Origin of the sequence: Nitratireductor sp., from assembly GCF_017794765.1 — a bacterium.
Lineage (GTDB): Bacteria > Pseudomonadota > Alphaproteobacteria > Rhizobiales > Rhizobiaceae > Nitratireductor.
Genome location: NZ_CP051236.1, coordinates 2,623,903 through 2,679,255 on the forward strand (window position 1 = coordinate 2,623,903; position 55,353 = coordinate 2,679,255).

63 protein-coding genes, 1 tRNA gene and 1 pseudogene (1 of these 65 only partly in view) are annotated in these 55,353 nt (G+C 59.3%); 9 read left to right on the forward strand and 56 right to left on the reverse strand.

Annotated features, from left to right (window positions below; genetic code table 11):
• The 5 genes from tgt to coaD all read right to left on the reverse strand — a co-directional run.
• Positions 1-500 carry the start of a tRNA guanosine(34) transglycosylase Tgt gene (tgt, locus tag HF949_RS12415; protein WP_292895721.1) on the reverse strand. It extends 631 nt beyond the left edge of the window, so only the first 500 of its 1,131 coding nucleotides appear in the window; it begins with the start codon at positions 498-500; the stop codon falls past the left edge of the window.
• Positions 497-1,573, reverse strand: a complete 1,077-nt coding sequence (gene queA, locus HF949_RS12420; RefSeq protein ID WP_292895723.1) for a tRNA preQ1(34) S-adenosylmethionine ribosyltransferase-isomerase QueA — start codon at positions 1,571-1,573, stop codon at positions 497-499. Before queA ends, tgt begins: the two co-directional genes overlap by 4 nt.
• 56 nt (positions 1,574-1,629) lie before the next feature.
• Positions 1,630-2,106 carry a peptidylprolyl isomerase gene (locus tag HF949_RS12425; RefSeq protein WP_292895725.1) on the reverse strand — a complete coding sequence of 159 codons (477 nt, stop codon included), beginning with the start codon at positions 2,104-2,106 and terminating at the stop codon, positions 1,630-1,632.
• A 28-nt stretch (positions 2,107-2,134) separates the two neighbouring features.
• Entirely contained in the window at positions 2,135-2,662 is a 528-nt protein-coding gene (locus HF949_RS12430) for a peptidylprolyl isomerase (RefSeq protein ID WP_292900162.1), read from the reverse strand.
• Positions 2,663-2,743: 81 nt separating this feature from the next.
• Complete coding sequence (coaD, locus tag HF949_RS12435) at positions 2,744-3,244, reverse strand: pantetheine-phosphate adenylyltransferase (protein WP_292895727.1); 501 nt, start codon at positions 3,242-3,244, stop codon at positions 2,744-2,746.
• Between the two features lie 229 nt (positions 3,245-3,473).
• On the opposite strand from coaD, the gene HF949_RS12440 reads away from it, so the two are divergent.
• Entirely contained in the window at positions 3,474-3,608 is a 135-nt protein-coding gene (locus tag HF949_RS12440; protein WP_255663312.1) for a hypothetical protein, read from the forward strand.
• A 46-nt stretch (positions 3,609-3,654) separates the two neighbouring features.
• Here the strand turns inward: HF949_RS12440 and gyrA are convergent, their stop codons facing one another.
• Positions 3,655-6,441 (reverse strand): DNA gyrase subunit A, encoded by a 2,787-nt coding sequence (gyrA, locus tag HF949_RS12445; protein WP_292895729.1) that lies wholly within the window; start codon positions 6,439-6,441, stop codon positions 3,655-3,657.
• A gap of 231 nt (positions 6,442-6,672) precedes the next feature.
• On the opposite strand from gyrA, the gene HF949_RS12450 reads away from it, so the two are divergent.
• Entirely contained in the window at positions 6,673-7,305 is a 633-nt protein-coding gene (locus HF949_RS12450) for a MarC family protein (protein ID WP_292895731.1), read from the forward strand.
• 98 nt (positions 7,306-7,403) lie between these two features.
• Positions 7,404-8,123 (forward strand): transcriptional repressor LexA, encoded by a 720-nt coding sequence (gene lexA / locus HF949_RS12455; protein WP_292895733.1) that lies wholly within the window; start codon positions 7,404-7,406, stop codon positions 8,121-8,123.
• A 108-nt stretch (positions 8,124-8,231) separates the two neighbouring features.
• Here the strand turns inward: lexA and HF949_RS12460 are convergent, their stop codons facing one another.
• Positions 8,232-9,737 (reverse strand): NAD(P)H-hydrate dehydratase, encoded by a 1,506-nt coding sequence (locus tag HF949_RS12460; protein WP_292895735.1) that lies wholly within the window; start codon positions 9,735-9,737, stop codon positions 8,232-8,234.
• A gap of 281 nt (positions 9,738-10,018) precedes the next feature.
• Between HF949_RS12460 and HF949_RS12465 the strand changes: the two genes are divergently transcribed.
• The gene (locus HF949_RS12465) at positions 10,019-10,357 is read left to right on the forward strand and encodes a P-II family nitrogen regulator (RefSeq protein WP_292895737.1); all 339 of its coding nucleotides are present in this window, start codon (positions 10,019-10,021) and stop codon (positions 10,355-10,357) included.
• Positions 10,358-10,429: 72 nt separating this feature from the next.
• Complete coding sequence (gene glnA, locus HF949_RS12470) at positions 10,430-11,839, forward strand: type I glutamate--ammonia ligase (RefSeq protein ID WP_292895739.1); 1,410 nt, start codon at positions 10,430-10,432, stop codon at positions 11,837-11,839.
• Positions 11,840-11,892: 53 nt separating this feature from the next.
• Here glnA and HF949_RS12475 read toward each other — a convergent pair whose 3' ends face one another.
• Entirely contained in the window at positions 11,893-12,555 is a 663-nt protein-coding gene (locus HF949_RS12475; RefSeq protein WP_292895740.1) for a hypothetical protein, read from the reverse strand.
• 156 nt (positions 12,556-12,711) lie between these two features.
• Between HF949_RS12475 and HF949_RS12480 the strand changes: the two genes are divergently transcribed.
• The 3 genes from HF949_RS12480 (at position 12,712) to HF949_RS12490 (ending at position 15,231) form a co-directional block, all read left to right on the forward strand.
• Positions 12,712-12,981, forward strand: a complete 270-nt coding sequence (locus tag HF949_RS12480) for a DUF4212 domain-containing protein (RefSeq protein ID WP_292895741.1) — start codon at positions 12,712-12,714, stop codon at positions 12,979-12,981.
• Between the two features lie 12 nt (positions 12,982-12,993).
• Positions 12,994-14,805, forward strand: a complete 1,812-nt coding sequence (locus HF949_RS12485) for a sodium:solute symporter family protein (RefSeq protein WP_292895742.1) — start codon at positions 12,994-12,996, stop codon at positions 14,803-14,805.
• 78 nt (positions 14,806-14,883) lie between these two features.
• Complete coding sequence (locus HF949_RS12490) at positions 14,884-15,231, forward strand: YggT family protein (protein WP_292895743.1); 348 nt, start codon at positions 14,884-14,886, stop codon at positions 15,229-15,231.
• A gap of 27 nt (positions 15,232-15,258) precedes the next feature.
• Here HF949_RS12490 and HF949_RS12495 read toward each other — a convergent pair whose 3' ends face one another.
• The 37 genes from HF949_RS12495 to rpsL all read right to left on the reverse strand — a co-directional run bounded on the left by HF949_RS12495 (position 15,259) and on the right by rpsL (position 40,104).
• Entirely contained in the window at positions 15,259-16,050 is a 792-nt protein-coding gene (locus HF949_RS12495) for an ATP12 family chaperone protein (protein WP_292895744.1), read from the reverse strand.
• Between the two features lie 32 nt (positions 16,051-16,082).
• Positions 16,083-17,009: a DMT family transporter gene (locus HF949_RS12500; protein ID WP_292895745.1), complete on the reverse strand. Its 927-nt coding sequence runs from the start codon at positions 17,007-17,009 to the stop codon at positions 16,083-16,085.
• Positions 17,006-17,992 (reverse strand): RluA family pseudouridine synthase, encoded by a 987-nt coding sequence (locus HF949_RS12505; RefSeq protein ID WP_292895746.1) that lies wholly within the window; start codon positions 17,990-17,992, stop codon positions 17,006-17,008. Before HF949_RS12505 ends, HF949_RS12500 begins: the two co-directional genes overlap by 4 nt.
• Positions 17,993-18,019: 27 nt before the next feature.
• Complete coding sequence (gene crcB / locus HF949_RS12510; protein ID WP_292895747.1) at positions 18,020-18,397, reverse strand: fluoride efflux transporter CrcB; 378 nt, start codon at positions 18,395-18,397, stop codon at positions 18,020-18,022.
• 46 nt (positions 18,398-18,443) lie between these two features.
• On the reverse strand, positions 18,444-19,757 hold the full coding sequence (locus HF949_RS12515; protein ID WP_292895748.1) for a replication-associated recombination protein A: 1,314 nt from the start codon (positions 19,755-19,757) through the stop codon (positions 18,444-18,446).
• A gap of 23 nt (positions 19,758-19,780) precedes the next feature.
• Positions 19,781-21,274, reverse strand: a complete 1,494-nt coding sequence (locus HF949_RS12520; protein WP_292895749.1) for a DegQ family serine endoprotease — start codon at positions 21,272-21,274, stop codon at positions 19,781-19,783.
• A gap of 179 nt (positions 21,275-21,453) precedes the next feature.
• Positions 21,454-21,885, reverse strand: a complete 432-nt coding sequence (rplQ, locus tag HF949_RS12525; RefSeq protein ID WP_292895750.1) for a 50S ribosomal protein L17 — start codon at positions 21,883-21,885, stop codon at positions 21,454-21,456.
• A gap of 50 nt (positions 21,886-21,935) precedes the next feature.
• A complete protein-coding gene (locus tag HF949_RS12530) occupies positions 21,936-22,946 on the reverse strand; it encodes a DNA-directed RNA polymerase subunit alpha (RefSeq protein WP_229446824.1) in 1,011 nt (336 codons plus the stop codon).
• A gap of 95 nt (positions 22,947-23,041) precedes the next feature.
• A complete protein-coding gene (gene rpsK / locus HF949_RS12535) occupies positions 23,042-23,431 on the reverse strand; it encodes a 30S ribosomal protein S11 (protein ID WP_007009537.1) in 390 nt (129 codons plus the stop codon).
• Positions 23,432-23,566: 135 nt separating this feature from the next.
• Positions 23,567-23,935, reverse strand: a complete 369-nt coding sequence (gene rpsM, locus HF949_RS12540) for a 30S ribosomal protein S13 (protein WP_292900164.1) — start codon at positions 23,933-23,935, stop codon at positions 23,567-23,569.
• Positions 23,936-24,134: 199 nt separating this feature from the next.
• Positions 24,135-24,719: an adenylate kinase gene (locus HF949_RS12545; protein ID WP_292895751.1), complete on the reverse strand. Its 585-nt coding sequence runs from the start codon at positions 24,717-24,719 to the stop codon at positions 24,135-24,137.
• A complete protein-coding gene (gene secY / locus HF949_RS12550) occupies positions 24,716-26,056 on the reverse strand; it encodes a preprotein translocase subunit SecY (protein ID WP_229446823.1) in 1,341 nt (446 codons plus the stop codon). Before secY ends, HF949_RS12545 begins: the two co-directional genes overlap by 4 nt.
• Before the next feature lie 134 nt (positions 26,057-26,190).
• The gene (gene rplO, locus HF949_RS12555) at positions 26,191-26,667 is read right to left on the reverse strand and encodes a 50S ribosomal protein L15 (RefSeq protein WP_292895752.1); all 477 of its coding nucleotides are present in this window, start codon (positions 26,665-26,667) and stop codon (positions 26,191-26,193) included.
• 19 nt (positions 26,668-26,686) lie between these two features.
• Positions 26,687-26,887 (reverse strand): 50S ribosomal protein L30, encoded by a 201-nt coding sequence (gene rpmD, locus HF949_RS12560; protein WP_007009532.1) that lies wholly within the window; start codon positions 26,885-26,887, stop codon positions 26,687-26,689.
• A 66-nt stretch (positions 26,888-26,953) separates the two neighbouring features.
• Entirely contained in the window at positions 26,954-27,511 is a 558-nt protein-coding gene (gene rpsE, locus HF949_RS12565) for a 30S ribosomal protein S5 (RefSeq protein WP_292895753.1), read from the reverse strand.
• An 81-nt stretch (positions 27,512-27,592) separates the two neighbouring features.
• Positions 27,593-27,952 carry a 50S ribosomal protein L18 gene (gene rplR / locus HF949_RS12570; RefSeq protein ID WP_007009530.1) on the reverse strand — a complete coding sequence of 120 codons (360 nt, stop codon included), beginning with the start codon at positions 27,950-27,952 and terminating at the stop codon, positions 27,593-27,595.
• A gap of 11 nt (positions 27,953-27,963) precedes the next feature.
• Positions 27,964-28,497, reverse strand: coding sequence for a 50S ribosomal protein L6 (rplF, locus tag HF949_RS12575; protein WP_292895754.1), 534 nt, complete (start codon positions 28,495-28,497; stop codon positions 27,964-27,966).
• Positions 28,498-28,535: 38 nt separating this feature from the next.
• Positions 28,536-28,934 (reverse strand): 30S ribosomal protein S8, encoded by a 399-nt coding sequence (gene rpsH / locus HF949_RS12580; protein ID WP_229446819.1) that lies wholly within the window; start codon positions 28,932-28,934, stop codon positions 28,536-28,538.
• Positions 28,935-28,946: 12 nt separating this feature from the next.
• Positions 28,947-29,252, reverse strand: coding sequence for a 30S ribosomal protein S14 (rpsN, locus tag HF949_RS12585; RefSeq protein WP_007009526.1), 306 nt, complete (start codon positions 29,250-29,252; stop codon positions 28,947-28,949).
• 27 nt (positions 29,253-29,279) lie between these two features.
• On the reverse strand, positions 29,280-29,837 hold the full coding sequence (gene rplE, locus HF949_RS12590) for a 50S ribosomal protein L5 (RefSeq protein WP_065815256.1): 558 nt from the start codon (positions 29,835-29,837) through the stop codon (positions 29,280-29,282).
• Complete coding sequence (rplX, locus tag HF949_RS12595; RefSeq protein WP_007009524.1) at positions 29,830-30,144, reverse strand: 50S ribosomal protein L24; 315 nt, start codon at positions 30,142-30,144, stop codon at positions 29,830-29,832. The genes rplE and rplX overlap by 8 nt, the downstream gene beginning before the upstream one ends.
• A 12-nt stretch (positions 30,145-30,156) precedes the next feature.
• A complete protein-coding gene (rplN, locus tag HF949_RS12600; RefSeq protein ID WP_007009523.1) occupies positions 30,157-30,525 on the reverse strand; it encodes a 50S ribosomal protein L14 in 369 nt (122 codons plus the stop codon).
• A 65-nt stretch (positions 30,526-30,590) separates the two neighbouring features.
• The gene (gene rpsQ / locus HF949_RS12605; RefSeq protein WP_223020755.1) at positions 30,591-30,833 is read right to left on the reverse strand and encodes a 30S ribosomal protein S17; all 243 of its coding nucleotides are present in this window, start codon (positions 30,831-30,833) and stop codon (positions 30,591-30,593) included.
• An 11-nt stretch (positions 30,834-30,844) separates the two neighbouring features.
• Positions 30,845-31,045 carry a 50S ribosomal protein L29 gene (rpmC, locus tag HF949_RS12610; RefSeq protein ID WP_007009521.1) on the reverse strand — a complete coding sequence of 67 codons (201 nt, stop codon included), beginning with the start codon at positions 31,043-31,045 and terminating at the stop codon, positions 30,845-30,847.
• A gap of 14 nt (positions 31,046-31,059) precedes the next feature.
• A complete protein-coding gene (gene rplP, locus HF949_RS12615; protein ID WP_007009520.1) occupies positions 31,060-31,473 on the reverse strand; it encodes a 50S ribosomal protein L16 in 414 nt (137 codons plus the stop codon).
• 20 nt (positions 31,474-31,493) lie between these two features.
• Positions 31,494-32,201, reverse strand: a complete 708-nt coding sequence (gene rpsC / locus HF949_RS12620; protein WP_292895757.1) for a 30S ribosomal protein S3 — start codon at positions 32,199-32,201, stop codon at positions 31,494-31,496.
• The gene (gene rplV, locus HF949_RS12625; RefSeq protein ID WP_007009518.1) at positions 32,201-32,590 is read right to left on the reverse strand and encodes a 50S ribosomal protein L22; all 390 of its coding nucleotides are present in this window, start codon (positions 32,588-32,590) and stop codon (positions 32,201-32,203) included. The genes rpsC and rplV overlap by 1 nt, the downstream gene beginning before the upstream one ends.
• Before the next feature lie 2 nt (positions 32,591-32,592).
• A complete protein-coding gene (gene rpsS, locus HF949_RS12630) occupies positions 32,593-32,871 on the reverse strand; it encodes a 30S ribosomal protein S19 (RefSeq protein ID WP_009452531.1) in 279 nt (92 codons plus the stop codon).
• 16 nt (positions 32,872-32,887) lie between these two features.
• A complete protein-coding gene (gene rplB, locus HF949_RS12635; RefSeq protein WP_292895762.1) occupies positions 32,888-33,724 on the reverse strand; it encodes a 50S ribosomal protein L2 in 837 nt (278 codons plus the stop codon).
• A gap of 21 nt (positions 33,725-33,745) precedes the next feature.
• Positions 33,746-34,039 (reverse strand): 50S ribosomal protein L23, encoded by a 294-nt coding sequence (locus HF949_RS12640; protein ID WP_007009515.1) that lies wholly within the window; start codon positions 34,037-34,039, stop codon positions 33,746-33,748.
• Complete coding sequence (gene rplD / locus HF949_RS12645; protein ID WP_292895764.1) at positions 34,036-34,656, reverse strand: 50S ribosomal protein L4; 621 nt, start codon at positions 34,654-34,656, stop codon at positions 34,036-34,038. The genes HF949_RS12640 and rplD overlap by 4 nt, the downstream gene beginning before the upstream one ends.
• Positions 34,656-35,378: a 50S ribosomal protein L3 gene (rplC, locus tag HF949_RS12650; RefSeq protein ID WP_007009512.1), complete on the reverse strand. Its 723-nt coding sequence runs from the start codon at positions 35,376-35,378 to the stop codon at positions 34,656-34,658. The genes rplD and rplC overlap by 1 nt, the downstream gene beginning before the upstream one ends.
• 84 nt (positions 35,379-35,462) lie before the next feature.
• Positions 35,463-35,771, reverse strand: a complete 309-nt coding sequence (gene rpsJ, locus HF949_RS12655) for a 30S ribosomal protein S10 (RefSeq protein WP_007009511.1) — start codon at positions 35,769-35,771, stop codon at positions 35,463-35,465.
• A 61-nt stretch (positions 35,772-35,832) separates the two neighbouring features.
• Positions 35,833-37,008 (reverse strand): elongation factor Tu, encoded by a 1,176-nt coding sequence (tuf, locus tag HF949_RS12660; protein ID WP_292895767.1) that lies wholly within the window; start codon positions 37,006-37,008, stop codon positions 35,833-35,835.
• A 75-nt stretch (positions 37,009-37,083) separates the two neighbouring features.
• A complete protein-coding gene (fusA, locus tag HF949_RS12665) occupies positions 37,084-39,174 on the reverse strand; it encodes an elongation factor G (RefSeq protein ID WP_292895769.1) in 2,091 nt (696 codons plus the stop codon).
• A 27-nt stretch (positions 39,175-39,201) separates the two neighbouring features.
• Positions 39,202-39,672, reverse strand: a complete 471-nt coding sequence (rpsG, locus tag HF949_RS12670; protein ID WP_229450910.1) for a 30S ribosomal protein S7 — start codon at positions 39,670-39,672, stop codon at positions 39,202-39,204.
• A gap of 60 nt (positions 39,673-39,732) precedes the next feature.
• Positions 39,733-40,104 (reverse strand): 30S ribosomal protein S12, encoded by a 372-nt coding sequence (gene rpsL, locus HF949_RS12675; RefSeq protein ID WP_292895774.1) that lies wholly within the window; start codon positions 40,102-40,104, stop codon positions 39,733-39,735.
• 464 nt (positions 40,105-40,568) lie between these two features.
• On the opposite strand from rpsL, the gene HF949_RS12680 reads away from it, so the two are divergent.
• Positions 40,569-40,850 carry a transcriptional regulator gene (locus tag HF949_RS12680; protein WP_292895776.1) on the forward strand — a complete coding sequence of 94 codons (282 nt, stop codon included), beginning with the start codon at positions 40,569-40,571 and terminating at the stop codon, positions 40,848-40,850.
• Between the two features lie 122 nt (positions 40,851-40,972).
• Here the strand turns inward: HF949_RS12680 and HF949_RS12685 are convergent, their stop codons facing one another.
• The 11 genes and pseudogenes from HF949_RS12685 to HF949_RS12735 all read right to left on the reverse strand — a co-directional run.
• Entirely contained in the window at positions 40,973-42,070 is a 1,098-nt protein-coding gene (locus tag HF949_RS12685) for an esterase-like activity of phytase family protein (protein WP_292895778.1), read from the reverse strand.
• Positions 42,071-42,217: 147 nt separating this feature from the next.
• Entirely contained in the window at positions 42,218-46,417 is a 4,200-nt protein-coding gene (rpoC, locus tag HF949_RS12690) for a DNA-directed RNA polymerase subunit beta' (protein ID WP_292895780.1), read from the reverse strand.
• Between the two features lie 151 nt (positions 46,418-46,568).
• Positions 46,569-50,708 (reverse strand): DNA-directed RNA polymerase subunit beta, encoded by a 4,140-nt coding sequence (gene rpoB / locus HF949_RS12695; protein WP_292895781.1) that lies wholly within the window; start codon positions 50,706-50,708, stop codon positions 46,569-46,571.
• Between the two features lie 181 nt (positions 50,709-50,889).
• Positions 50,890-51,267, reverse strand: coding sequence for a 50S ribosomal protein L7/L12 (gene rplL / locus HF949_RS12700; RefSeq protein ID WP_229450906.1), 378 nt, complete (start codon positions 51,265-51,267; stop codon positions 50,890-50,892).
• Positions 51,268-51,318: 51 nt separating this feature from the next.
• On the reverse strand, positions 51,319-51,837 hold the full coding sequence (rplJ, locus tag HF949_RS12705; RefSeq protein ID WP_292895783.1) for a 50S ribosomal protein L10: 519 nt from the start codon (positions 51,835-51,837) through the stop codon (positions 51,319-51,321).
• 343 nt (positions 51,838-52,180) lie between these two features.
• The gene (rplA, locus tag HF949_RS12710) at positions 52,181-52,885 is read right to left on the reverse strand and encodes a 50S ribosomal protein L1 (RefSeq protein ID WP_292895785.1); all 705 of its coding nucleotides are present in this window, start codon (positions 52,883-52,885) and stop codon (positions 52,181-52,183) included.
• 4 nt (positions 52,886-52,889) lie between these two features.
• Entirely contained in the window at positions 52,890-53,318 is a 429-nt protein-coding gene (gene rplK, locus HF949_RS12715) for a 50S ribosomal protein L11 (protein WP_065815247.1), read from the reverse strand.
• 137 nt (positions 53,319-53,455) lie between these two features.
• Positions 53,456-53,983, reverse strand: a complete 528-nt coding sequence (gene nusG, locus HF949_RS12720) for a transcription termination/antitermination protein NusG (protein WP_229450902.1) — start codon at positions 53,981-53,983, stop codon at positions 53,456-53,458.
• A gap of 29 nt (positions 53,984-54,012) precedes the next feature.
• Complete coding sequence (gene secE, locus HF949_RS12725; protein ID WP_007010606.1) at positions 54,013-54,216, reverse strand: preprotein translocase subunit SecE; 204 nt, start codon at positions 54,214-54,216, stop codon at positions 54,013-54,015.
• Between the two features lie 301 nt (positions 54,217-54,517).
• Positions 54,518-54,593, reverse strand: a tRNA-Trp gene (locus HF949_RS12730).
• A 663-nt stretch (positions 54,594-55,256) separates the two neighbouring features.
• Positions 55,257-55,353 (reverse strand): annotated as a pseudogene (locus tag HF949_RS12735) (EF-Tu/IF-2/RF-3 family GTPase); the annotation flags it as partial.

Genomic DNA, 55,353 nt, shown 5'->3' on the forward strand with positions numbered 1-55,353 from the left:
AGAGACAGCTCCATGGCGCGTTCGATTTCGGCGTCTTCCGCCGGCAATGCAACACATTCATCGAGCTGCATCTGGATGTCTGAGCCGAGCAAGCCCTGAATCTCGATCGAGCGCTCGGGCGACATTTCAAACACCTGGCCATCCACATGCGAGCGGAAGGTAACGCCTTTTTCGGTGATTTTACGCAGGTCCGCCAACGACATGACCTGAAACCCGCCCGAATCCGTCAGGATGGGGTATGGCCAGCGCGCGAATTCGTGCAATCCACCAAGCCGCGCCATCCGCTCCGCACCCGGACGCAGCATAAGGTGGTACGTATTGCCGAGGATGATGTCCGCACCCAGGTCACGCACCTGATCCATATACATTGCCTTGACCGTGCCTGCGGTTCCCACCGGCATGAAGGCGGGGGTACGGATCGTACCGCGCGGCATGGAGATTTCGCCACGTCGGGCATCGCCATCCGTCGCCAGAAGGCGGAAGGTGAACTGGTCACTCACGACTGATCGTCCCTGAAAAGCAGGCTGGCATCACCATAGGAATAGAAGCGGTATTCATTGCGGATCGCATGATCATAGGCGCGCTTCATGGTCTCTGTTCCACAAAAGGCCGAAACGAGCATAAAAAGCGTCGAGCGCGGCAGATGAAAGTTCGTCATCAGGATATCAACCGTGCGGAAACGATATCCAGGCGTGATGAAGATGTCAGTCGCGCCTGACCATGCCTCAAGTGTCCCGGTGCGCTGTGACGCGCTTTCCAGGAGCCGCAACGAGGTGGTGCCTACCGAAACAATGCGCCCGCCCCGTTGCCGGACCGCCTTCAAGGCTTCCGCCGTCTCGGCATCCACCTCACCCCATTCGGAGTGCATCTTGTGGTCGTCCGTATCGTCAACCTTGACTGGGAGAAAGGTACCCGCTCCTACATGCAGGGTCACGAAATGGCGCTCGATCCCGGCTGTGTCCAGCGCCTGCATCAGTTCCGGGGTGAAATGGAGACCGGCCGTCGGTGCCGCAACCGCACCCTCTTCACGGGCATAAATCGTCTGGTAATCGACTTCATCGCGCTCGTCCTCTGCACGTTTGCCTGCGATATAGGGTGGCAGCGGCATGTAGCCCACAGCCGCGATCGCCTCGTCCAGAACCGGACCTGAGAAATCAAACACGAGGAGCGCTTCGCCCCCTTCGCCCTTTTCCGTTACTGTCGCTTCAAGCGTACCGAGGAAACAGCTTTCACCATCATGGCCAAACTGGATGCGCTCGCCTGCGTTCACGCGCTTTGCCGGCTTCAGGAATGCGCGCCAGCGATCCGGCCCTTCACGCATATGCAGCGTTGCCTCGATGCGCGCCTCGGTCTCCCCTCGCCGGCGAACACCACTGAGGCGGGCGGGAATGACCTTTGTGTCATTGAAAACCAGCGCATCGCCGGGCTGAAGTATTTCGGGAAGCTCCCGGACCACGTGATCGCTCAGGGCCCCGCCCTCGACCTTCAGAAGCCGTGCGGAATCGCGCGGACTGGCAGGTCGCAGCGCAATCCGCTCCTCCGGCAGCTCGAAATCAAAGATGTCTACACGCATCGCAAACCGGCCGGCAAACAGGACCGGGCGACCTTTCCGCCGCCCGGTATAAAAACTCAGGCAACGTCCGCCGCGACCCGCATGGAGATGATGGAGTCGGGCTCTGAGACCGGCTCGCCACGCTTGATCTTGTCGATGCTGTCCATGCCCTCGGTTACCTGCCCCCAGACAGAGTACTGTCGATCAAGCCAGGGTGCCTTGTCGAAGCAAATGAAGAACTGGGAGTTGGCGGAGTTCGGATTCTGCGACCGGGCCATCGAACAGGTACCGCGCTCATGGGCCATGTTTGAGAACTCGGCCTTGAGATCCGGCTTGTCAGATCCGCCCATGCCCGTGCCGGTCGGATCTCCTGTTTGCGCCATGAAACCATCGATGACGCGGTGGAAAACGATGCCATCGTAGAACTTGTCGCGCGTCAGTTCCTTGATGCGCTTCACATGTTCGGGAGCAACGTCCGGAAAGAGCTGGATGATGACCTTGCCCTTGGTCGTCTCCATCACGATGGTGTTTTCCGGATCCTTGATATCAGCCATTCTTAAACCTTTTCTATTGTCGATGCGCTTAATTCGCGTCGTCGCCTGCCATGCGTGCGCTCAGAATCCTGTCCGGGTTCTGCACCATACCGTTCTGCGCCGCGTCGCCCTTCTTTATCGCATCGACCAGTTCCATGCCCGATTCGACCTCACCGATCACCGTGTATTGTCCGTTCAGGTGCTCCGCAGGCGCAAACATAATGAAAAACTGAGAATTGGCGGAATTTGGATCCTGAGACCGCGCCATTCCGACGGTGCCGCGCGTGAATGCTGCCTCAGAGAACTCCGCCGGCAAATTTGGCTTGTCCGAACCACCGGTACCGACGAGCCGGGCATCAAAGCCGTCCTCGACATCGCCGTACTGAACATCACCCGTCTGCGCCATGAACCCGTCGATCACCCGATGGAAAGCGACATTGTCATAGGCCCCTTCCTCGACAAGGGCCTTGACCTGCTCAACGTGCTTCGGCGCAAGATCTGGCCGCAATGCGATGGTCACCTCACCGTTCCTGAGCTTTAAAATCATCGTATTCTCCGGCTCGGCGGCTGAAGCCATGCCGAGGCCGGCAATAAGGGCACCGACCACGAGCGCAGACGAAGCGAGCTTGCGAAGCTGCATAAAACTCTCCTTTTGGTTTCAGGCGGGGAATTTGGCCTTAAGCGCTGCCAGTACCACGGAAGGCACGAATGGCGCGATGTCTCCACCCATGGAAGCGATCTGACGGACAAGTGTGGCGGTAATGGTGCGCACGGACGGGCTGGCCGGCAAAAAAACCGTTTGCAGGTCCGGCGCCATGGTCTCGTTCATGCCGGCCATTTGCATCTCGTAGTCCAGATCCGTGCCGTCGCGCAGACCGCGGATCATGATCGAGGCACCCTGTGTGCGCGCGGCGTCGATCACCAGTTTGTCAAACGCCACGACCTCGATCCGCCCGGCGTCTTGACCCAATTCGGCCACCGCAGAACGCTCAATCAGCGAAACGCGCTCTTCGTAGCTGAAAAGCGGCTTTTTGCCCGGATGAACGCCGATCCCGACGACCACTTTGTCGGCCACAGTCAACGCACCCTTGAGCACATCGAGGTGGCCGTTTGTGAGAGGGTCGAATGACCCCGCATAGAAAGCTGTTCGCTCGGTCATGGCGTGCTTGTATCCATCTTAGCAGGCGTTGGCAATTCGCCAATCGCGCCTCTTGGGCTCGAGCCAGAACCACTTCGGCGGAAAAAGATGAACCACGCCTGAACGCCTCATTCAACAGCGGTTTGAACCAAATCGGCTAGTCAGGTCACCAATGCCTGCAGGGGCGCCGCGTTGAAGAATGAAACCAAATCGCGGCTCTCTACGTTAATAGACCAAAAGGAGACAAGCCATGCTGATCTTTACGCTCGCTGCCGCAATGACCGTCGCGATGCTGATTGCCACCGTCGTCGGTCTCCATGAAGAAGCCAGCCGCATCAAGCTGGAGAATCGCGTCCGCAGCTCTGCCAACCGTCGCTTTCATTAAACCCGAAGCGAGGCGGTGAAAAAGTCTGAGTTGGTACCGCAGCCGATCACTCTGCAGCACCATCTCCCTGTTCCGTAACCACTTCGCTCTCTACGGCTTCATCGCCTGTTGAAATTTCATCTTCGGTCTGCGTGTCCGAAATGCGCTCTACCGAAACCACCTTCTCGTCCTTTGCGGTATTGAAGATGGTAACACCCTTTGTGGCTCGGCTGGCAATACGTATTCCGTTCACCGGAACCCGGATAACCTGCCCGGCATTGGAAACCAGCATGATCTGATCGTCCTCCTCCACCGGGAATGCGGCAACCAAGGGGCCGATTTCATCGGTTTTGCTGACATCCGTGGCTCGAATGCCCTTGCCGCCTCGACCGGTCACCCTGAAATCATAACTTGAAGAACGTTTTCCGTAACCGAATTCGCTGACGGTCAAAACCATCTGTTCGCGAGCTTTCAGTTCCTCATAGCGTTCGGGCGAAAGGCTCTCTTCCTCTCCCAGTTCCTCATTGGTGAGAGCAACTTCTTCCTCATCCCCGTTCGCCTGCCTGCGTTCTGCCGCTGCCTGCTTCAGATAGGCGGCACGTGCGGCAGGGCTTGCTTCGACGTGGGAAAGTATCGCCATGGAGATTACGCGGTCGCCCTCTGCCAGATTGATGCCGCGCACGCCGATCGAATTGCGGCCTGCAAAGACGCGCACATCCGAGACACAGAAGCGGATGCACTGGCCCGAAGCTGCGGTCAGCAACACGTCATCATCCTCTGTACAGGTGTAGACACCGAGGATCTCGTCATTTGGATCGTCCAGCTTCATCGCAATCTTGCCGTTGCGATTGACCTGTACGAAATCTGAAAGCTTGTTGCGGCGCACCGTTCCCCGGGTGGTGGCGAACATGACGTCAAGCGCGCCCCAGCTTTCCTCGTCTTCAGGCAGCGGCATGATCGTCGTGATGCTTTCGCCCTCCTCCAGCGGCAGCATGTTGCGCAGAAACTTGCCGACGGATTGCGGCGTTCCGACCGGGAGGCGCCAGACCTTTTCCTTATAGACGATACCGCGCGAGGAGAAGAACAGAATGGGTGTGTGCGTGTTGGCGACAAACAGCCGCGTGACGAAATCCTCGTCCTTGGTCGACATGCCCGAACGGCCCTTGCCGCCCCGCGCCTGCGCCCGGTAGATCGATAGAGGCACGCGCTTGATATAACCTTTGCGGGTGACGGTGACCACCATGTCCTCGCGCTGGATCAGGTCCTCATCGTCGAGGTCTGCTCCACCTTCGGTGATTTCGGTCCGGCGAGGTGTGCCGAATTCGTCCCGTACGGCAATGAGTTCGTCTTTGACGATCTGCTGAATACGGGCGCGCGATGCCAGAATTTCCAGGTAATCGCTGATTTCTGCACCGATCTGGTTCAACTCGTCGGCGATTTCATCGCGACCGAGTGCTGTCAACCGCTGCAGACGCAGTTCGAGGATCGCGCGGGCCTGCTCCTCGGAAAGATTGTAGGTGCCATCCTCGTTGATCCGATGCCGCGGATCGTCGATCAGAAGGATCAGGGCTTCCACGTCAGCCGCGGGCCAACGACGCTCCATCAATTGCTCGCGCGCCGTCTGCGGATCCGGCGCATGGCGGATAAGCTTGATCACCTCGTCGATATTGGCGACAGCGATGGCAAGACCGACCAGCACATGCGCGCGGTCGCGCGCCTTGCGCAGCAGGTATTTGGTGCGGCGGCTGACGACGTCTTCGCGGAAATGGACAAAGGCCTTCAAGAGATCGAGCAGGTTCATCTGCTCAGGCTTACCGCCATTCAGCGCAACCATGTTCGCACCGAATGAAGTTTGCAGCGGCGTGAACCGATAAAGCTGGTTCAGCACGACATCGGCAACTGCATCGCGCTTCAACTCGACCACGACCCGATAGCCCTGGCGGTCGCTCTCGTCACGGATATCGGAGATACCCTCGATGCGCTTGTCGCGCACCAGTTCAGCCATCTTCTCGATCATCGAGGCCTTGTTGACCTGATAGGGTATTTCCGAGATCACGATGGCTTCACGATCGTTGCGCGCCGGCTCGATGGCCACCTTGCCGCGCATCATGATGGAGCCGCGGCCGGTTTCATAGGCACTGCGGATTCCGGACCGTCCGAGGATAAGGCCCCCGGTGGGGAAATCCGGCCCCGGAATCAGCTCCTGCAGTTCAGGCAGACTGATCGCCGGATTGTCGATCATGGCCACGCAGCCATTGATGACTTCCGACAGATTGTGCGGCGGAATGTTGGTCGCCATGCCAACCGCGATGCCACCGGAACCATTGACCAGAAGGTTCGGATAACGGGCCGGAAGCACTTTAGGTTCACTGCCGGACCCGTCATAGGTGTCCTGGAAGTCGACCGTTTCCTTGTCGATATCCTCGAGAAGCTCGTGGGCGCCCTTTGTCAACCGGGACTCGGTATAGCGCATCGCCGCCGGCGGATCGCCATCGATGGAACCGAAATTGCCCTGACCGTCGATCAGTGGCAGGCGCATGGACCAATGCTGCGCCATACGCACAAGCGCATCGTAGATCGCCGCATCTCCGTGAGGATGGTATTTACCCATCACATCGGCGACAGGACGTGCCGACTTCACATATTTGCGGTTCCAGTGATAGCCGCTTTCGTGCGAGGCGTAGAGAATGCGCCGGTGCACCGGTTTCAAACCGTCGCGCACATCCGGGAGTGCGCGGCTCACGATGACGCTCATCGCGTAATCGAGATAGGAGCGCTGCATCTCCTCGATGATGGAAATCGGCTCGATATCGTCGGGCTCGCCCGGTCCGGTCGGCGTTGTCTGGTCAGTCAAATCGGATCACACACAAAATAAGGAATCACTGACTTCTTATATATGAAACGCCATTGATTCTCCAATCGGAGCAGAGATTGGCGCAAAGGAAATCCAACGCAATTTCAGATGCATATGGCAGGTCTGTGAATGGAGGCACCGACAAATCGCCGCAGTCAGGCGCCTGGAGGTGGCAATCAGGGCTTTTCCGAACCCTCCTGGCTGGGCTAGACAGTCACAAGGGAGGACCCCATGTCAGGTTACGAGACCTTGTTCAACGCGTTCGTCACATTGCTCGTGACCGTGGACCCACCAGGTCTTGCGCCACTCTTTCTTGCGCTGACGGTCGGCATGAACCGTTCAGAGCGCAATCAGGTCGCCGTCCGCGCCGCAATCATCGGCTTCGCCGTTCTTGCGCTCTTCGGCGTGGCTGGCAGCGCCATACTTTCCGTTTTCGGCATCACACTTCCGGCGTTCCGCGTGGCCGGCGGTCTGCTTCTCTTCTTCATAGCGTTCGAGATGATTTTTGAACGCCGCCAGGAGCGCCACGAAAAAAGCGCCGAACGCGCCATCACCCGGGACATGATCCGAAATATTGCGGCATTTCCGCTGGCAATCCCCCTGATCGCCGGCCCCGGAGCGATTTCTGCCACCGTGCTTCTCTCCGGATCCTTCAGCGGCCTCACCGGAACCGCTACATTGCTGGCAATTCTTCTCACTACGATCGCCATTACCTACGCTGTGTTCACACTTGCAGAGCGCGTGGACCGCTTCCTCGGCGAGACAGGACGATCGATCCTGACAAGACTTCTGGGCGTGATACTTGCAGCTCTGGCCGTGCAGTTCGTCGCGGACGGCGCAAAGGCCCTGTTCCATGCGCCATAACGCAAGAAATCGAAAGAAAATGCCGGGAGTTGCGGAACACAACTGGAACATATAGAGTATGTTCTGGTTTTGTTTTTAACTGATTCTCGGTGGCTACCATGCTGACCCGCAAGCAGCACGAACTTCTCCTGTTCATTCATGAGCGCTTGAAGGAGACCGGAATTCCACCATCCTTCGACGAAATGAAGGAGGCGCTGGACCTTGCGTCCAAGTCGGGCATCCACCGGTTGATCACCGCCCTGGAAGAACGCGGCTTTATCCGCCGCCTTCCTAATCGCGCCCGTGCGCTCGAGGTGTTGCGCCTGCCCGATTCGATTGCGCCGGGCCTGAATGCCGGCGCACGCAGGTTTTCGCCGAGCGTCATTGAAGGCAGCCTCGGCAAAGCGCCACCATCCCAGCCCAAGCCGGCAGCCAGCAATGACGACTCTCTTGCCGGTGTCGTTTCGGTGCCGGTCATGGGGCGCATCGCTGCGGGTGTTCCGATCGATGCCATCCAGCACCAGACCCATTCCATCGCCGTCCCTCCGGACATGCTGAGCGGTGGTGACCACTATGCGCTGGAGGTCAAGGGCGATTCGATGATCGAGGCAGGCATCTTCGACGGCGACACCGTCATCATCCGCGAAACCCAGACTGCCAACCCCGGCGAGATCGTGGTTGCCCTTGTGGATCAGGAAGAAGCAACCCTGAAGCGCTTTCGGCGGAAGGGAGCGTCGATCGCCCTCGAGGCTGCCAATCCGGCATATGAAACACGGATATTCGGTCCTGACCGGGTCAAGGTTCAAGGGCGTCTGGTTGGCTTGATGCGCCGTTATTGACCTGCGGCGGAGAGGCATTTTTCCTCTCGCACATGGCTTCCTGAAACGTGAGTGTGGCCTGAAGCTTGAATGTGGAAGGAAGCCCGGGGTGTTGCCGATGCCTGCAGGTCAGGACGGGTTTTCTCGAAACAGTTCCTGCAACACATTCGGCAGCGTTTCAGGCAGGTCTTCGGCGATCAGACCGCGCCCGAGTGACCGACCGCATTCTGCGTGAATCCAGACGCCCGCGCATGCCGCTTCAAAAGCCGGCATCGCTTGAGCCATAAGGCTTGCGATTATCCCCGACAGTACATCGCCCGATCCGGCCGTTGCCAAGTGTGGCGTGGCGTTGACATTGATCGCCGCTCGCCCGTCGGGTGCCGCCACAATCGTATCAGGTCCCTTGAGCACAAGGGTCGCCCCGGATCGCACGGCCGCCTCCCGTGTTCGCTGCAGTTTCGAAGTTTCTGTTCCGTCGTGAAGATCGGGAAAAAGCCGGACGAATTCTCCCTCATGCGGGGTGAGAACAACCTTGCCGGCGGAAGCCCTGATCATGCCAAAAAACACATCCTGCATGCCGCCAAAGGCCGTGAGTGCGTCGGCATCGAAGACCAATCCGCTTGCGTCATTCGCCTTGTCGAGAAGAGCGCGTGCGAAACTGCGCGTTCGTCCCCCTGTGCCGGCGCCTGGCCCGAGAACGGTCCCGGTGGGTCCCCGGTCGACAAAAAAGGCCCGCAACTCGCTTACGGTGTCGGCTTTGCGCAGCATGATCGACGTCAAATGCATCGCATGAACCGAAAGCGCGTTGGCGGGCGAAAGAACCGTTACGGCCCCTGCCCCTGCGCGCGCCGCTGCCCGCGCAGCAAGTCGCGCCGCCCCTGTCGAGGTGGCCCCGCCAGAAATCACGGCCACATGACCGCGCGAATATTTGTGAGCGCTGACGCGAAGTTTCGGCAAGGCTTCCCGCCACAAAGCAGGCTGGTTTTCCCAAAGTGCCTGACCAACAGTATCAAGCGCGCTGTCTGCAATGCCTATATCCGCAACAACGAGATCACCGCACATTTGCCGCCCCGGCACGAGCAGATGTCCGGGCTTTTTGCGAAAGAAGGTGACGGTCAGATCCGCCGACAAGGCCGCGCCAAGTGGCTTTCCTGTCAATCCGCAAACACCTGAGGGCAGATCGATGGCGACCACAGCAAGCCCGCTGCTGCTTACCTTTCCGATGATCCCGGCCTCCATTTCTTCCAGGGGACGCGTCAGACCTGCGCCGAACAACGCATCCACCACAAGCCACCCTCGACTGGCTTCGAAAGCCGCCAATGGCTCCGGTTTAACCGGACAATCCATAAGTGCGATCGCGGCATCGCTGCCCGAGGCCGATTCGGCGTTGGCAAAAACGCGAACGCTCAGGCCTCGTTCTGTCAGGAGGCGCGCAACCACATAGCCGTCACCCCCATTGTTACCCGGGCCGCACAGGACGAGAAAGCCCTCCGCATCAGCATGACGAGCAAGGATTTCATCCACCACCGCCGCCCCCGCATTCTTCATGAGGCCATATCCGTCAAGCGCCCCCGCAGCGATCGCAGCGCGATCCACCCTGCGCATCTCTTCAGGCGTTAAAATCTCTAATTGCATCACATATTGCCGCTTTCTTCAGCGCATTGCATATTTTTTAAGCAGCCGCCAAACTGTACAGCGCACCGCATGTGTCCCTTGGTGCTTTTCAGAGGCACAGCACGCGATGTTTCGCTGCCTGAAAACCCGTGTGATTATGCCTTTCGGGAGGCACAATGCAGCGATTGGCACGGATCGTGCAAGACTCTGATCGGAGTTGGCATGTTTCGTGCTTTATTCGAACCGGAACAACAAGGGGCACGGGCTCACCGTTCCTGAACTCATTTGGAGGCCACCGAGGCATGAAAAAGGTCGAAGCGATCATCAAACCCTTCAAGCTCGACGAAGTGAAGGAAGCCCTTCAGGAAATCGGTCTTCAGGGCATAACTGTGATCGAAGCGAAGGGGTTCGGGCGCCAGAAAGGGCACACCGAGCTCTATCGCGGGGCAGAATATGTCGTCGACTTTCTCCCGAAGGTGAAGATCGAAGTCGTCCTGGCGGACGAAACCGTGGATGCTGCAATCGAGGCGATCCGCAAGGCTGCCCAGACCGGTCGCATCGGCGACGGGAAGATTTTCGTGACCAACGTGGAAGAAGTCATCCGCATCCGTACCGGCGAGACCGGTGCCGACGCCGTTTGATCCGCAATTATTCTCTTTCCCGGAACACCTCCGGGATCATCAGGCAAGACCATCGCAAATAGGAAGGCGAATATGACCACTGCACAAGACATCATGAAGCAGATCAAGGAAAACGACGTGAAGTTTGTCGATCTGCGCTTCACGGATCCCAAAGGCAAGCTGCAGCACGTCACCATGGATGTCTCCGCCGTGGATGAGGACATGTTCGCCGACGGCGTTATGTTCGACGGCTCGTCCATCGCCGGCTGGAAAGCCATCAATGAGTCCGACATGGTATTGATGCCGGAAACCGATACGGCCCATATGGACCCGTTCTTCGCCCAGTCGACCATGGCGATCTTCTGCGACATCCTCGACCCGATTTCGGGTGAGGCCTACAACCGCGACCCACGCGGAACGGCGAAGAAGGCAGAGGCCTTCCTGAAGTCGGAGGGGCTTGGCGACACCGTTTACATCGGCCCGGAGCCGGAGTTTTTCATCTTCGACGATGTGAAGTACAAGGCCGATCCGTACAACACCGGCTTCAAGCTCGACTCGAGCGAACTGCCAAGCAACGACGATGCCGAGTATGAGACAGGCAATCTTGGCCATCGTCCGCGCGTCAAGGGTGGTTATTTCCCGGTTCCTCCAATCGACTCGGCTCAGGACATGCGCTCGGAGATGCTGACGGTTCTCTCCGAGATGGGCGTGATCGTCGAAAAGCATCACCACGAGGTCGGCGCTGCCCAGCATGAGCTGGGCATCAAGTTCGAGACGTTGCTGAAGAGCGCGGACAGCGTTCAGAAGTTCAAATATGGCGTCCATCAGGTTGCCAACGCCTACGGCAAAACAGCCACTTTTATGCCGAAGCCCATCTATGGCGACAACGGCTCGGGCATGCATGTGCACCAGTCGATCTGGAAGGAAGGCAAGCCGACCTTCGCTGGCAACGAATATGCAGGCCTGTCGGAAAACTGCCTGTTCTATATCGGCGGCATCATCAAGCACGCCAAGGCTATCAACGCTTTCACCAACCCGATCACCAACTCTTACAAGCGTCTGGTTCCGGGTTTTGAAGCCCCGGTCTTGCTCGCCTACTCGGCCCGCAACCGCTCCGCTTCATGCCGCATTCCGTTTGGATCCTCACCAAAAGCCAAGCGCGTCGAGGTCCGCTTCCCCGACCCGGGCGCAAACCCTTATCTCGCCTTTGCAGCCATGCTGATGGCCGGCATCGACGGCATCAAGAACAAGATCCATCCCGGCCAGGCCATGGACAAGGATCTCTATGACCTGCCGCCGAAGGAGTTGAAGAAGGTCCCGACCGTCTGTGGCTCGCTGCGCGAAGCGTTGATGAGCCTCGACAAGGACCGTGGCTTCCTGAAAGCAGGCGGTGTGTTCGACGACGATCAGATCGATGCCTATATCGAACTGAAGATGGCGGAAGTGTTGCGTTATGAGATGACGCCGCACCCGGTCGAGTTCGAAATGTATTACTCGGTCTAATCGCTCCTCCCAAGGCGATTCCAGGGCTCCGTCCACGGACGGAGCCTTTTTTTTCAACCGTTTTCCTGCTGGTTCATCCAGCCCCGGGCCAGAGCGGGCAGATCGGCACGCTCACGAAAGGCGCGCGTCACTTCGCCAAACGCGAAGCGGATCGAGTTCTCCACGATTTCCCTGTCATGACGTTTCAGTTGATCGGCGATCGGCGCCCAACGGAAAAGCGCCTGAGGGCTCTCGGTGAAAGCCCCTCCATCGACGGCGACATTCTGCCAGTGGGTATCGGCGATGCGCTTTTCAAATGTTTCGCGCCATTCATCCACCGTTTCCGACTGGGGAAGTGCCTCGCGGTTGTGGGCGAGCCCCTGTGTATGGCAGTGGCGGGCAAGCGCGGACGCATCTTCCCGCTCCAATGCACCGTTGGAAGCAACCTTCGCGACGGTGTGAAGCGTGAGATCGGAGAGGCAGGCCGCGAAGACATGAAGTTTGGCCACGTTGATGGACTGGACGAAGACATCATCCTCGAACATCGACGGATAGCGCGTACCCATGCGCGCCTTCAGATAGCCGTAGAGCTTTTTCTGAGCGACAAACGAGGAACGCGTGGCAATGAAGGTGCAAAGCGCGTCCACCGTATCAATCGGCGCGTGGTCCCGTTTGAGCGTCAGTCTTGCCGCCGCTTCACGCAGAAACGCTACCCCCCTGGTCCACGCAATCCCCATAAGACATATCCTCCTGTCATACGACCAATGTCTCGATTTTCATTGCTCAGAAGATGCCCAATGCTTGAGACATGCCATTGTGATTCCTAATCCATAGAACCGCAATGGCGGCAGTTAACGACTTTCGTCGCTGACGTTTTTAGGGAGGAGGACACCATGTCCGCTAATGACGCAGGTGATGTGAGGGATCGTTACTGGGCCAAAACCAGGAACCTGACTATCGTGGTTCTGGCCTTGTGGGCTTTCTTCTCACTTGTCGTTCCAGCAATGGTTTCGACACTCAACGAATTCACATTTCTTGGCTTCCCCTTCGGCTTCTACATGATCGCCCAGGGTTCGCTGATCGCCTTCGTCGTCATCATCTGGGTGCAGAACTGGCGCCAGGATGCCATCGACGACGAGTTCGGCTTCGGCGAAGAAGAATAGGGAGGAACCGGCATGGCTTTGATTCAGGGACGGTTCATCGATAATATCGGCCGGGTGTATGCGATATACACCGGTGGGTTCCTTGCCTTCATCCTGTTGATGGCGGTTCTGGAACAATTAGGCGTGGGGGCCGACACGATCGGCATCCTGTTCGTCGCCTTCACCATCGCGATCTACGCCCTTATCGGGTGGCTTTCGCGCACCATGGAAGTGGACGCCTATTATGTAGCCGGGCGGCAGGTTCCCGCCGTTTATAACGGCATGGCGACCGCGGCCGACTGGATGTCTGGCGCATCGTTTGTCGCCCTTGCCGGCGGCGTCTATTTCGGCGGTTACGGCTATATGGCCTTCATCGTCGGCTGGACCGGTGGCTATGTTCTCGTCAACTCGCTGATGGCGCCTTATCTGCGCAAGTTCGGCTGCTACACGGTCCCGGACTTTATCGGCACCCGATATGGCGGCAATCTTGCGCGCCTGTGCGCCGTGATCGTTCTGGTCGTGGCATCCTTCACCTATGTGACGGCACAGATCAACGCAACCGGCACCATCGCCGCGCGCGCGCTTCACATTCCATTCTCTTATGGTGTCTGGTTCGGCCTTCTGGGCATCCTGTTATGTTCCATGCTCGGTGGCATGCGCGCCGTTACGTGGACGCAGGTGGCACAGTACATCGTGCTGATCATTGCCTATCTGGTTCCGGTGATCTGGATGTCAAATGCCCAGGGATTCGGTCTCATCCCGCATTTCACCTATGGCGAAGCGGCAGCAAACATGGCGAATTTCGAGGCCCAGTACGGCCTGAACCCGCCAGCCGAAGCCATACCCGGCCTCTCAGTGCTCACAACCCCGCATACCGGCCCGGTGGGTGACTATGCAGAATGGAAGTTCATCACACTCGCGCTGTGCATGATGTGCGGAACGGCTTCCCTGCCCCACATTCTGATGCGCTATTTCACAACCCCGACCGTGCGGTCGGCGCGCAAATCCGTGGCATGGTCGCTGCTGTTCATTTTCCTTCTGTACTTTACGGCACCGGCACTGGCGACACTCACCAAACTGCAGCTTCTTGATCCGAACCTGCCAACTGCCATCATCGGCAAGCCATTTGAAGAGGTGGCGTCGCTGGCATGGATTCAGAACTGGTCAAGTGTAGGCTTCCTTGCGATTGCCGACCAGAACGCTGACGGCATATTGCAGCTCAACGAGTTCTTCATGCGGCCTGACATCGTTGTGCTTGCGACACCAGAGATCGCGGGGCTTCCCTATGTGATTTCCGGCCTGGTGGCAGCCGGCGGCATGGCAGCAGCCATGTCAACCGCCGACGGTCTGCTTCTGGCGATCGCCAACGCGCTCAGCCACGATCTCTATTACAAGATGATCGATCCGAAAGCGGATACGGCGGTTCGGCTCATCGTTGCCCGCATCCTGCTCGTCGGCATCGGTGCCCTGGGCGCCCTGATCGCTTCGCTGCAGCTAACGGGCATCCTTGGTGCCGTGGCCTGGGCATTCTGCTTTGCCTGTTCCGGCCTTTTCTTCCCGCTCGCCCTCGGTGTGTGGTGGAAACGGGCGAACAGGCCTGGCGCGGTCGCCGGGATGGCCGCGGGCTTCATCGCAGGCAGCCTTTACCTCTATTATGTCTACACTGGCGGAGCGCCCTGGTTCGGTCTCGACCATCTGCGCTTCGGCATAGTCGGCATGGCGGTGAGCCTGGTTGCCATGGTTGTGGTAACGCTGCTCACACCAGCACCGGATGAAGAAATCCAGCGCATGGTGGAAGAAACCCGTGTGCCGACAGGCCCGGCTATCCTTTCGGACAAGCACTGACCACGTTATGGTCGCATATCGGGGGCGGGATAACCCGCCCCCGAATCGTGTCCTGGGAGAGACTTGATGCAGGAAAGCATGGCTGCATTTCCAATCTGGGTATTGGTACTGGACTACGTATTGGGCGTCATCATGTGGACGCTGATCGGGCGTGCTGCCATGGGCATTTTCCTGCCCGAAGACTCCAGCTTTTTCTTCATGCGCTTTTTCGTGCGCGTTACCAATCCGATACTGAAGCTGTTTCGGCCCATCACGCCGGGTTTCCTGCTGGAACCGCTGGTGCCAGTCTACGTCGCCTGGTTCTTCTTCATGATCCGGTTTTATTTGATGCCCTGGCTGCTTGGATACTCGGTCATGGGCATGCTCTCGTTCCCACTGGAAAGCGAAATCGCCGGCGTCATCTATCAGATGTTTGGGGGACGGTAGCCCCTGGCGAGAGCCCTGCTACCCGCATCAATCGAGCGCGGCCAGAAGCTTTGCGGCGGCCATCATGTCCCGTTCGCGAAAGGCGCGGCGCTGTGCAGCCTCGCCATCCTCTCCCCACATCGAGATGTTCCAGTCTTCGTCCACATGGGCGGCCTTCCACGCGGCCCGGGGGTCGAGTGCGCCGGCATCAACCGCAAGTGCCAGCAGCGCCGATCCCATCAAAGTGGTCATCACGTGCAGAGCGGCAAGCCGGAAGGGCTCGTTTTTCTGGCGTAGATAGGCGCTGACAGCGGCAACTGCCTCTCGGGGTTGCTCCACATGGATCACCCCCTCCGCCAGCACGAAATGCGCGCCGATATGTTCCTGAGCCCAGTCCAGAACCGGATCCCAGGCCTCTGCCTGCAATGCCACCAGTCGCTCCGGAGAAGCTGCACGGTAACAGACAAGATCGCCTGTGCTGTAGCGCAGAACATCCTCCAATACAGCCTGGCTGTGAACGGCAACGCCGTCTATCGCCGTGTTGACGAGCCGCGTCACAGGCATCGTTGCCGGGTCGATGTGCTCACCCTGCGCCTCGTATTCCGCAGCCACCAGAAGCGCTGTCGCCTCGTTGGGCAGAAGAACAGCGCCTGCCCCCGGGGTTCGGACTGTCTTGCCGTCGAGCCGAACCGCAAAACCACCCACCTCCTCGGCATTTACCGACACTTCCTTGTAGAACCGTCTGGGTAATGGTTTGCGAATGGTGCTCTGGGCTCGGCGGATCGGGTCGAGCTCCGCCGGGGTTTTTCCACTTTCAAGATCGTTCAAAAGGTCACGCATGGGCCTACATATAGTGTGTGTTTGTCTTTTCGCTATGCGGGTACGACGCGACGGCGCGGCCGATTGACCACGGTCAGTCCAAGCGCGATCAGACAGAGAGCCAGAAGGATTTTGATGGTCAGGGGTTCGCCCAAAAGGAGGCCGCCCGACATAACGCCAAAGACAGGCGTCAGGAATGCGAAACTGGAGAGCCCCGATGCCGGGTAACGACGCATCAGCCAGAACCAGACCAGATAGGTGAAGGAGACAACGAACACCGCCTGAAAAACCAGCGCGCCGGTTGCCAGAGCGCTTACCTCACGCAAAAGCGCCCCACCGAAAGGGATGAACGGAATAGTGACAACGGCAGAGACGGACAGCTGATAGAGCAGTGTCTTTTCCGCTCCCGCATTGGACAGGCTGGACTGCTTGATAACGACAATCGTTGCAGCCCACGCGATGCCTGCGACAAGACACAGAACATCGCCAAAGAGCGCATCGGGTCCCGGCAGGCTGAGACTGTCCGAGAAGACAAGCACGACGCCTGCAAAGGCAAGAAGAAGCCCGCCAAATTTCAGCGCCGACATCTTTTCGCCTAGGAAGAAGTGGCCGCCAAGCAGAACCCAGAACGGCATGGTGTTGAGCATCAGGGCTCCGCGAGCCGCTGATGTATAATCGAGGCCGAAGAAGACGAGGATGAATTCAAATCCGAACAGAAGGCCCGCCAGAACTCCGGGCCACAGAGTTCCGTCGCGCTCGAACAGGCGAATGCCACGATAGCGGCACCACAGGAAGACGAGCAGTGTGGCCACGGCTGACCGCAGAAACATGGACAACATCGGGTTGAAACCGATATTGGCCAACTTGATGGCAACTTGATTGACGCCCCATGTCAGGGTCAGACCGAGCATGATGATGGTGGCGAACGCGTCAATTGCATCGTGGCGGCCGGAAGTCGAACCGGGAGAGAGCGCCGTCATGTGCCCTCCTCTGCGGATGCTTCATCAAACCCGAGAAGGTTCCAGCTCTGGCGCATATGGGGAGACAGCGGCGCCGTCACATCGATCTTGCCACCACCAGGGTTCGGAATGATGATGCGGCGCGCATGCAGATGCAGGCGCTTCTGGATGCCGCCGGGAAACTCCCAGTTCTGGTCCGCCTCAAAATATTTGGGATCACCGATGATCGGGCACCCGATATGAGCTGCGTGAACACGAAGCTGGTGCGTGCGGCCCGTATAGGGTTCCATCTCCAGCCAGGAGAGCTCAGACCCCGCACGCTCCACCACACGATAGTTCGAGACCGCGTGATCGGAATCCGGTTCGCCATGTTTGACCACACGCATGCGGTCTCCCTCCGGCGTCTGCTCCTTTGCAAGCCAGGTAGAGATGCGCGCCTCATCCCTGTTGGGTACACCCTTCACGAGTGCCCAATAGGTCTTTTTTGTATCACGCGCGCGAAAAGCTTCGGCGAGCCGCATGGCCGCCTGGCGGGTACGCGCCACCACAAGCACGCCCGACGTGTCACGGTCAAGGCGATGCACCAGGCGCGGCTTCTCGCCCTTCTTGTTGCGGAGCGCTTCCAGCATGCCATCCACGTGGCGGTTCACGCCCGAACCACCCTGAACGGCAAGGCCGGCCGGCTTGTTGAACACAAAAACCTTGGGGTCTTCGTAAAGCAGCATCTGTGAAAGCGCTTCGGCATCGCCGGTATTGCGCAGGCTGTGGGCGGTGGCCTGTCCATCGCCCTTGCGGTCCACATCGAGAGGAGGCACGCGCACCACCTGCCCTGGCTCAAGACGGGTATCGGCCTTGGCGCGGCTGCCACTCACGCGGATCTGGCCGGAGCGCAGGAGCTTTTGCAAATGGCCGAAACCGAGGCCTGGGAAATGCGTCTTGAACCAACGGTCAAGCCGCATACCACCTTCGTCCCTGTCCACTTCGATCTGCTGTACGCCAGCCATTTCACCTATCCATTAAAAATCATCGCCTCAGGCGAAATGCCGAACCAGATAAAGCCCCGCGAACAGTGCGGCTATGGCGCCGCAGACGCTCAAGAGCACATAAGATGCGGCCAGAAACCCCTCGCCCCGTTCCCATAAAACGGCAACATCGAGCGAAAAGGCCGAAAACGTCGTGAACCCACCGAGCAGCCCTGTCGCCATGAACAGTCGCAATTCCGGCGAAGCGCCTGCCCGTCGTGCAAGCCACTCGACGAACACCCCCATCACGAACGAGCCGACCAGATTGACCGTCAGCGTTCCCCAGGGAAAGGCAGCCCCAAGCAACCGCATGGCAGCAAGGCCGGTCAGATGTCTCAGGCTGGCACCGATTGCCCCGCCGGCAGCAACGATCAGCAGATGGTTCATGTCGCCCTTTTCGCAGAAGTTGCGCAAAAATCAACAAGCGTTGACATCACGGCTCTCCCCGCTCCTTGCGCAGCCGCGCCCAATAGTCCAGCCGCTTGCGAACCTCGCGTTCGAAACCGCGCTCCGGCGGGTCGTAATAGCGCCTGCGCCCCATCTCTTCGGGAAAGTAGTTTTGCCCGGAGAACGCATCCGGCTGATCGTGATCATAGGCATAACCGGCCCCGTAACCGGTCTCCTTCATGAGTTTGGTCGGCGCGTTGAGGATGTGCTTCGGTGGAAGCAGGGACCCATTGGCCTTCGCATCGGCAAAGGCCTGCTTGAAAGCGGTGTAGACGCCATTCGATTTCGGTGCCGTCGCCAGATAGACACACGCTTGCGCCAGAGCGAGCTCGCCCTCCGGCGATCCGAGATACTCGTAGGCGTCCTTGGCCGCATTGGCGATGACAAGAGCCTGCGGGTCGGCAAGACCGATGTCTTCCACAGCCATGCGCACCAGCCTGCGGCCGATGTAAAGCGGCGTCTCGCCCGCATCGAACATGCGGCAAAGATAATAGAGCGCGGCGTCGGGATCGGATCCGCGCACGGATTTGTGCAGGGCGGAAATCAGATTGTAGTGCCCATCCTGCCCCTTGTCGTAGACGGGCGCACGGCGCTGGGCGACACGCTGCAGCCCCTCCGCATCGAATACCTCGCCTTCACGAGCGGCACGCCACACTTCCTCGGCAAGCGTCAGCGAAGCACGTCCGTCACCATCGGCCATGCGTACCAAAACCGCCCGCGCTTCTTCATCCAGTGGCAGAGGTTTTTCTTCCAGCGCTTCAGCGCGTTCGAGCAGGCGCGAGAGGCTCTCGGACCCAAGTGTGTTGAAATTCAGCACACGCGCCCGCGACAAGAGAGCGGCGTTGAGCTCAAAAGACGGGTTTTCCGTCGTCGCTCCGACGAGCACGACAGTGCCATCCTCCATCACCGGCAAAAAGGAATCCTGCTGCGAGCGATTGAAGCGATGGATTTCGTCGACGAACAAAAGCGTCTGCCGCCCCTGACTTCGCCTGAGACGGGCCGCCTCGAACACCTTCTTCAAGTCGGCAACGCCTGAGAAGATCGCCGAGATCTGCTCGAAGGCCAGATCCGTTTCACCCGCCAGAAGGCGCGCGACGGTGGTCTTGCCGGTACCCGGTGGGCCCCAGAAGATGAGTGATCCCAACGAGCGGCTTGCGATCATCCGGGTGAGAACCCCGTCGGGGCCTGTCAGGTGCTCCTGCCCCACCACCTCTTCGAGCTTTTGTGGACGCAGGCGATCAGCCAGCGGGCGGCTGACGCGCAAGCCGCTTTCATCGGGATTGGAAAAGAGATCACTCATCGGTTATTCATCGAACAGGCAGATCAGAAGCGCAGGCGCTGACGCAGTATGCGCCCGTCCCGCTCAACGGCAAAGGCCCAGCGGCGGCTTGTATCGCCCGCGACGACCCGCATCGTCTCCACATCCTCAATGTCGATACCATTGACTTCACGGATAATATCGCCCGGGCGCAAACCTACGCTGGCCGCGGGTGAACGCCGGTCGACCTCCAGAATGACGACCCCCTTCTTGTTCAGGGGCAGTTTCAGACGCTGGGCGAGACGCGGCTCGAGGGTGGCGACCGCCGCTCCGGCAAATGGCCCCCGCCCTTCAAGCGTGATAGGCGCCGGTCCATCGCCATCGGACAGGCGCTCGAGCTCGAAGCCCAGTTCCAGCGTCTGCCCGTCGCGCAACACGCCAATGACACCTTCTTCCTCGAGCGGATGCGTGACGAGGCGATACTCAAGCGCATCGGGATGTTGAATATCAGCGCCATCCATGGCGACCACCACATCGCCGGGACGCAGACCGGCGCGCTCGGCAGGACTGTCCGGTGCCACTTCACGGACCAGTGCGCCAACGGGACGATCCATGCCAAGCGCCTCGGCAATCTGCGCCGTTACCGGGTCGAAGGACGCACCGAAGAAGGGTCGCTCAAAGGTCTCCGCACCAGAAAGAGCTGCGTTCACCACCGCTCGCACCATGTTGGCAGGAATTGCAAAACCGATGCCGATGGAACCGCCGCTGCGGCTGACAATGGCCGTATTGATGCCGATAACCTGGCCGCGCATGTCGATCAGTGCACCGCCGGAATTGCCGGGGTTGATGGCCGCATCGGTCTGGATGAAGAAACCGAAATCGGACACGCCCACATGACTGCGCGCGAGCGCTGAAACGATGCCGCTGGTTGTTGTCTGGCCGACACCGAAGGGATTGCCGATGGCAAGCACGAGGTCACCCACTTCCAGACGGTCGGAATCCCCCAATCCAACGGCCGGAAAGGCTTCATCGCCGGAAATCTTCAGGACCGCGAGATCGAGCGCCTTGTCCTTCAGCAGGATCTCGCTTTCAAACTCCCGCCCGTCAGCAAGCGCAACTTTGACCTCATCGGCATCGCTGATGACGTGATTGTTGGTCACGATCACGCCGCTCGGGTCGACAAGCACGCCGGAGCCGAGGGAAGAACGCACCCGCGGCGGCATCTGCGGACGGCCAAAAAACTGTTCGAAGAATGGATCGCCCATGAAAGGCGAACGCACCTGAACGGTGGAAGAAGCGTAGACGTTCACCACGGCAGGCGAAGTTTCCTTGACCAGCGGCGCGAAGGACAACTGAATATCGGCCCGTCCGAACGGAACCCGGCGCTCTGTCCCCCCATCCCGTGGGACAGCGAGCTCGTTGCGCGCATCCCCACTTAACAGATCGGACAGAAATCCGCGCAGGGTCCCCCCCTCATCCTGCTGCGCCTGAACCGAGCCCGTTAAAACGGTCCCGGCAAAAGACGCCAAAAGAACGACGCTTAGGAAAACAGAACGCATCCGCATATGCCTGGCCTCTATCCGATTCTCGAAAATGCAAATGATTGAGCACTGACGCAAAAAGCTTTTCTCAGAGCATTGTGCACATTGAAAGGCTCTGCCCCAGGAAGAACAGAAACTGCGCAACAAAAAAGGGGCCACGGAGCCCCTTTTTCAAGAACGTTCAAGGCAAGCCGGAATTACGCGGCTTCCGCCTCTTCGTTGCCGCCCTCGGCTTCAACACGCGCACGGTCTGCAGCGCCCTTCGCCTCGACATCGCGGTCGACGAACTCGATGACAGCCATCGGTGCATTGTCGCCATGGCGGAAGCCCGCCTTCATGATGCGGGTGTAGCCGCCGTTGCGCTCAGCGTAGCGCGGAGCAAGCGTGTCGAACAGGCGCTTGACCAGGCTTTCGTCGCGAATGGCCGAAATGGCCTGCCGACGGGCGTGCAGGTCGCCGCGCTTGCCGAGCGTCACCAGCTTCTCCACGATCGGGCGAAGTTCTTTCGCCTTGGGCAGAGTGGTGACGATCTGTTCATGTTCGATCAGTGAAGCCGCCATATTGGCAAAAAGCGCCTTGCGGTGGCTTGCCGTCCTGTTCAGCTTGCGGCCGGATTTTCCGTGACGCATGGCCTTTCTCCTTCAATCCCCGTCGCCCGAACCTTGCGGGCTTTGCGGGCCTAGTATTGGTCTTCGTAACGCTTGGCGAGTTCTTCGATGTTTTCCGGCGGCCAGTCCTCGACATCCATGCCGAGGTGGAGCCCCATCGAAGCCAGCACTTCCTTGATTTCGTTGAGCGACTTGCGGCCGAAATTCGGCGTGCGCAGCATCTCGGCTTCCGTCTTCTGGATCAGGTCGCCGATGTAAACGATGTTGTCGTTCTTCAGGCAGTTTGCAGAGCGAACCGAAAGTTCCAGCTCGTCCACCTTCTTGAGAAGTGCCGGATTGAAGGCAAGCTCGGCCACCTGTTCAGCGGGCTGCTCCTTCTGCGGCTCTTCAAAGTTGACGAACAGCGCAAGCTGGTCCTGCAGGATGCGTGCAGCGAAAGCCACTGCGTCCTCGCCCGTCACCGAACCGTTGGTCTCGATGGTCATGGTAAGCTTGTCATAGTCGAGAACCTGGCCCTCACGGGTGTTTTCGACCTTGTAGGACACCTTCTTTACCGGCGAGTAAAGGCTGTCGACCGGGATCAGACCGATGGGCGCATCTTCGGCACGGTTGCGCTCGGCCGGCACATAGCCCTTGCCGTTGTCGACCGTGAATTCCATGCGGATTTCCGCTCCCTCGTCCAGCGTGCACAGCACGTGGTCGGGGTTGAGAACCTCCACATCGCCAACAGTCTGGATATCGCCAGCCGTCACGGTGCCGGGTCCCTGCTTGCGCACAACCATGCGCTTGGGTCCCTCGCCCTCCATCGACAGCGCGATTTCCTTGATGTTCAGGACGATGTCCGTCACATCTTCGCGCACGCCGGGGATCGACGAGAATTCGTGCAGAACACCGTCAATCTGCACGGCGGTCACAGCCGCGCCGCGCAGTGACGAAAGCAGCACGCGCCGCAGCGCATTGCCGAGCGTCAGGCCAAAGCCACGCTCAAGAGGCTCAGCCACCAGCGTGGTGACCGTGCGGCCCTTGGACGAAAACTCGACCTTGTTCGGCTTGATAAGCTCTTGCCAGTTCTTCTGGATCATTCCGGGTTCCTTCCGTTACCCCGCCACCATCCATTCGTGACGGGCGCTCTGGAAACCACAGAGGAGCGCCATAACGCTCTTGCGGAAAACTCTGATTAAACGCGGCGCTTCTTGCGTGGACGGCAACCATTGTGCGGGATCGGCGTCACATCGCGAATGGAGGTGATGGTGAAGCCTGCCGCCTGCAGCGCGCGAAGCGCGGACTCGCGACCCGAACCAGGGCCGGAAACCTCGACTTCAAGCGTGCGCATGCCATGTTCGGCAGCCTTGCGCGCGCAATCTTCCGCAGCAACCTGGGCGGCAAACGGCGTCGACTTACGCGAGCCCTTGAACCCCTGTGCGCCTGCAGACGACCAGGCAATCGCATTACCCTGCGCATCCGTGATGGTGATCATCGTGTTGTTGAAGCTCGAATTGACATGAGCAACACCCGACGAGATATTCTTGCGTTCGCGACGCCGAACGCGTGCGGCTTCCTTAGCCATATTGTTCCTTTCAGTCGATCTCTACACCGCCGTAACACCAGCGGCTCCACCTGGAGAAGCGAATAGTGGTTAGCGAGTAGCGAGTAAAAATAAGATCGGCTTCTATTCGCTATTCGCTATTCGCTATTCACTCAATTACTTCTTCTTGCCGGCGATTGCCTTGGCGGGGCCCTTGCGGGTGCGCGCATTGGTGTGCGTGCGCTGGCCGCGGACCGGAAGCGAACGACGGTGACGCAGGCCGCGGTAGCAGCCCAGATCCATCAGACGCTTGATGTTCATCGAAACTTCGCGGCGAAGATCACCCTCAACGCGCAGATCGCGGTCGATCGTCTCGCGGATGGCGAGGATCTCGGCATCGGTGAGCTCGCTGACGCGACGCTCAGCCGGAATGTTCACCTGCTTCACGATATCCCCAGCGGTCTTCGGACCGATGCCGTGGATGTACTGAAGCGCAATCACGACGCGCTTGTTGGTCGGAATATTGACGCCTGCAATACGGGCCATCTTCTTCTCCATGTGAGCCGGTCTCCCGGCGCTTCGTTTACCCGCGTCCGGTGGAGGCCGGCCCTTGCGGGAGATGATTGTTCCTACAAACAAGAAGGCCGAGCCTGATGGCCCGACCAACGATTCGTTCGATCAGGAGACCGAGTGGCATTAATCGATAAACACCACACAGTCAAGCGCTGCCGGAGAAAGCGCAGGTTCAAAGCGAAGCGAGAACCTGCTCGATCTCCACTGTCACCTCGTCGATCGACTTCATTCCATCGACCCGCCGCAGGAAACCCTTGGCATGGTAATAGCCGATGAGCGCTGCAGTCTTCTTGTAATATTCGCGCAATCGCTCGTCGAAGACCGCCGCATTGTCATCCTTGCGCGGTGCCTGACCGGCAGCTATGGCATCCTGCGCGCGCTTTTCGATGCGCCCCACCAAAGCGGCGTCATCGACAACCAGCTCAATCGTCGCGTCAAGCTTGACCTCACGTTCAGCCAGCATCGCCTCAACGGCATCAGCCTGTGCAAGGGTGCGTGGATATCCGTCGAGAATAAAACCGTTCGAGCAATCCGGCTGATCAATTCGCTCCGCCACGATTGCGTTCACGATCTCGTCGGACACCAGCTCCCCGGCATCCATCACCGCTTTCGCGCGTTTGCCAACTTCCGTTCCGGCCGCAACCGCGGCCCGCAACATGTCACCTGTGGAGAGTTGCGGAACGCCGTGCTTCTCGACCAGCCGCTGGGCCTGCGTGCCCTTACCCGCTCCCGGCGGTCCAAGAAGTATAAGCCTCATCGTCCCCTCTTACCCCCACGCAATTTGGATTTCTTGATCAGCCCTTCGTACTGATGGGCAATGAGATGTCCCTGCATCTGGGCAACCGTGTCGAGCGTAACGCTCACCACGATCAGAAGCGACGTGCCGCCAAGATAGAAGGGAACGCCGGTAGCCGAAATCAGGAACTCAGGCAGAAGGCAGATCAAGACAAGATAAATGGCACCGATAACGGTGATACGCGTCAACACATAGTCGATATATTCAGCCGTGCGCTCACCGGGACGATAGCCCGGAATGAAGCCCGAATGCTTCTTCAACTGATCGGCTGTGTCCTTTGGATTGAACACGATGGCCGTATAAAAGAACGCGAAGAAAGCAATGAGCGCAGCATAGAGGAACATGAACAGCGGCTGACCGTGACCGAGCGAGGCCAGCATGGTAGATGCCCAGCCAGGGAGCTGTGTCGTATCGGAAAAACCGGCGACAGTCGCAGGCAGCAGGAGCAGCGACGACGCGAAGATCGGCGGGATAACGCCAGCGGTGTTGAGCTTGAGCGGCAGGTGCGAGGTATCGCCCTGGAACATGCGGTTGCCGACCTGGCGCTTGGGGTACTGGATCAGCAGGCGGCGCTGGGCGCGTTCGAAAAACACGATCACGGCAATGACCGCCACAACCAGAACGATGATCGCGAGGATCAGGCCGGTCGACAGAGCGCCGGTGCGACCAAGCTCAAGCGTACCGCCAATGGCCGAAGGCAGACCAGCGACAATACCGGAGAAAATGATGAGCGAGATGCCGTTGCCGATGCCACGAGCGGTGATCTGCTCGCCAAGCCACATCAGGAACATGGTGCCGCCAACCAGCGTGATGACGGCCGAAATACGGAAGAACCAGCCCGGATCGGCAACAATGTTCGCGCCGCCCTCCAGCCCCACGGCGATGCCATAGGCCTGAACTGTCGCAAGAATGACAGTGCCATAACGGGTATACTGGTTGATGACCTTGCGGCCCTGCTCGCCTTCCTTCTTGAGCTGTTCAAGCGACGGAACGACCGACGTCATGAGCTGCATGATGATGGAGGCGGAAATGTAAGGCATGATGCCGAGGGCGAAAATCGCCATACGCTCTACCGCGCCGCCGGCAAACATGTTGAACATGCCCAGCACGCCGCCAGACTGCTGCTGGAAGGCCTGAGCAAAAGCATCAGGATTGATGCCCGGCATCGGGATGTAGGTACCAAGTCGGTACACCAGCAACGCGCCGAGCGTGAACCAGATGCGCTTCTTGAGATCCTCGGCCTTCGCGAAGGCCGCGAAATTGAGATTGGACGCAAGCTGTTCCGCTGCCGATGCCATGAAGTATTCTCCGCTTCGTCGTGCCCCTCGCAGATATCCGAATCGACACGGGCGCACGTTGTCGAAAACCCGAAATAGGGTCTGACAGGCATAGATGCAAGCGGCGGACAATCGCCCGCCGCTTGTGGATCAGATTACTCGGCCTTGGCCGCTGCTTCGAGCAGCTTGACCGTTCCGCCGGCCTTCTCGATCTTTTCGACGGCGGCTTTGGAGGCGCCGGCAACTTCGAGCGTAACCTTTGTCTTCAGTTCACCGTCGCTGAGGACGCGAACACCATCCTTCGCGCGGCGAAGAACACCGGCAGCCACAAGCGCAGCCACATCGATGACGGCTTTGCCGTCAAGCTTCTTGGCGTCGATCGCGGCCTGGATGCGGCCGAGCGACACTTCATTGAAGTCGTTGCCGAAGATGTTCTTGAAGCCGCGCTTGGGCAGGCGCCGATAGAGCGGCATCTGACCACCCTCGAAGCCGTTGATTGACACGCCTGAGCGTGACTTCTGGCCCTTTACGCCGCGACCACCGGTCTTGCCGGTACCCGAACCGATGCCACGCCCTACGCGCTTGCGCGACTTGGTGGCGCCTTCTTTATCCCTGAGTTCATTCAGTTTCATAATATCGCTCCTGGGATCCTCAGGCCTCGTCCACGACGCGGACGAGATGCTGCACCGACGCGATCATACCGCGCACGGACGGTGTGTCCTCGAGCGTGGAACGGCGGTGCATCTTGTTCAAACCAAGGCCGATCAGCGTCTGACGCTGGCTGGCCGGGCGGCGAATCGGGCTGCCGATCTGTTCAACGGTGACCGTCTTGCCCTTCTTCTTCTCTGCCATTTTCATCAATCCTTGCAAACCTGGCGATCAAAGCCCGTCAGTAAACGGGCCGACCTGCCGTGATCCTTATTCCTCGCTGCCTGCAGCAGCGCCGCGGCGCTGCTGGAGCGTGGAATATTTAATGCCGCGCTGGGCAGCAACGTCCTTGGGATGCAACTGATGCTTCAGGGCATCGAAAGTGGCACGAACCATGTTGTAGGGGTTCGAGGAACCGAGCGATTTGGCCACCACGTCCTGAACGCCGAGGGTCTCGAACACAGCACGCATCGGACCACCGGCGATGATGCCGGTACCGGGCTTGGCGGCACGCAGGAGAACACGACCGGCGCCATGACGGCCCGAAACATCGTGATGCAGCGTACGGCCCCCGCGCAGCGGAACGAAAACCATGTCGCGCTTGGCACTTTCGGTCGCCTTGCGGATGGCCTCCGGCACCTCACGGGCCTTGCCATGACCGAAGCCGACGCGGCCCTTCTGGTCGCCGACCACGACGAGTGCGGCGAAACCGAAACGACGGCCGCCCTTCACCACCTTGGCGACGCGATTGATATGTACAAGCTTGTCGACGAATTCGCTATCGCGCTCTTCGCGGTCGCGACGATCGTCCCTACGTCCTTGTGCCATTGCCCTTTTCCTTGTTCTTTTCCGGAAGCACGGGGTTGAAAATGATAATCCGGGCGCTCCGTTTAGAAGCGCCCGAACAGTTTAGAACTTCAGACCACCCTCACGGGCGGCATCGGCAAGAGCCTTGACGCGACCGTGGAAGAGGTAAGGACCGCGGTCAAAGACCACTTCCTCTACGCCTGCCTTCTTGGCCCGCTCTGCAACCAGCTTGCCAACGGCTGCAGCAGCAGCGGAATCGGCGCCGGTCTTGATCTGGCCTTTGAGATCCTTGTCGAGGGTCGAAGCAGCCGCGAGCGTATGGCCCTTGGCGTCGTCGATAACCTGAACGTAGATGTTCTTGGAGGAACGGTAGACCGAAAGACGGGGCTGGCCATTGGAGACCGCCTTGATCTTCCGGCGAACACGTCCCGCACGCCGCTTGACGGAGACTTTCGAGACCATGGTTCGAGTTCCTACTTCTTCTTGCCTTCTTTGCGAACGATCGTCTCGTCCGCATATTTGACGCCCTTGCCCTTATACGGCTCGGGGCCACGCTTCTTGCGAATCTCGGCCGCAACCTGACCAACGACCTGCTTGTCGATGCCTGCGATCACGATCTCGGTCGGCTTCGGACAGCTGATGCTGATTCCGTCCGGAGCCTCGTAAATCACTTCGTGGCTGTAGCCAAGCGAAAGCTGCAGGTTTTTTCCCTGCATCGCGGCACGATAACCAACGCCGTTGATCTCAAGACGCTTTTCGAAACCATCCTTCACACCCTGAAGGATGTTTGCGATCTGCGTGCGCGACATACCCCATTTGGAGCGCGCGTCCTTGGACTGGTCGCGCGGGTCGACAGCGATCGCGTCATTCTCGAGCTTCACCAGAACCTCGTCGTTGACGACGAACTTCAGTTCACCCTTCGGCCCCTTGGCCGTCACGGTCTGGCCCTCGACCTGAGCAGTGACGCCCTGCGGAACCGGGACCGGCTTTTTGCCAATGCGAGACATTTGTCTGCCCTCGTTCTTTGCGTGTGCCTGCTGCCGGATCAGAAGATCTGGCAGAGCACCTCGCCGCCCACATTCTGTTCGCGCGCCTCATGATCGGCCATCACGCCCTTGGGCGTCGAAAGGATGGCGATACCAAGACCATTGGCGACCTGCGGGATGGATTTCACCGACACATACACGCGACGGCCCGGCTTCGAAACACGCGCTATCTCGCGGATCACGGAGCCACCTTCGGCGTATTTGAGTTCGATTTCGATCTCGGACTTGCCATTGTCGTAGTCGACCTGGCTGTAGTCGCGGATATACCCTTCGGCCTTGAGAACATCGAGCACACGGGCGCGCAGACGCGAAGCCGGGGTAGAAACCTTCGGCTTGTTACGGCCGATGGCGTTGCGGATACGGGTCAGCATATCGCCGAGCGGATCATTCACGGACATCGTTCTTACCCCTTACCAGCTCGACTTGACCAGGCCCGGGATCAACCCGTTATTGCCCAGTTCACGCAATGCAACACGCGACATCTTCAGCTTGCGATAATACGCACGCGGACGTCCGGTCACATCGCAGCGGTTGCGAATGCGAGTCTTGGACGAGTTGCGCGGGAGAGCAGCAAGCTTGAGCTGCGCCTGGAAGCGCTCCTCGATGGGCTTGGACTGATCCTTGACGATCGCCTTCAGCTCTGCGCGCTTGGCAGCGTAGCGATCGACCATCTTGCGTCGACGCTTGTTCTTTTCGACTGCGCTGACTTTTGCCATTTAAAGTGTCCTTCTTCTCGCCTGCCGTTACTGCCGGAACGGGAAGTTAAAGGCCTTGAGCAAGGCCCGCGCTTCGTCGTCGGTTTTTGCAGTCGTACAAACGATGATGTCCATTCCCCAGATCTGATCGACCTGATCGTAATTGATCTCGGGGAACACGATATGCTCCTTCAGGCCCATGGCGAAGTTGCCACGTCCGTCAAAGCTCTTCGGGTTCAGACCGCGGAAATCGCGGACGCGCGGTAGCGCGATCGTCACGAGGCGGTCCAGAAATTCATACATACGGTCCTTGCGGAGCGTCACCTTGGCGCCGAGCGGCATGCCCTCACGCACCTTGAAGCCGGCAATCGACTTCGAAGCACGCGTGATGACCGGCTTCTGACCGGCGATCTTGGCGAGATCCTCAGCAGCCGAGGTCGGCTTTTTGGAATCGCCCGTCGCCTCACCAACACCCATGTTGATGACGATCTTGTCGATGCGCGGCACCTGCATCTCATTGTCGTACTTGAAAGTATCGAGGAGTTCCTTGCGGATCACCTCATCATACTTCTTCTTCCAGCGCGGCTGGTACTGAGCATTAGCCATCGATCAATTCTCCAGAGCGCTTCGCCACGCGCACCTTCTTGCCGTCTTCCTGGACCTTGAAGCCAACGCGGGTCGGCTTGCCATCCTTCGGGTCGGCCAGCGCCAGGTTCGACAGGTGGATTGGCGCTTCCTTCGTAATGATACCGCCCTCTGCCTGGGCGGACTGCTTCTGATGGCGGCGAACCAGGTTGACACCGCGCACGAGCGCCTTGTCTTCCTTTGGCATCACCTTCACCACTTCGCCGGTACGGCCCTTGTCCTTGCCGGCGAGAACGACGACATTGTCGCCTTTTTTAATCTTCTGCATATCCCCGGCCTCCTAGAGCACTTCCGGCGCGAGTGAAATGATTTTCATGTGGTTTTTGGCGCGAAGCTCGCGCGGAACCGGTCCGAAAATACGCGTGCCAACGGGCTCTTTCTTGTTGTCGACGAGAACGGCTGCGTTCTTGTCGAAACGGATGACGCTGCCGTCAGCGCGGCGAATATCCTTCGCCGTACGCACAACAACCGCCTTCATCACGTCGCCCTTCTTCACGCGGCCGCGCGGGATCGCCTCTTTCACGGAGACGACAATGATGTCGCCCACGGAGGCATACTTCCGCTTCGAACCGCCAAGCACCTTGATGCACATGACACGACGGGCGCCGGAATTATCCGCCACATCGAGGTTTGTTTGCATCTGAATCATGACTGGCCGCCTTCTCGTTCAATGGAAAGCGGTTCAGATACTCCGCTTTCCGGCAATTTCAATGTTTATTGTGCCTGGGCGTCTTTAAGGACGACCCAATTCTTGTCCTTCGAAATCGGCGCGGTCTCCTGAATCATGACCACATCGCCGACCTTGCACGCATTCTCTTCGTCATGCGCCTTGTACTTCTTGGACATACGCACCGTCTTTTTCATCATCGGATGGGTAAAGCGACGCTCGACGCGGACGACAACAGTCTTGTCGTTCTTGTCGCTCACCACGGTGCCCTGCAAAACGCGCTTTGGCATGTTCGCTGTCCTCAGGCCTTGCTGCCGGCCGACTTCTCGGCCGCGATTGTCTTGATGCGCGCAATATCCCTACGGATTTCTTTCACGCGCGCGGTTTTTTCGAGCTGTCCGGTCGCTTTCTGGAAGCGGAGGTTGAACTGCTCTTTCTTGAGTTTTGTCAGCTCGTCAGTGAGCTGGTCCGGCGTCATCGCCCTGACATCAACAGCCTTCATAGCGTTCGCCTTTCCTACTCTGCAATACGCTGCACGAAGCGCGTCTTGACCGGCAGCTTTGCAGCGCCCAGACGCAGCGCTTCACGCGCAATGTCTGCACCAACGCCATCGATCTCAAACATGACGCGGCCGGGCTTAACACGGCAGGCCCAATAGTCAACGGAGCCTTTGCCCTTACCCATACGAACCTCGGTCGGTTTCGAAGTGACCGGGAGGTCCGGGAAAATGCGGATCCAGACGCGACCCTGACGCTTCATGTAGCGGGTGATCGCGCGGCGGGCCGCTTCAATCTGGCGCGCGGTAACGCGCTCCGGCTCGAGAGCCTTCAGACCGAAGGACCCGAAGTTGAGTTCCGTGCCGCCCTTGGCAGCGCCGTGGATACGGCCCTTGAACTGCTTGCGGAACTTTGTGCGCTTTGGTTGCAGCATCGTTCTCTACTCCAAAATTCCTAAGCGTTCTCGCGACGCCGGTTGCTGCTACCGCCCTGGTCACCCTCGGTGGCACGGCGTTCGGAAGCCATCGGGTCATGTTCGAGGATCTCGCCTTTGAACACCCAGACTTTCACACCGCAAATGCCATAAGCGGTCTTTGCTTCGGCCGTGCCGTAGTCGACATCGGCGCGCAGCGTGTGCAGCGGAACACGGCCCTCGCGGTACCATTCCATACGGGCGATTTCCGCACCGCCGAGACGACCCGCACAATTGATGCGGATACCCTCGGCACCGAGACGCATGGCCGACTGAACGGCACGCTTCATGGCGCGGCGGAACGCAACGCGGCGCTCCAGCTGCTGAGCGATCGACTGAGCGATCAGTGTGGCATCGATCTCCGGCTTGCGGACCTCGACGATGTTCAGATGCGTTTCCGCATTCGTCATCTGCGAGACCTTGCGGCGAAGCTTCTCGATGTCCGCACCCTTCTTGCCGATGATAAGGCCCGGACGCGCAGAGTGAATGGTCACGCGGCACTTCTTGTGGGGACGCTCGATCACGACCTTCGAGATGGCAGCCTGCTTGAGCTCCTTCTCGATATAGTTACGGATCTTGAAATCCTCGTGCAGAAGATCGCCGTATTCGCGATCATTGGCGTACCAACGAGAGTCCCACGTGCGGTTGATACCGAGACGGAACCCGATCGGATTAATTTTCTGACCCATCAGGCGGCCTCCACTTTCTCTTCCACTTCACGCACGACAATCGTCAGATGCGAAAATGGCTTCTCGATGCGGCTGGCGCGGCCACGGCCACGCGCATGGAACCGCTTCATCACGATCGACTTGCCGACATGGGCTTCGGCCACGACCAGCGCATCCACGTCCAGGTCGTGATTGTTTTCCGCATTCGCAATTGCCGATTCCAGCGTCTTCTTGACAGTCTCGGCGATCCGCTTGCGCGAAAACTCCAGGTCGGCGAGCGCGGTCGCCACCTTCTTGCCGCGGATCATCGCAGCAACGAGGTTCAGCTTCTGCGGGCTGACGCGGATCGTGCGCAATACGGCACGGGCCTCATTGTCAGCAAGCCTGCGCGGCGCTTTGGCCTTGCCCATTGTTATTTCCTCTTTGCCTTCTTGTCCGCCCCATGGCCGTAATAGGTGCGGGTCGGAGCAAATTCACCAAACTTGTGACCGACCATCTCCTCGGAGACGGAAACGGGAATGTGTTTCTGGCCGTTGTAAACACCGAAGGTCAAACCCACGAACTGGGGCAGAATGGTGGAGCGACGGCTCCACATCTTGATGACCTCGTTACGGCCGCTATCGCGCACCTTCTCGGCCTTCTTCAGAAGATAGCCGTCGACGAAGGGGCCTTTCCAGACTGAACGGGACACTTGCCGCTACCTTTCCTTAGCTCTTGCGCTTGTGGCGCGAGCGCATGATGAACTTGTCGGTCGACTTGTTCGACCGGGTCTTCATGCCCTTTGTGGGTTTGCCCCAGGGCGACACAGGGTGACGGCCACCGGAGGTACGGCCCTCACCACCACCATGGGGGTGATCGACCGGGTTCATGACGACACCGCGGTTGTGCGGGCGTTTGCCCATCCAGCGCTTACGACCGGCCTTGCCCAGGCTGACATTGCCATGGTCCGGGTTGGACACGGCGCCGACGGTTGCAAAGCAGCGACCAGAGACCAGGCGTTGTTCGCCCGAATTAAGGCGAAGGATCGCCATGCCCTGATCACGACCGACGAGCTGAACATAAGCGCCGGCAGAGCGTGCAATCTGTCCGCCCTTTTCGGGCTTCATCTCGACGTTGTGCACGATCGTGCCGATCGGCATTGCCGAAAGAGGCATCGCATTGCCCGGCTTTACGTCGACCGCCTTGTCGCTGGCGATGATCTTGTCGCCGGCAGCCAGGCGCTGCGGAGCCAGAATATAAGACAGCTCGCCATCTTCGTAACGCACCAGCGCGATGAACGCGGTACGGTTCGGATCGTACTCGATACGCTCCACCGTCGCCGAGATATCAAGCTTACGACGCTTGAAGTCGATCAGACGATAAGTGCGCTTGTGACCGCCGCCCTGGAAACGAGCGGTGATGCGACCCGTGTTGTTGCGGCCGCCCTTGCCCGTCAGACCCTGGGTCAGGCCCTTCACGGGCTTGCCCTTGTGAAGGCCGGAGCGGTCAACGATGACCAGCTGGCGCTGGCCTGGGGTTACCGGTTTAAACTTCTTCAGTGCCATTGTCTCTTCCTCGCCGCCCGATTAGAGGCCAGTCGCGATGTCGATGGAATGACCTTCGGCCAGCGTGACGATCGCTTTCTTCACGTCGCTCTGGCGGCCAATCGTTCCGCGAAAACGCTTCACCTTGCCCTTGCGAACAAGCGTGTTGACACCGGTCACCTTGACGCCGAAGAGCGCCTCGACAGCAGCCTTGATTTCCGGCTTCGTCGCCTTGCGGTCCACATTGAAGACCACCTGGTTGTTTTCCGACGCCATTGTCGATTTCTCGGTGATCGCCGGGCTGACGATCACGTCATAGTGGCGAAGCTCCGTCATTTGAAACGCTCCTCAAGGGCCTCGACGGCGGCCTTGGAAAGGACCAGCGTGCCGCGGCGCAGAATGTCGTAAACATTGATGCCCTGCACCGGCAGAACGTCGATGTTGGCGATGTTTTGAGCAGCACGCTTGAAGCCGGCATCGACTTCCGCGCCGCCGATCAGCAGAGCGTTGCTCAGGCCGAGCTTGGCGAAGCTCTCCACCAGGGACTTCGTCTTGCCGTCAGCGAGGGCCAGATCATCGATAATGATAAGGCTGGAGTCCTTCACCTTGGCCGACAGAGCGTGCTTCAGACCGAGCGCACGGACCTTCTTGGGAAGATCGTGGCTATGGTCGCGAACGACCGGGCCATGAGCACGGCCACCGCCGCGGAACTGCGGTACACGAGCCGACGAGTGACGGGCGCGGCCCGTACCTTTCTGGCGGTACATCTTTGCACCGGTACGCGCAATCTCGGAGCGTCCCTTGGTCTTGTGCGTGCCCTGCTGCTTCTTGGCGAGCTGCCAGCGCACGACGCGGTGCAGGATATCTTCGCGGGGATCAAGTCCGAAAATCTCGTCGGAGATCTTCAGCTTCCCGGCATCCTTGCCTGCGAGGGTCGTAACTTTAATGTCCATTATTCAGCCCCCTCAGTGGCGGCAGCTTCTTCAGCCTTTGCAGCGCCATTGCTACGGATAGCGGCCGGCATCGGCACGTTGTCTGGCAGCGGAGCCTTGACGGCGTCGCGCACTGTAATCCAGGCGCCCTTGGAACCGGGAACGGCACCGCGAACGAGGATAAGACCGCGCTCGGTATCCGTGGACACGATTTCCAGGTTCTGCGTGGTCACGCGGTGCGCGCCCATGTGTCCGGCCATCTTCTTGCCCTTGAACACCTTGCCGGGATCCTGGCGCTGACCGGTTGAACCATGCGAGCGGTGCGAGACCGAGTTACCATGGGTTGCACGGCCGCCACCGAAATTGTGACGCTTCATGACACCCTGGAAGCCCTTACCGATCGAGGTGCCCGTCACATCGACCTTCTGGCCGGGGACGAAATGCTCGACCGTGATCTCTGCGCCGACATCCAGAAGGTTGTCGGGCGACACACGAAATTCGGCCACCTTGGCCTTCGGCTCGACGGAAGCGGTCGCGAAATGGCCGCGCAACGCTTTCGACGTGTTCTTCACCTTGGCCAGTCCAACGCCAAGCTGAACAGCCGTGTAGCCGTTCTTCTCCTCGGTACGCTGCGCAACGACCTGACAGTTCTCCATGCGCAGAACCGTCACGGGCACATGCTCGCCCGCTTCGTTGTAGACGCGTGTCATACCGATCTTTTGTGCGATAACACCTGAACGCATCGGTTCGATTTCCTTTCGGGGTTCCCAGCCCCTCACCCGCTTTCACGGTCAGAGGCTCGGGTTCCTGACTTTTTGTCTTGCGCCCTAGAGCTTGATCTCGACATCCACACCAGCAGCGAGGTCGAGCTTCATCAGCGCGTCGACCGTCTGCGGCGTCGGATCGACAATATCGAGCAGCCGCTTGTGGGTGCGCATCTCGAACTGCTCGCGGCTCTTCTTGTCGATATGAGGAGACCGGTTAACAGTAAACTTCTCGATGCGCGTGGGCAGCGGCACCGGGCCGCGCACGTTCGCGCCCGTGCGTTTTGCCGTAGACACGATTTCCCGCGTCGAGGCATCAAGAACGCGATGATCAAACGCCTTGAGGCGGATACGGATATTCTGTCCGTTCATGTGTCACTTCCTTGTTCCGCTGCGACGCGGGTAACCGCGCCGCGCCGGAAGGTTGCCGTTCTTACTCAGTGATCGATGCGACGATGCCGGCACCGACGGTGCGGCCGCCTTCACGGATAGCGAAGCGCAGCTTCTCTTCCATGGCGATCGGCACGATCAGCTCGACGTCGACCGTCACATTGTCGCCCGGCATCACCATTTCCGTGCCTTCCGGAAGGTGAACGATGCCCGTCACGTCCGTCGTACGGAAGTAGAACTGCGGGCGGTAGTTCGTGAAGAACGGCGTATGACGGCCGCCCTCTTCCTTCGTCAGRATGTAGGCTTCTGCCTTGAACTTCGTGTGCGGCGTCACCGAACCGGGCTTGGCCAGAACCTGACCGCGCTCAACRCCCTCACGCTCGACACCGCGCAGAAGCGCACCGATGTTGTCGCCGGCCTGACCCTGGTCGAGAAGCTTGCGGAACATCTCAACGCCCGTGCAGGTCGTCTTCGTCGTCGGACGGATGCCGACGATCTCGATTTCCTCACCAACCTTGATGATGCCGCGCTCGACGCGACCCGTCACAACCGTGCCGCGGCCCGAAATCGAGAACACGTCCTCGATCGGCATCAGGAACGGCTGGTCAACCGGACGCTCGGGCGTCGGAATGTAGGCGTCAACCTCGGCCATCAGCTTGCGGATCGCGTCCTCGCCGATCTCCTTGTTGGAGTCTTCAAGAGCAGCAAGCGCCGAACCCTTCACGATCGGAATGTCGTCGCCCGGGAAGTCGTAGGACGAAAGAAGCTCGCGAACCTCGAGCTCAACAAGCTCCAGAAGCTCCTCATCGTCAACCTGGTCCACCTTGTTCAGGAAAACCACGATCGCCGGAACGCCAACCTGGCGGGCAAGAAGAATGTGCTCGCGCGTCTGCGGCATCGGGCCATCGGCTGCCGAAACAACCAGGATCGCGCCGTCCATCTGWGCCGCACCCGTGATCATGTTCTTCACATAGTCGGCGTGGCCGGGGCAGTCCACGTGCGCGTAGTGACGCGCATCCGTCTCATACTCCACATGCGCCGTCGAAATCGTGATCCCGCGCGCCTTCTCTTCCGGTGCGCCATCAATCTGGTCATAGGCGCGGAACTCGCCGAAATACTTCGTGATCGCTGCCGTCAATGACGTCTTGCCGTGGTCAACGTGACCAATCGTGCCGATGTTCACATGCGGCTTCGTACGCTCAAATTTACCTTTGGCCATGTGAGCTCTCCATTCCTTGTGCCCGTTCGGGCTCTTTCAACTGTCGATAATCCGTAACGAACGTGTCTGAGCGGATTACGCGTATTTCTTCTGGATCTCCTGCGCCACCGCGCTGGGAACCGGCTCGTAGTGATCGAACTGCATCGTGTACTGGGCGCGGCCCTGAGACATCGAACGCAGCGTATCGACGTATTTGAACATGTTGGCCAGCGGCACCATGGCGTTGATAACCGTGGCGATACCGCGTGCTTCCTGACCCTGAATCTGGCCACGACGCCCGTTCAGGTCACCAATGATGCTGCCCACATACTCTTCCGGCGTCACGACTTCGACCTTCATGATCGGCTCGAGCAGCTGAGCGCCAGCTTTCTGGGCGCCTTCACGGAATGCCGCGCGAGCGGCGATTTCGAAGGCGAGAACCGAGGAGTCAACGTCGTGATAGGCACCATCGATCAGCGTGGCTTTCACGCCGAGCATCGGGAAGCCTGCAACCGGACCGGAAGAAAGAACGCTCTCGATGCCCTTCTGGACGCCGGGAATGTATTCCTTCGGGACCGAACCGCCGACGATCTTGGATTCGAACTCGAATTCCTCGCTCTCGGTGTTCGGCGCGAACACGATCTTGACGCGGGCGAACTGACCCGAACCACCGGACTGCTTCTTGTGCGTGTAGTCGATTTCGGCTTCGCGGGTGATCGTCTCGCGGTATGCAACCTGCGGAGCGCCCACATTGGCCTCAACCTTGAATTCACGCTTCAGGCGGTCGACGATGATGTCGAGGTGAAGCTCGCCCATGCCGGCGATAATGGTCTGACCGGATTCCTCGTCGGACTTGACGCGGAAGGACGGATCCTCGGCTGCCAGACGATTGAGCGCGAGGCCCATCTTTTCCTGGTCGCCCTTGGTCTTCGGCTCGATGGCGATCTGGATCACCGGATCCGGGAACTCCATGCGCTCAAGAATGACCGGCTTGGTCGGGTCGCAAAGCGTGTCACCCGTCGTGGTCTCCTTGAGGCCAGCCAGAGCAACGATGTCGCCGGCATAAGCCACTTCCAGATCGGAACGCGAATTGGAATGCATCTGCAGCATACGGCCAATACGCTCGCGCTTGTCCTTCACCGTGTTGGCGAGTGACGCACCCTTGTTCAGCACACCCGAATAGATGCGGCAGAAGGTAAGCGAACCGACGAACGGATCGTTCATGATCTTGAAGGCCAGCATGGAGACAGGCTCTTCGTCAGACGACTTGCGAGCAATCTCTGCTTCGGTCTTGGGGTCGATGCCCTTGATCGACGGTACGTCCATCGGAGACGGCAGGAAGTCGACGACGGCGTCGAGCAGCGGCTGCACACCCTTGTTCTTGAAGGCAGAGCCACAGAACATCGGGAAGAACTTGACCTCGATCGTGCCCTTGCGGATCAGCTTGCGGATCTCGTCATTCGACGGCATCTCGCCTTCGAGGTAACGCTCCATCGCGGCTTCGTCCATCTCGACAGCCGCCTCGATGAGAGCCTCGCGATACTCCTCCGCCTTCTCCTGAAGATCGGCAGGAATGTCGACCACGTCCCAGGCAGCGCCGAGGTTTTCGGACTGCCAGACAAGCGCCTTCATCTCGATGAGGTCCACGACACCGGCAAAATCGTTCTCGGCGCCAATCGGGAGCTGCATCACGACAGCCTGCGCACCAAGACGGGTCTTGACCATCTCCGCCGAACGGTAGAAGTCGGCGCCGATCTTGTCCATCTTGTTACAGAAGATCATGCGCGGCACGCGATACTTGTCAGCCTGACGCCAAACGGTTTCCGTCTGCGGCTCCACACCGGCATTTGCATCGAGCAGCGCAACGGCGCCGTCGAGAACGCGCAGCGAACGCTCAACCTCAATGGTGAAGTCGACGTGCCCGGGCGTGTCGATGATATTGAAGCGGCGCTTCTTGCCGTCACGGCCTTCCCAGAAGGTGGTCGTGGCAGCAGACGTGATCGTAATCCCGCGCTCCTGCTCCTGCTCCATCCAGTCCATCGTCGCAGCGCCGTCATGCACTTCGCCGATCTTGTGAGACTTGCCGGTGTAGAAAAGAATGCGCTCGGTCGTCGTCGTCTTGCCGGCGTCGATATGCGCCATGATACCGAAGTTGCGGTAGTCTTCGAGCTTATATTCGCGGGACATCGTCGTGTACCTCTTCGATCCGTAAGGCTACCAGCGGTAGTGCGAGAACGCGCGGTTGGCTTCAGCCATCTTGTGCGTGTCTTCGCGCTTCTTGACGGCAGTGCCGCGATTGTTGGCTGCATCGAGCAACTCGCCGGAAAGGCGATCGACCATGGTCGTCTCGTTGCGCTTGCGTGCCGCAGAAATCAGCCAGCGGATGGCCAGCGCCTGACGACGCTCGGGACGAACATCGACCGGCACCTGGTAGGTCGCACCACCAACACGGCGCGAGCGAACCTCAACGTGCGGAGCAACATTCTCCAGCGCCTGGTGGAACACACCCACAGGCTCCTGCTTCAGCTTCTCTTCCACCTGCTCGAATGCACCGTAAACGATACGCTCGGCAGCGGATTTTTTACCATCAAGCATGATGGCATTCATGAATTTCGTAACAACCGTGTCACCGAATTTCGGATCGGGGTTGATCTCTCGCTTTTCTGCGCGATGGCGTCGGGACATGTTTTTCGTCTCTTACCTTCGAAGGCCCGGCTCAAAAACAAAGCGCCGAAGCCGGGAAACCTACTTCGGACGCTTGGCGCCGTATTTGGAACGACGCTGCTTGCGGTTCTTGACACCCTGCGTGTCGAGCACACCACGGATAATGTGGTAGCGCACACCCGGAAGGTCCTTCACACGGCCGCCGCGGATCATCACCACGGAGTGCTCCTGAAGATTATGCCCCTCACCCGGGATATAACCGATGACCTCAAACCCGTTGGCGAGGCGGATCTTTGCCACCTTACGCATAGCCGAGTTCGGCTTCTTCGGCGTCGTTGTGTAAACGCGCGTACAAACGCCCCGCTTCTGCGGGTTGGCCTGCATGGCCGGAACCTTATTGCGCTTAACCGGCGCAACGCGCGGCTTGCGGATCAACTGGTTAACGGTAGGCATCAAACCTTCCCTTGTTACAATTCCGTGTCTCAAGCCCGAGGGCCGCTTCAAGAACAGTCTGCGTTCATGCATAAATCCGGGCTGCAAACCGCATCAACGGTCTTGCCCGGACATACAGCAGAGGAAGCGTTTCCGCTTCATGCGCCGCAAATTCTGTCGCTCGCAAAAACGAACCCTGTTTGAGACCTGATCCAGGGCGCGTCGCCCCGAAAGAAAAAGCCTCACATCGGCTCGGACGAAGCGGGTATTACTCGCATGTCGGTTAACCGTCAACCCCACCCGCCCAAATATCTGGCGCACAGACGTGCATTGAAGCACTTGCTTGTCACGACGACAGATTATTGCTCCATCAGGCCGGTTTTCGAAGCGAAACCACACCATGCCTCTGTCATTCTAACAGGCTCCGTGCGAAAAACAGGCTCGCAACCGGGGCCCACGCTGCCCTGCAAGAATCAGGAAAGACTATGGACGAATCTGAAGAGCGGGCAGTCACCATCATCACCGGTCGTGTCTGGCGCGAGAAGGGCGAGGAAAGCGAAGGCGTTCACATCATGCTGCTTGCTCCCGATGACGATACCGCGGTGCGACTCGCGCTGGAAGCCCTCGCTCGCGAAGGCTATGCGGAAGCTGAGCTTGATCGCATCGGTGACATGGAAGGCGAGCCCGACGAGGAGCCACATCTCTCAGCCTGGCAGGGGGCGCTTGAAGGCGAAATCGCGATCGTTACGTTTGACGAACCAATTTAGGTGCTTGCAGTCGGGTGTGATCGCATGACAGCCAAAGGCGTAGGAAAGCAGTTGCCGCGTTGAAGCAGCACCCGAAAAGGCCCGGCTCATGCCCGGGCCTTTTCGGCAGGCAAAGCTTTATTTCAGTTTAGCCCCGGCTCCAGCGTAAACACGACAAACTGCGTGAACTGTCCGTTGGGATTGAAGTTGTTGTCGGAGGCCATCACGAGGGTCTGTTTGCCGCCAACCTCCGGCCCCTCGGTGATCGCTTCGATATTGTCCACGTCGAGACCGAAATCCCCTTCGCCGATCGTCAGGACATGCGTCTTCCTGAGTGTCGCAACGTCAACATCAAGGTCGGCAATTCTTTCTGCGCCGAGAATGTCGCTCGCACCCGCCGTCTCCACAAGATAAAGATTGATTTCGTTACCTGCCCCCAGCGCAAAGGAACGCTCGACCGCAAGAAACCGGCCGGCGTCGATCTCCAGGATCTCCGTCAGGCCGTTGTCGTTGTAGTAGGGCTCCGTGTCCGACTTCCGGTGGATCGGGCCGGTTTCGTAGACATACTCGGCGACCGGTTCCCCGCTTTCCACGTCAAAACCCAGGATGCGCGACAGGCTTCCCGCTTCAGGCGTCGCCTTTGGCCCGTCCTGTGCAAGCGCATTTTCGGTCGCCACCCAGGCAGTCTTTCCGTCGACGGAAAGCGCCAGCCCTTCAAATGCCAGATTGTTGCGGATGCCGCGTTCACCGGCAGCATCCGGCAGGTATGCTCCAGGGATCGTAAAGCTGCGCTTGAACGCGCCGTCCGCTCTGGCTTCGTAGAGCGCCGGATTGCCCGCGGCGTCGCGCTCGCTCGACCAGAACACGCTCTGCCGCGTACCGTCGAAGCGGATCGCTTCCGGATCGATGGTCTTGGGTGCGAACGGCGCGCCATCCTCTCCCTGGAGCACATGGCTCGAGATAATGTCCGCCCCCTTCACGCCGTCTTCCTCGATCAGAAGCTTCAGCCGATAGAAACGCGCCGGTGCTTTCTCCGACCGGTCATCAGAAATCGCATAAAACACCTCCGTCTCCGCATCGTAATCGAGACCCGATATGCCACCGAATTCGATGCCGGAAATCATGAGGCCGCTGGGAAGGACGATTTCGCCGAGAAAGGCTGGCTTTATCACGGCGTCTGCGTGGGCGAGAGACTGCGCCAAAATGGACATTGTTGCAGCGAAAACTAGCTTCCTGCACATGAGATCTTCTCCATAAACCGGGCGAAAGGGGCGCCCGGGGGTCTCATGATCCGGTTGGGTAACAGGCACGCGACAACGCCGGTGGATCGACCAAAGAAAAGCCGGGCACAGGGCCCGGCTTTGCATTTTTGAGATGAGCGCTGCCGATTACTCGGCGGGGCTCGTCGTCATGTCGGCGATCATAGGATCGGCTATTTCGGCACCGGAGCTCTTGCGTCGCTCGTCCAGGATCAGATCGTCGCGCGAACGTGCGATGCGGCGAACCTGGCTCATGGCGCCACCCGTACCGGCCGGGATAAGGCGACCCACGATGACGTTTTCCTTCAGGCCCTGCAGCGTGTCGATCTTGCCGGCTACAGCCGCCTCGGTCAGCACGCGGGTGGTCTCCTGGAAGGAGGCCGCGGAAATGAAGGACGGCGTCTGCAGAGATGCCTTGGTGATGCCGAGCAGAACCGGCTGACCTTCGGCTGGCTTCTTGCCCTCTTCCACCAGGCGCTCGTTGATCTCCTCGAACTCGACCGAGTCAACATGGTCGCCCGGAATATAGGTCGAATCGCCCTGTGTCGTAATCTCGACCTTCTGCAGCATCTGGCGAACGATCACCTCGATGTGCTTGTCGTTGATCAACACGCCCTGCAAACGATAGACCTCCTGGATTTCGTTGACCAGGTAAGAAGCCAGAGCCTCCACGCCCTTGATCGCCAGAATGTCATGCGGTGCCGGATTACCGTCGAGAATGAAATCGCCCTTTTCGATCTGGTCACCATCCTGGAGATGGAACGGCTTGCCCTTGGGAATGAGATATTCCGCGGGCTCCAGTGTCGAGTCATGCGGCTCGATGACGATACGGCGCTTGTTCTTGTAGTCCCGGCCGAAACGGATCGTGCCATCGATCTCGGCAATGATGGCGTGATCCTTCGGACGACGCGCCTCGAACAGCTCTGCCACACGCGGCAGACCACCGGTGATGTCCTTGGTGCGCGCGCTCTCGGTCGGAATACGGGCAATCACGTCGCCCGGCTTGACCTTGGAGCCCGGCTCAACGGACAGAACCGTTTCAACCGACATAAGGAAGCGTGCATCGCCACCACGGGCGAGCTTTGCCACCTTGCCCTTGGAATCGAGCACCGTCAGCGCCGGCTTCAGGTCCGCACCGCGCGGCGTCGACCGCCAATCGATGACCTCGCGCTTGGTGATACCGGTCGACTCATCGGCTGTTTCCTGAACGGAAACGCCATCCACCAGATCCTCGAACGCCACGGTGCCTTCCACTTCGGTGAGCATCGGACGGGTGTAAGGATCCCACTCGGCGATGCGCTGACCGCGCTTGACCTTGTCGCCCTCGTCGATGAAGAGCCGCGAACCGTAGGTAAGGCGGTGGCTTGCACGCTCCTCGCCGTTCTCATCAAGGATCAGAACCGCCATGTTGCGGCCCATCACGATGAGATCGCCTTCAGAGTTGCGCACCACATTGCGGTTGCGGATCTTGACGGTGCCCTCAAAGGACGCCTCCAAGAACGACTGGTCAACCACCTGCGCCGTTCCGCCCATGTGGAAGGTACGCATGGTGAGCTGGGTGCCCGGTTCGCCGATGGACTGGGCTGCAATAACGCCGACCGCCTCACCGATGTTGACCGGCGTGCCGCGCGCCAGATCGCGCCCATAACAAACCGCACATACGCCGCTGCGAACCTCACAGGTAAGCGCGGAGCGGATACGCACCGTCTGGATGCCCGCTTTCTCGATCGCTTCAACATCGCGTTCATCGATCAGGCGCCCTGCCGAAACGATGACTTCATCGGTAGCCGGATTGATGATGTCGTCGAGAGCCGTACGGCCAAGCACACGCTGACCGATGGAGGCAACCACCTGCCCTGCGTCCACGATGGGCTGCATGGTCAGGCCCTTCTCGGTGCCGCAATCAGGCACGGTGACAATGCAGTCCTGTGCAACATCGACGAGACGACGAGTCAGGTAGCCCGAGTTTGCTGTCTTCAAGGCAGTGTCGGCCAGACCCTTACGGGCGCCGTGGGTGGAGTTGAAGTACTCCATCACGGTCAGGCCTTCCTTGAAGTTCGAGATGATCGGCGTCTCGATGATGGAGCCATCCGGTCGGGCCATGAGGCCACGCATACCGGCAAGCTGACGCATCTGCGCCGGCGAACCGCGGGCACCGGAGTGCGACATCATGTAAACCGAATTCATCGGCTTCTGGCGGCCGTCTTCATTGAACTCGACTGCCTTGATGCGCTTCATCATCTCGTCGGCGACCTTCTCCGAGCACTTGGCCCAGGCGTCGACGACCTTGTTGTACTTCTCGCCCTGCGTGATCAGGCCGTCATTGTACTGCTGCTCATATTCCTTGGCGAGCGCCTCGGTCTCGGCCACCAGCTTTTCCTTGGTGTCCGGAATGACCATGTCGTCCTTGCCGAAGGAGATACCTGCGCGGCAGGCATGGCTAAAGCCGAGCTGCATCACGCGGTCACAGAAGATGACTGTCTCTTTCTGACCGCAGTGACGATAGACCGTGTCGATCATCTTGGAGATGTTCTTCTTGGTCAGTTCCTGATTGCAGATGTCGAAGGGCACGTTGTGGTTCTTCGGCAGAAGCTCGCCAACAATCATGCGTCCGGGCGTCGTCTCATGGATCTGCGAGACGGGATTGCCATCCGCATCGACGGTCTTAAACCGCCCCTTGATCTTGGTGTGCAGCGTGACGACCTTGTTCTCCAGAGCATGGTGCAGTTCGCCCATGTCGGCAAAGACCATGCCCTCACCCGGCTCGTTCTGGTTCATGATGGACAGATAGTAGAGTCCGAGAACCATGTCCTGCGACGGCACGATGATCGGTGCGCCGGAGGCCGGGTGCAGGATGTTGTTGGTCGACATCATGAGCACACGCGCTTCAAGCTGGGCTTCCAGCGAAAGCGGCACGTGAACAGCCATCTGATCACCGTCGAAGTCGGCGTTGAATGCCGTGCAGACCAGCGGGTGAAGCTGGATCGCCTTGCCTTCGATCAGCACGGGCTCGAACGCCTGGATGCCCAGACGGTGCAGCGTCGGCGCGCGGTTCAGAAGAACGGGATGCTCGCGGATAACCTCATCGAGGATATCCCACACCTCCGGCTTTTCCTTCTCGACCAGCTTCTTCGCCTGCTTGACGGTGGACGAGTAGCCTTTTGCATCAAGACGCGCATAGATAAACGGCTTGAAGAGTTCAAGCGCCATCTTCTTCGGCAGACCGCACTGGTGCAGCTTGAGCTCCGGTCCGGTCACGATCACCGAACGGCCAGAGTAATCGACGCGCTTGCCGAGCAGGTTCTGACGGAACCGGCCCTGCTTGCCCTTCAACATGTCGGAGAGCGACTTCAGCGGACGCTTGTTGGCACCGGTGATAACGCGCCCGCGGCGGCCATTGTCGAACAATGCATCGACCGCCTCCTGAAGCATGCGCTTCTCGTTGCGGATGATGATGCCCGGTGCGCGCAGTTCGATGAGGCGCTTCAGACGGTTGTTTCGGTTGATCACACGACGGTAAAGGTCGTTGAGATCGGAGGTGGCAAAGCGACCGCCATCCAGCGGCACCAGTGGACGCAGATCCGGCGGGATGACCGGGACGATCTTCATGATCATCCACTCAGGGCGATTGCCGGACTCGAGGAAGTTCTCGACCACCTTGAGACGCTTCAGAAGCTTCTTCTGCTTCAGCTCGGATGTCGTGGATGCGAGCTCCGAACGCAGATCACCGGCGATCTTGTCGAGGTCCATCGATTCCAGAAGGTGATGAATAGCCTCGGCACCGATCATGGCGGTGAACTGGTCCTCGCCATACTCGTCAACCGCAATCAGATACTCTTCTTCGGAAAGGAGCTGGTTTTCCTTGAGCGCCGTCAGCCCCGGTTCGGTCACGATGTAGTTCTCGAAATAGAGAACGCGCTCGATGTCCTTAAGGGTCATGTCGAGCAGCGTGCCGATGCGCGAAGGCAGCGACTTCAGAAACCAGATATGAGCGACAGGTGCTGCCAGCTCGATATGGCCCATACGCTCGCGACGAACACGTGACAGCGTGACTTCCACGCCGCACTTCTCGCAGATGACGCCCTTGTACTTCATGCGCTTGTACTTGCCGCAGAGGCACTCATAGTCCTTGATGGGACCGAAGATGCGCGCGCAGAAGAGACCGTCACGCTCAGGCTTGAACGTACGATAGTTGATGGTCTCGGGCTTTTTGATCTCGCCATACGACCAGGACAGGATTTTCTCGGGGCTAGCCAGAGAAATCCTGATCGAGTCGAAAGTCTGTGCCGGCGCCTGAGGGTTGAAAAGATTCATGACCTCTTGGTTCATGCCGATCTCCTTTTCGGGACGCCTTGTCCCTTTTAAACTTCGGTGAATACTGCCGCCGCGTGTCCCACCGGTTCAAATGCTTGGCCGCTAAGCTGCCTTGCGAACGACGATTGCGTGTCGCGAGAGTGTACCCCGCGACACGCGATAACGCTTATTCCGCAGCGTCGGGCAGTTGCTCTGTCTCGCCGGTGTCAATGCGGGAGTTTTCGAGCTCCACATTGAGACCAAGAGAGCGCATTTCCTTGACGAGAACATTGAAGCTCTCCGGAATGCCCGCCTCGAACGTATCGTCGCCGCGCACGATGGCTTCATAAACCTTGGTACGGCCCGCCACGTCATCCGACTTCACGGTCAGCATTTCCTGCAGCGTGTAGGCAGCGCCATAAGCTTCCAGCGCCCAGACCTCCATCTCACCGAAACGCTGTCCGCCGAACTGCGCCTTACCGCCCAGCGGCTGCTGGGTCACGAGCGAATACGGTCCAATCGAACGGGCGTGGATCTTGTCGTCCACCAGGTGGTGCAGCTTCAGCATGTAGATGTAGCCGACAGTGACCTGACGATCGAACGGCTCACCCGTACGCCCGTCGTAAAGTGTCACCTGCCCGCTCGTCTGCATGCCTGCCTGTTCCAGCATGATGTTGACGTCAGCCTCATGCGCGCCGTCGAAGACAGGCGTTGCGATGGACACGCCGCGACGCATCTGCTCGCCAAGGCGAACAATGCTCTCATCGTCGTACTGACGTACCGGCTCGTTACGGTCGTTGTCCGGAATGATCGACTCGATCGTCTGGCGCAGCGGCTTGATGTCTCCGCTCTCCTTATAACTGTCGATCAGATCTCCGATCTGCTGCCCCATGCCGGCACACGCCCAGCCCAGATGGGTCTCCAGAATCTGGCCGACGTTCATGCGGCTCGGCACACCCAGTGGGTTGAGCACGATATCCACATGCTGGCCATCTTCAAGAAACGGCATATCCTCGACCGGCACGATGCGCGAAACCACACCCTTGTTACCGTGACGGCCAGCCATCTTGTCGCCGGGCTGCATCTTGCGCTTCACGGCAACGAAGACCTTGACCATCTTCATGACGCCGGGCGGCATCTCGTCGCCGCGCTGCACCTTTTCGACCTTGTCCATGAAGCGCTGTTCAAGCGCCTTCTTCGACTCGTCATACTGGGCACGCATGGCTTCGAGAGCTTCCTGAAGCTTCTCGTCCTCGACAGCAAACTGCCACCACTGCGAACGCGGATACTCGTCCAGAACGTCGGCGGAAAGGGTCGCCCCCTTCTTGAAGCCTTTCGGCCCAGCGATCGCCTGCTTGCCCTCGAGCATTTCGGCGAGACGCGCATAGACGTTGCGATCCAGAATCGACTGCTCGTCGTCGCGGTCCTTGGCAAGGCGTTCGATTTCCTCGCGCTCGATGGCCATCGCACGCTCGTCCTTCTCGACGCCGTGACGGTTGAAGACGCGCACCTCGACGACCGTTCCGTACGTGCCGGGTGGCATGCGCATGGACGTGTCGCGAACATCCGAAGCCTTCTCACCGAAGATGGCGCGCAATAGCTTTTCTTCCGGCGTCATCGGGCTTTCGCCCTTCGGTGTGATCTTGCCAACCAGAATGTCGCCCGGCTGAACTTCGGCACCGATATAGGTGATGCCGGCTTCGTCGAGGTTCTTCAGCGCTTCTTCCGAAACGTTCGGAATGTCACGCGTGATTTCTTCCGGTCCAAGCTTCGTATCACGCGCCATCACCTCGAATTCCTCGATGTGAATGGAAGTGAAGACGTCATCGCGAACGATACGCTCGGACAGGAGGATGGAATCCTCGTAGTTGTAGCCGTTCCAGGGCATGAACGCGACAAGCACGTTCCGGCCAAGTGCGAGATCGCCCAGATCCGTAGAAGGACCGTCCGCGATGATATCGCCCTTGTTGACCCGGTCGCCCACGCGCACCAGCGGACGCTGGTTGACGCAGGTGTTCTGGTTCGAACGCTGGAACTTCATCAGGCGGTAGATGTCAACGCCCGAACGCGATGCGTCCACGTCTTCCGTCGCACGGATAACGATACGGGTCGCATCCACCTGATCGACGACACCGGTCCGGCGGGCAGCAATCGCAGCGCCGGAATCGCGCGCAACGATCGGCTCCATGCCGGTGCCGACGAACGGCGCCTCGGCACGCACCAGAGGCACGGCCTGACGCTGCATGTTCGAACCCATGAGAGCGCGGTTGGCGTCGTCGTTTTCCAGGAACGGGATGAGTGCTGCCGCAACCGACACAAGCTGCTTCGGCGACACGTCCATCAGGTCGACATTCTCACGCGGTGCCATCATCACTTCGCCGGCATGGCGGCAGATAACGAACTCATCCGTGAAGCTGCCATCCTCGCCGATGGAAGCGTTGGCCTGAGCAACGTAATGCTTGGCCTCTTCCATTGCGGACAGGTAGACGACGTCCTGGGTCACCTTGCCGTCGACAATCTTGCGATACGGGCTCTCGATGAAACCGTATTTGTTGACGCGGGCGAATGTGGCGAGCGAGTTGATCAGACCGATATTCGGGCCTTCCGGCGTCTCAATCGGGCAGATACGGCCATAGTGGGTCGGGTGCACGTCGCGCACCTCAAAGCCAGCACGCTCACGCGTCAGACCGCCCGGTCCAAGTGCCGAAAGACGACGCTTGTGGGTGATCTCTGACAGCGGGTTGGTCTGGTCCATGAACTGCGAGAGCTGCGAGGAACCGAAGAACTCGCGCACGGCGGCAGCAGCCGGCTTGGCGTTGATCAGGTCCTGCGGCATCACCGTGTCTATCTCGATCGAGGACATACGCTCCTTGATCGCACGCTCCATGCGCAGGAGGCCGACACGGTACTGGTTTTCCATCAGCTCGCCGACGGAACGCACACGACGGTTGCCGAGATTGTCGATGTCGTCGATCTCGCCCTTGCCATCGCGCAGCTCGACAAGCGTCTTGACCACGGCAACGATGTCTTCCTTGCGCAGAACGCGCACGGTGTCTTCCGCGTCCAGTTCGAGACGCATGTTCATCTTGACGCGGCCAACGGCCGAAAGGTCGTAGCGCTCGGCATCGAAGAACAGCGAATGGAACATCGCTTCCGCCGTTTCGAGCGTGGGCGGCTCGCCCGGACGCATGACACGATAGATGTCGAACAGCGCATCCTGGCGGGACTCGTTCTTGTCGGCAGCAAGCGTGTTGCGGATGTAGCCGCCAACATTAACGTGGTCGATGTCGAGAAAATGCACTTCGGTCGCGCCCGTCTCGAGCAGAACCTTCAGCGTCTTCTCATCGATCTCGTCACCGGCCTCGAGGAAAATCTCGCCCGTTTCCGGATTGACGATGTCTTCCGCCAGATAATTGCCCAGCAGGTCGTCTTCCGTCGCACGAATGGCCTTCAGGCCCTTCTCGGCGAGCTGCTTTGCCTGACGCGCCGTGATCTTTTTGCCAGCCTCAACGACAACCTCGCCGCTGTCGGCGTCGATCAGGTCCGTCGTGGCTTTCAGACCCTTGAACCGATCAACCGAGTAGGGAACACGCCAATTGTCACCATCGCGCACATAGGTGAGCTGATCGTAGAAGGTGGACAGGATCTCTTCAGCATCCATGCCAAGCGCCATCAGAAGCGACGTCGCTGGCAGTTTGCGGCGGCGGTCGATGCGCGCATGGACAATGTCCTTGGCATCAAACTCGATGTCGAGCCAGGAACCGCGATACGGGATCACACGCGCGGCAAACAGAAGCTTGCCCGACGAATGCGACTTGCCTTTGTCGTGGTCGAAGAACACACCCGGCGAACGGTGCATCTGCGAGACGATAACGCGCTCGGTGCCATTGACGATAAAGGTGCCATTGGACGTCATGAGCGGCATATCGCCCATATAGACGTCCTGCTCCTTGATGTCCTTGATTGACTTGGCGCCGGTGTCCTCATCGACATCAAAGACGATCAGGCGCAACGTCACCTTGAGCGGCGCAGCGAAGGTCAGATCGCGCTGCCGGCACTCGTCAACATCGAACTTGGGATCCTCGAATTCGTACTTCACGAATTCAAGCATCGCCGTTCCGGCGAAGTCCGAAATCGGGAAAACCGACTTGAACACCGCCTGCAGCCCCTCGTCAGGACGCCCGCCCTCGGGCTCCTCGACCATCAGGAACTGGTCATAGGATGCCTTCTGAACCTCGATAAGGTTCGGCATCTCCGCAACTTCCGGAATCTTTCCGAAGAACTTGCGTACCCGCCTGCGACCATTAAACGTTTGGGTCTCGGCCATCGTCGCTCCTTGCCCTGCCTGGCTTGCATGCACCACGTGAACCGCCGTTCCGGCGGTCAATCCAAACGGATAAAAACCCGTTTCCTGAAAGCCGCTTGCGGCCTACAGGAAAGAGGTTTGGATTCCGTCTTCAGTGTTCCGGCCCGCACAGATCGGAAATCCGTGCGGGCCGGACGCCGAATTACTTCAGCTCAACCTTGGCGCCAGCGCCTTCGAGCTGCTCTTTGATCTTCTCGGCTTCGTCCTTGGACACGCCTTCCTTGATCGCCTTCGGAGCGGACTCAACGAGGTCCTTGGCTTCCTTCAGGCCGAGACCCGTGATGCCGCGAACTTCCTTGATGACGTTGATCTTCTGGGCGCCAGCATCGGCGAGAACGACGTCGAATTCGGTCTTCTCTTCGGCAGCTTCGCCACCGGCAGCACCGCCTGCAGCAGCGGCAACAGCCACCGGAGCAGCAGCGGAGACGCCCCACTTCTCTTCAAGCATCTTCGAAAGCTCAGCCGCCTCGAGGACGGTCAGGCTCGACAGGTCTTCAACGATCTTAGCAAGATCAGCCATTGTACATTTCCTTTTGTGTTCGAACTGTGTTGTTGGTCTTGAGGACCGGCATCACGCCGCCTCGTCCTTCTTGGAATAGGCGCCGAAGACGCGCGCGAGCTGACCCGCGGGCGCGTTGACGACCTGTGCGATCCGGGTAGCCGGCGTCGAAATCATGCCGACCAGCTTCGCCCTGAGCTCGTCCAGCGACGGCAGCGAGGCGAGTGCCTTCACACCGTCGGCGTCGAGCGCGGTCTCACCCATGGCACCGCCGAGAATGACAAGCCTGTCATTGCCCTTGGCGAAGTCATTGGCGACCCTAGGAGCGACAACCGGATCGTCCGAATAGGCAATCAGGGTCTGGCCTTCGAAAAGGGCCTGAATGCCTTCGGACGGGGTTCCCTGAAGGGCGATTTTGGCGAGACGGTTTTTCGCAACCTTGACTGTGCCACCTGCGCCGCGCATCTTCGAACGAAGATCGTTCATCTGTGCGACGGTCAGACCGGCATAGTGGGCCACGACGACCGAACCGGTGTTGCTGAACACCTGATTCAGATCCGCGACGAATTCGCGTTTTTCCGCTCTGTCCACTGCCTTCTCCATTTGACGGAAAGTCCCGAAAGACGCATCCGCCGGTTTGCCTTTTGCCGCAGGGCATCCGCAAACTCGGATCACCCAAGCGACGCTCGAGGATCCTGTCCCCTTTCGCCAACCGGAATTCCGGCATCGGACAAAAGGCCAACACGGTTCGAACCTTCAAACGGGGCAAGCCCCGGTCTCCGGTCCCACCCGTCTCATGCAGACCCCGAAAAGGGATTAAGGCGAACCGCCTGCAATCTCGGACAGGATGTTCCGGAAGTTTCCTTCCGGCTTCCACACCCGAGGGTGCGGAAAGTCTTGGGGAAGGCGCCAGAGCGCCCTCCCCGAAATCTTATCAGGACGCAGCCGTCAGGCTCGCCACATCAATGCGCAGGCCAGGGCCCATGGTCGAGGTGATGGCAACCTTCTTCAGGTAGTTGCCCTTGGCACCCGCCGGCTTCGCCTTGATCACGGCATCCGCAAAAGCGCGTACATTCTCAGCGATGGCCTTGGCATCAAAAGAAGCCTTGCCGACGCCAGCATGCACGATACCGGCCTTCTCGACGCGGAACTCGACAGCGCCGCCCTTGGAAGCCTTGACCGCAGCCGTAACGTCCGGCGTCACGGTGCCAACCTTCGGGTTCGGCATCAGGCCACGCGGACCGAGCACCTTACCGAGACGACCGACCAGCGGCATCATGTCCGGCGTCGCGATACAGCGATCGAAATCGATCTCGCCCTTCTGGACGATCTCCACCAGATCCTCGGCACCGACGATGTCGGCACCGGCAGCCTTGGCCTCATCTGCCTTGTCGCCCTTGGCGAACACGGCAACGCGAACCGTACGGCCCGTGCCGTTCGGCAGATTGACGACGCCGCGAACCATCTGGTCCGCATGACGCGGGTCGACGCCGAGGTTCATCGCGATCTCGATGGTCTCGTCGAACTTCGCGGTTGCGCGGTCCTTCAGAAGCGCAACGGCCTCATCGAGAGCGTATTCCTTGTCACGGTCAATGCCTTCACGCGCCTTTGCGATGCGCTTGGAAAGTTTCGTCGCCATATCGTCAGCCCTCCACTTCCAGGCCCATGGAACGCGCGGAACCCTCGACCATGCGCATGGCCGCATCGACGTCGTTCGCGTTCAGGTCTTTCATTTTGGCTTCTGCGATTTCACGCACCTTGTCGCGCGAAATCTTGCCAGCAACCGACTTGCCCGGCTCCTTGGAACCCGACTTCAGGTTGATCGCCTTCTTGAGGAAGTAGCTCACCGGCGGAGTCTTCATCGTGAAGGTGAAAGACTTGTCCTGATAGTAGGTCACGACGACCGGGATCGGCGACCCCTTCTCCATCTCCTGGGTCTGCGCATTGAATGCCTTGCAGAACTCCATGATGTTGATGCCACGCTGACCAAGCGCAGGACCGATCGGGGGCGACGGCGTCGCCGAACCCGCGGGAACCTGAAGCTTGAGCAGGCCTGCAACTTTCTTAGCCATATCTCATCTGCCTTGTCGTTCACGCCGACCATCCTGCAAAGGATCGGCCGGCACCTGCAGTTTGGTGGTCCGGAAATCAGCAGCCGGCTAAGCCACCCTTCCCTTCCACCGACGAAGCCCCTCAAAGGGCAACACGGTCAGCCCTTTTCGACCTGACCGAATTCCAGGTCGACGGGCACGGCCCGTCCAAAAATCGAAACCTCGACCTTGAGTCGCGAGCGCTCCTCGTCCACTTCCTGAACGGAACCGTTGAACGAAGCAAAGGGGCCGTCGGCCACACGCACCTGCTCGCCGATTTCGAAGGTGACCGAGGGCTTGGGGCGTTCAACACCCTCCTGAACCTGGGTCAGGATGCGCTCGGCCTCCGCCTCGGTGATCGGCACCGGCTTGGAATCGCCAAGAAAGCCGGTCACTTTCGGCGTGTTCTTGATCATCGAGAAGACGGCATCGGTGAGCTGCGCCTTGACGAGAACATAGCCGGGGAAAAACTTGCGCTCGGCATCGACCTTGCGGCCACGGCGCACTTCCACCACCTTCTCGGTCGGAACGACAACCTGCTCGATCTTGCCGGTCAGCCCTTTCTGGCGGGCCTGCTCCTCAATGGATTCGGCAACCTTCTTCTCAAAGTTGGAATAGGCGTGGACGATGTACCAACGCGCAGTCATTTCAATCGCACTCCGTCAATCGTCCAGTGTCAGGCGCCAATGCCAAGGATGAGCTCGATACCGTAGGCCATGAGCTGGTCGGCAGCGAAGAAGAAAATCGCCGCCAGTGTGGCGAATGCGATGACCATCACTGTAGAGATCAGTGTCTCACGCCGCGAGGGCCACGTTACTTTCGCGGTTTCGGACCGAACCTGCTGAAGAAACGTGAAAGGATTCGTGGTTTTCGACGCCATATGCCGCTCTTGGTTCTGAAGCCTGGCAAGCCAGGTTATTTATTGTCCCCGATCGGATCGGGAGAGATGCAAGGGGCTGACAAAGCCGCCCCAAAAGCCGCGGAAGAAACACAAAAACCGAATCGATTCTCATATTCCACCCATACGACAAAGGCGCGTAAAGCCGCTTTCCCGGCTCCACGCACCGCGTGTCTGTTTGACCTACATAGAACCGAAGTCCGATTCTTGCAAGCCCCCACTGGAGATTGTGGCTGCAAGCCGCCCAAAAGGCGATCCGGTCCGGTTCTTCAATGCGATGTCCTGGCAGGGGCAGAGGGGCTCGAACCCCCGACCTGCGGTTTTGGAGACCGCCGCTCTACCAACTGAGCTATACCCCTATCGGCGCCCTTATTGCCCAAACGCATTTTCAGTTCAAGAAGTAGTTTGCCTTCATTCGCCGAAAACCTCACTTTTTTCGCGGACTTTTCAACGCGCAGCTTTTGTTCGCTCCCGTGCCTGGGGCGTTTTCAAAGATACAGCGTTTTTCAGGCGGCGTGCCGCATTTGCGGTGGAGATTTTTGAAACTGACGCACTTCCCATCCGGTGCGCGATATCCGGGACCGCCCTTACAGCCGCACCCTTTGCACGGCGGGCGTCCGGGACAGTTTCGCGCCGCCGATACCTGCGGCAGGCCCGCAAACACGAAAACGATCAACAGGCCAAGAAGCACTCTCGCCATTGTCCCTCACCCTTCAGTCCCCTCACCCTTCAGGCACAAAAAACGGGGCGCTGTATCCAGCGCCCCGCCTGAAAATCATAGGTGTCGCCATCGTCATTTGTGACAATGGCTCCTGCCTGATCACTCCGTGATCGATGCGACGATGCCGGCACCGGGCTAAAACGCGCTCGCGCCCGTTTTGGCATTGGCAGCGTCGGTAGCTTTCGGCGACGCCGCGCCGATCACTCAGTGATCGATGCGACGATGCCGGTACCGCGCCAAAACGCGCTTGCGCCCGTTTTGGCATTATCCGCGTCGGTTGCTTTCGGCAACGCCGCGTCGATCACTCAGTGATCGATGCGACGATGCCGGCACCGACGGTGCGGCCGCCTTCACGGATAGCGAAGCGCAGCTTCTCTTCCATGGCGATCGGCACGATC

Excerpts from the sequence above, each read along its gene's own strand:
- HF949_RS12530 (WP_229446824.1), bottom strand. The coding sequence starts at position 22,946 with ATGATCCAGAAGAACTGGCAAGAGCTTATCAAGCCGAACAAGGTCGAG.
- HF949_RS12425 (WP_292895725.1), bottom strand. The coding sequence starts at position 2,106 with ATGGCTGATATCAAGGATCCGGAAAACACCATCGTGATGGAGACGACC.
- rpoC (WP_292895780.1), bottom strand. The coding sequence starts at position 46,417 with ATGAACCAAGAGGTCATGAATCTTTTCAACCCTCAGGCGCCGGCACAG.
- rpsK (WP_007009537.1), bottom strand. The coding sequence starts at position 23,431 with ATGGCTAAGGAAGCCGCACGCGTTCGGCGTCGCGAACGCAAGAATATC.
- HF949_RS12450 (WP_292895731.1), top strand. The coding sequence starts at position 6,673 with ATGTCAGGTTACGAGACCTTGTTCAACGCGTTCGTCACATTGCTCGTG.
- lexA (WP_292895733.1), top strand. The coding sequence starts at position 7,404 with ATGCTGACCCGCAAGCAGCACGAACTTCTCCTGTTCATTCATGAGCGC.
- rpsL (WP_292895774.1), bottom strand. The coding sequence starts at position 40,104 with ATGCCTACCGTTAACCAGTTGATCCGCAAGCCGCGCGTTGCGCCGGTT.
- fusA (WP_292895769.1), bottom strand. The coding sequence starts at position 39,174 with ATGTCCCGCGAATATAAGCTCGAAGACTACCGCAACTTCGGTATCATG.
- HF949_RS12475 (WP_292895740.1), bottom strand. The coding sequence starts at position 12,555 with ATGGGGATTGCGTGGACCAGGGGGGTAGCGTTTCTGCGTGAAGCGGCG.
- rplK (WP_065815247.1), bottom strand. The coding sequence starts at position 53,318 with ATGGCTAAGAAAGTTGCAGGCCTGCTCAAGCTTCAGGTTCCCGCGGGT.
- rpsH (WP_229446819.1), bottom strand. The coding sequence starts at position 28,934 with ATGTCCGTGAATGATCCGCTCGGCGATATGCTGACCCGTATCCGCAAC.
- HF949_RS12500 (WP_292895745.1), bottom strand. The coding sequence starts at position 17,009 with ATGACGGCGCTCTCTCCCGGTTCGACTTCCGGCCGCCACGATGCAATT.
- rplA (WP_292895785.1), bottom strand. The coding sequence starts at position 52,885 with ATGGCGACGAAACTTTCCAAGCGCATCGCAAAGGCGCGTGAAGGCATT.
- HF949_RS12495 (WP_292895744.1), bottom strand. The coding sequence starts at position 16,050 with ATGCGTGACCTTTTGAACGATCTTGAAAGTGGAAAAACCCCGGCGGAG.
- rpsE (WP_292895753.1), bottom strand. The coding sequence starts at position 27,511 with ATGGCACAAGGACGTAGGGACGATCGTCGCGACCGCGAAGAGCGCGAT.
- HF949_RS12485 (WP_292895742.1), top strand. The coding sequence starts at position 12,994 with ATGGCTTTGATTCAGGGACGGTTCATCGATAATATCGGCCGGGTGTAT.
- secY (WP_229446823.1), bottom strand. The coding sequence starts at position 26,056 with ATGGCATCGGCAGCGGAACAGCTTGCGTCCAATCTCAATTTCGCGGCC.
- rplD (WP_292895764.1), bottom strand. The coding sequence starts at position 34,656 with ATGGACATTAAAGTTACGACCCTCGCAGGCAAGGATGCCGGGAAGCTG.
- HF949_RS12685 (WP_292895778.1), bottom strand. The coding sequence starts at position 42,070 with ATGTGCAGGAAGCTAGTTTTCGCTGCAACAATGTCCATTTTGGCGCAG.
- glnA (WP_292895739.1), top strand. The coding sequence starts at position 10,430 with ATGACCACTGCACAAGACATCATGAAGCAGATCAAGGAAAACGACGTG.
- rpsM (WP_292900164.1), bottom strand. The coding sequence starts at position 23,935 with ATGGCCCGTATTGCAGGCGTCAATATTCCGACCAACAAGCGCGTCGTG.
- rplF (WP_292895754.1), bottom strand. The coding sequence starts at position 28,497 with ATGTCTCGCATTGGCAAAAAGCCGGTCCCGGTTCCGCAGGGCGTCACT.
- rpsQ (WP_223020755.1), bottom strand. The coding sequence starts at position 30,833 with ATGCCAAAGCGCGTTTTGCAGGGCACCGTGGTGAGCGACAAGAACGAC.
- rplV (WP_007009518.1), bottom strand. The coding sequence starts at position 32,590 with ATGGGCAAGGCCAAAGCGCCGCGCAGGCTTGCTGACAATGAGGCCCGT.
- HF949_RS12640 (WP_007009515.1), bottom strand. The coding sequence starts at position 34,039 with ATGACGGAGCTTCGCCACTATGACGTGATCGTCAGCCCGGCGATCACC.
- rpsG (WP_229450910.1), bottom strand. The coding sequence starts at position 39,672 with ATGTCCCGACGCCATCGCGCAGAAAAGCGAGAGATCAACCCCGATCCG.
- rplP (WP_007009520.1), bottom strand. The coding sequence starts at position 31,473 with ATGCTGCAACCAAAGCGCACAAAGTTCCGCAAGCAGTTCAAGGGCCGT.
- HF949_RS12465 (WP_292895737.1), top strand. The coding sequence starts at position 10,019 with ATGAAAAAGGTCGAAGCGATCATCAAACCCTTCAAGCTCGACGAAGTG.
- secE (WP_007010606.1), bottom strand. The coding sequence starts at position 54,216 with ATGGCGTCGAAAACCACGAATCCTTTCACGTTTCTTCAGCAGGTTCGG.
- rplN (WP_007009523.1), bottom strand. The coding sequence starts at position 30,525 with ATGATTCAGATGCAAACAAACCTCGATGTGGCGGATAATTCCGGCGCC.
- rplR (WP_007009530.1), bottom strand. The coding sequence starts at position 27,952 with ATGGTCTCGAAAGTCTCCGTCAAGCGGCGTGCGGGACGTGTTCGCCGG.
- nusG (WP_229450902.1), bottom strand. The coding sequence starts at position 53,983 with ATGACTGCGCGTTGGTACATCGTCCACGCCTATTCCAACTTTGAGAAG.
- rpmD (WP_007009532.1), bottom strand. The coding sequence starts at position 26,887 with ATGGCAGAGAAGAAGAAGGGCAAGACGGTCACCGTTGAACAGATCGGC.
- rpoB (WP_292895781.1), bottom strand. The coding sequence starts at position 50,708 with ATGGCCGAGACCCAAACGTTTAATGGTCGCAGGCGGGTACGCAAGTTC.
- HF949_RS12515 (WP_292895748.1), bottom strand. The coding sequence starts at position 19,757 with ATGAGTGATCTCTTTTCCAATCCCGATGAAAGCGGCTTGCGCGTCAGC.
- rplC (WP_007009512.1), bottom strand. The coding sequence starts at position 35,378 with ATGCGTTCAGGTGTTATCGCACAAAAGATCGGTATGACACGCGTCTAC.
- rplQ (WP_292895750.1), bottom strand. The coding sequence starts at position 21,885 with ATGCGTCACGGAAAATCCGGCCGCAAGCTGAACAGGACGGCAAGCCAC.
- rplE (WP_065815256.1), bottom strand. The coding sequence starts at position 29,837 with ATGGCTAATGCTCAGTACCAGCCGCGCTGGAAGAAGAAGTATGATGAG.
- HF949_RS12490 (WP_292895743.1), top strand. The coding sequence starts at position 14,884 with ATGGCTGCATTTCCAATCTGGGTATTGGTACTGGACTACGTATTGGGC.
- rpsJ (WP_007009511.1), bottom strand. The coding sequence starts at position 35,771 with ATGAACGGACAGAATATCCGTATCCGCCTCAAGGCGTTTGATCATCGC.
- crcB (WP_292895747.1), bottom strand. The coding sequence starts at position 18,397 with ATGAACCATCTGCTGATCGTTGCTGCCGGCGGGGCAATCGGTGCCAGC.
- HF949_RS12520 (WP_292895749.1), bottom strand. The coding sequence starts at position 21,274 with ATGCGTTCTGTTTTCCTAAGCGTCGTTCTTTTGGCGTCTTTTGCCGGG.
- rpsN (WP_007009526.1), bottom strand. The coding sequence starts at position 29,252 with ATGGCAAAAGTCAGCGCAGTCGAAAAGAACAAGCGTCGACGCAAGATG.
- HF949_RS12440 (WP_255663312.1), top strand. The coding sequence starts at position 3,474 with ATGCTGATCTTTACGCTCGCTGCCGCAATGACCGTCGCGATGCTGATT.
- rplX (WP_007009524.1), bottom strand. The coding sequence starts at position 30,144 with ATGCAGAAGATTAAAAAAGGCGACAATGTCGTCGTTCTCGCCGGCAAG.
- rplL (WP_229450906.1), bottom strand. The coding sequence starts at position 51,267 with ATGGCTGATCTTGCTAAGATCGTTGAAGACCTGTCGAGCCTGACCGTC.
- rplO (WP_292895752.1), bottom strand. The coding sequence starts at position 26,667 with ATGAAACTGAATGAACTCAGGGATAAAGAAGGCGCCACCAAGTCGCGC.
- HF949_RS12460 (WP_292895735.1), bottom strand. The coding sequence starts at position 9,737 with ATGCAATTAGAGATTTTAACGCCTGAAGAGATGCGCAGGGTGGATCGC.
- HF949_RS12505 (WP_292895746.1), bottom strand. The coding sequence starts at position 17,992 with ATGGCTGGCGTACAGCAGATCGAAGTGGACAGGGACGAAGGTGGTATG.
- rplB (WP_292895762.1), bottom strand. The coding sequence starts at position 33,724 with ATGGCACTGAAGAAGTTTAAACCGGTAACCCCAGGCCAGCGCCAGCTG.
- rpmC (WP_007009521.1), bottom strand. The coding sequence starts at position 31,045 with ATGAAGGCTGTTGATGTCAGGGCGATGACGCCGGACCAGCTCACTGAC.
- HF949_RS12430 (WP_292900162.1), bottom strand. The coding sequence starts at position 2,662 with ATGGCTTCAGCCGCCGAGCCGGAGAATACGATGATTTTAAAGCTCAGG.
- rpsC (WP_292895757.1), bottom strand. The coding sequence starts at position 32,201 with ATGGGTCAGAAAATTAATCCGATCGGGTTCCGTCTCGGTATCAACCGC.
- coaD (WP_292895727.1), bottom strand. The coding sequence starts at position 3,244 with ATGACCGAGCGAACAGCTTTCTATGCGGGGTCATTCGACCCTCTCACA.
- queA (WP_292895723.1), bottom strand. The coding sequence starts at position 1,573 with ATGCGTGTAGACATCTTTGATTTCGAGCTGCCGGAGGAGCGGATTGCG.
- HF949_RS12545 (WP_292895751.1), bottom strand. The coding sequence starts at position 24,719 with ATGAGGCTTATACTTCTTGGACCGCCGGGAGCGGGTAAGGGCACGCAG.
- HF949_RS12480 (WP_292895741.1), top strand. The coding sequence starts at position 12,712 with ATGTCCGCTAATGACGCAGGTGATGTGAGGGATCGTTACTGGGCCAAA.
- HF949_RS12680 (WP_292895776.1), top strand. The coding sequence starts at position 40,569 with ATGGACGAATCTGAAGAGCGGGCAGTCACCATCATCACCGGTCGTGTC.